The 54,586-nt window shown below is 66.7% G+C and carries 57 protein-coding genes, 1 tRNA gene and 2 other RNA genes (1 of these 60 only partly in view); 33 read left to right on the top strand and 27 right to left on the bottom strand.

The annotated features are described in order from the left end of the window. Positions 1-687, bottom strand: the 5' portion of a protein-coding gene (locus XcodCFBP4690_RS11070; RefSeq protein WP_104540992.1) for a DUF3182 family protein. It extends 420 nt beyond the left edge of the window; 687 of the gene's 1,107 nt are visible here — the first part of the coding sequence; its start codon is at positions 685-687; its stop codon lies off the left edge, out of view. A gap of 643 nt (positions 688-1,330) precedes the next feature. Between XcodCFBP4690_RS11070 and XcodCFBP4690_RS11075 the strand changes: the two genes are divergently transcribed. The 9 genes from XcodCFBP4690_RS11075 (at position 1,331) to XcodCFBP4690_RS11115 (ending at position 6,952) form a co-directional block, all read left to right on the top strand. After that, a complete protein-coding gene (locus XcodCFBP4690_RS11075) occupies positions 1,331-1,612 on the top strand; it encodes a hypothetical protein (RefSeq protein ID WP_003486531.1) in 282 nt (93 codons plus the stop codon). Positions 1,613-1,656: 44 nt separating this feature from the next. Beyond that, entirely contained in the window at positions 1,657-1,923 is a 267-nt protein-coding gene (locus XcodCFBP4690_RS11080) for a hypothetical protein (RefSeq protein ID WP_167394574.1), read from the top strand. A gap of 76 nt (positions 1,924-1,999) precedes the next feature. Beyond that, positions 2,000-2,593 carry a DUF4142 domain-containing protein gene (locus XcodCFBP4690_RS11085; RefSeq protein WP_104540993.1) on the top strand — a complete coding sequence of 198 codons (594 nt, stop codon included), beginning with the start codon at positions 2,000-2,002 and terminating at the stop codon, positions 2,591-2,593. Positions 2,594-2,791: 198 nt separating this feature from the next. Then, on the top strand, positions 2,792-3,679 hold the full coding sequence (locus XcodCFBP4690_RS11090; RefSeq protein ID WP_104540994.1) for a TIGR01777 family oxidoreductase: 888 nt from the start codon (positions 2,792-2,794) through the stop codon (positions 3,677-3,679). A gap of 156 nt (positions 3,680-3,835) precedes the next feature. Next, positions 3,836-4,501 (top strand): response regulator transcription factor, encoded by a 666-nt coding sequence (locus tag XcodCFBP4690_RS11095; protein ID WP_104540995.1) that lies wholly within the window; start codon positions 3,836-3,838, stop codon positions 4,499-4,501. Next, positions 4,498-5,691, top strand: a complete 1,194-nt coding sequence (locus tag XcodCFBP4690_RS11100; RefSeq protein ID WP_104540996.1) for an ATP-binding protein — start codon at positions 4,498-4,500, stop codon at positions 5,689-5,691. The genes XcodCFBP4690_RS11095 and XcodCFBP4690_RS11100 overlap by 4 nt, the downstream gene beginning before the upstream one ends. A 49-nt stretch (positions 5,692-5,740) precedes the next feature. After that, positions 5,741-5,829, top strand: a non-coding RNA gene (locus XcodCFBP4690_RS11105) — sX9 sRNA. A gap of 108 nt (positions 5,830-5,937) precedes the next feature. After that, the gene (locus tag XcodCFBP4690_RS11110) at positions 5,938-6,228 is read left to right on the top strand and encodes a hypothetical protein (RefSeq protein ID WP_104540997.1); all 291 of its coding nucleotides are present in this window, start codon (positions 5,938-5,940) and stop codon (positions 6,226-6,228) included. A gap of 64 nt (positions 6,229-6,292) precedes the next feature. Next, a complete protein-coding gene (locus XcodCFBP4690_RS11115) occupies positions 6,293-6,952 on the top strand; it encodes a DUF3313 domain-containing protein (RefSeq protein ID WP_104541049.1) in 660 nt (219 codons plus the stop codon). Positions 6,953-7,460: 508 nt separating this feature from the next. Here XcodCFBP4690_RS11115 and XcodCFBP4690_RS11125 read toward each other — a convergent pair. Beyond that, positions 7,461-8,234 (bottom strand): histidine biosynthesis protein HisIE, encoded by a 774-nt coding sequence (locus tag XcodCFBP4690_RS11125; protein ID WP_104540999.1) that lies wholly within the window; start codon positions 8,232-8,234, stop codon positions 7,461-7,463. A gap of 244 nt (positions 8,235-8,478) precedes the next feature. On the opposite strand from XcodCFBP4690_RS11125, the gene XcodCFBP4690_RS11130 reads away from it, so the two are divergent. The 11 genes from XcodCFBP4690_RS11130 to XcodCFBP4690_RS11180 all read left to right on the top strand — a co-directional run bounded on the left by XcodCFBP4690_RS11130 (position 8,479) and on the right by XcodCFBP4690_RS11180 (position 17,478). Then, the gene (locus XcodCFBP4690_RS11130) at positions 8,479-9,915 is read left to right on the top strand and encodes a Do family serine endopeptidase (RefSeq protein WP_104541000.1); all 1,437 of its coding nucleotides are present in this window, start codon (positions 8,479-8,481) and stop codon (positions 9,913-9,915) included. Between the two features lie 116 nt (positions 9,916-10,031). Continuing rightward, the gene (locus XcodCFBP4690_RS11135) at positions 10,032-10,394 is read left to right on the top strand and encodes a hypothetical protein (RefSeq protein ID WP_029221506.1); all 363 of its coding nucleotides are present in this window, start codon (positions 10,032-10,034) and stop codon (positions 10,392-10,394) included. Positions 10,395-10,397: 3 nt separating this feature from the next. Further along, on the top strand, positions 10,398-10,883 hold the full coding sequence (locus XcodCFBP4690_RS11140) for a hypothetical protein (protein ID WP_104541001.1): 486 nt from the start codon (positions 10,398-10,400) through the stop codon (positions 10,881-10,883). Next, positions 10,880-11,263, top strand: a complete 384-nt coding sequence (locus XcodCFBP4690_RS11145) for a hypothetical protein (RefSeq protein WP_104541002.1) — start codon at positions 10,880-10,882, stop codon at positions 11,261-11,263. The genes XcodCFBP4690_RS11140 and XcodCFBP4690_RS11145 overlap by 4 nt, the downstream gene beginning before the upstream one ends. Positions 11,264-11,414: 151 nt before the next feature. Then, on the top strand, positions 11,415-12,521 hold the full coding sequence (locus tag XcodCFBP4690_RS11150; protein ID WP_104541003.1) for an AI-2E family transporter: 1,107 nt from the start codon (positions 11,415-11,417) through the stop codon (positions 12,519-12,521). A gap of 110 nt (positions 12,522-12,631) precedes the next feature. Next, positions 12,632-13,369, top strand: coding sequence for an HAD family hydrolase (locus XcodCFBP4690_RS11155; protein ID WP_104541004.1), 738 nt, complete (start codon positions 12,632-12,634; stop codon positions 13,367-13,369). A 40-nt stretch (positions 13,370-13,409) separates the two neighbouring features. Continuing rightward, a complete protein-coding gene (locus tag XcodCFBP4690_RS11160) occupies positions 13,410-14,780 on the top strand; it encodes a leucyl aminopeptidase family protein (RefSeq protein ID WP_104541005.1) in 1,371 nt (456 codons plus the stop codon). Positions 14,781-14,911: 131 nt separating this feature from the next. Further along, complete coding sequence (locus XcodCFBP4690_RS11165; protein ID WP_208622723.1) at positions 14,912-15,445, top strand: hypothetical protein; 534 nt, start codon at positions 14,912-14,914, stop codon at positions 15,443-15,445. 128 nt (positions 15,446-15,573) lie between these two features. Then, positions 15,574-15,649, top strand: a non-coding RNA gene (locus tag XcodCFBP4690_RS11170) — sX9 sRNA. A gap of 198 nt (positions 15,650-15,847) precedes the next feature. Continuing rightward, positions 15,848-16,939 carry a catalase family peroxidase gene (locus XcodCFBP4690_RS11175; protein WP_104541006.1) on the top strand — a complete coding sequence of 364 codons (1,092 nt, stop codon included), beginning with the start codon at positions 15,848-15,850 and terminating at the stop codon, positions 16,937-16,939. Beyond that, positions 16,936-17,478: a cytochrome b gene (locus tag XcodCFBP4690_RS11180; protein WP_104541007.1), complete on the top strand. Its 543-nt coding sequence runs from the start codon at positions 16,936-16,938 to the stop codon at positions 17,476-17,478. The genes XcodCFBP4690_RS11175 and XcodCFBP4690_RS11180 overlap by 4 nt, the downstream gene beginning before the upstream one ends. 166 nt (positions 17,479-17,644) lie before the next feature. Here XcodCFBP4690_RS11180 and XcodCFBP4690_RS11185 read toward each other — a convergent pair whose 3' ends face one another. From XcodCFBP4690_RS11185 to XcodCFBP4690_RS11195, 3 genes are all read right to left on the bottom strand, one after another. Next, positions 17,645-18,430, bottom strand: coding sequence for a ThuA domain-containing protein (locus XcodCFBP4690_RS11185; protein WP_104541008.1), 786 nt, complete (start codon positions 18,428-18,430; stop codon positions 17,645-17,647). A gap of 316 nt (positions 18,431-18,746) precedes the next feature. Beyond that, entirely contained in the window at positions 18,747-19,349 is a 603-nt protein-coding gene (locus tag XcodCFBP4690_RS11190; protein WP_104541009.1) for a response regulator transcription factor, read from the bottom strand. A gap of 81 nt (positions 19,350-19,430) precedes the next feature. Further along, positions 19,431-20,618 (bottom strand): sensor histidine kinase, encoded by a 1,188-nt coding sequence (locus XcodCFBP4690_RS11195; protein WP_167394575.1) that lies wholly within the window; start codon positions 20,616-20,618, stop codon positions 19,431-19,433. Positions 20,619-21,047: 429 nt separating this feature from the next. Between XcodCFBP4690_RS11195 and XcodCFBP4690_RS11200 the strand changes: the two genes are divergently transcribed. From XcodCFBP4690_RS11200 to XcodCFBP4690_RS11220, 5 genes are all read left to right on the top strand, one after another. Continuing rightward, on the top strand, positions 21,048-22,292 hold the full coding sequence (locus XcodCFBP4690_RS11200; RefSeq protein WP_167394576.1) for an efflux RND transporter periplasmic adaptor subunit: 1,245 nt from the start codon (positions 21,048-21,050) through the stop codon (positions 22,290-22,292). A 382-nt stretch (positions 22,293-22,674) separates the two neighbouring features. Further along, complete coding sequence (locus XcodCFBP4690_RS11205) at positions 22,675-23,364, top strand: ABC transporter ATP-binding protein (RefSeq protein ID WP_104541011.1); 690 nt, start codon at positions 22,675-22,677, stop codon at positions 23,362-23,364. Positions 23,365-23,376: 12 nt separating this feature from the next. Next, a complete protein-coding gene (locus XcodCFBP4690_RS11210) occupies positions 23,377-24,537 on the top strand; it encodes an ABC transporter permease (RefSeq protein WP_104541012.1) in 1,161 nt (386 codons plus the stop codon). Positions 24,538-24,550: 13 nt separating this feature from the next. Next, a complete protein-coding gene (locus XcodCFBP4690_RS11215; RefSeq protein WP_167394577.1) occupies positions 24,551-25,870 on the top strand; it encodes an ABC transporter permease in 1,320 nt (439 codons plus the stop codon). Between the two features lie 184 nt (positions 25,871-26,054). Then, positions 26,055-27,170, top strand: a complete 1,116-nt coding sequence (locus tag XcodCFBP4690_RS11220; RefSeq protein WP_104541013.1) for an alpha/beta hydrolase family protein — start codon at positions 26,055-26,057, stop codon at positions 27,168-27,170. A 48-nt stretch (positions 27,171-27,218) separates the two neighbouring features. Here the strand turns inward: XcodCFBP4690_RS11220 and rarD are convergent, their stop codons facing one another. From rarD to rocF, 9 genes are all read right to left on the bottom strand, one after another. After that, complete coding sequence (rarD, locus tag XcodCFBP4690_RS11225) at positions 27,219-28,136, bottom strand: EamA family transporter RarD (RefSeq protein ID WP_104541014.1); 918 nt, start codon at positions 28,134-28,136, stop codon at positions 27,219-27,221. Beyond that, positions 28,133-29,029 (bottom strand): drug/metabolite exporter YedA, encoded by an 897-nt coding sequence (gene yedA, locus XcodCFBP4690_RS11230; protein WP_104541015.1) that lies wholly within the window; start codon positions 29,027-29,029, stop codon positions 28,133-28,135. Before yedA ends, rarD begins: the two co-directional genes overlap by 4 nt. A gap of 287 nt (positions 29,030-29,316) precedes the next feature. Then, the gene (locus XcodCFBP4690_RS11235; RefSeq protein WP_167394581.1) at positions 29,317-30,969 is read right to left on the bottom strand and encodes a M28 family metallopeptidase; all 1,653 of its coding nucleotides are present in this window, start codon (positions 30,967-30,969) and stop codon (positions 29,317-29,319) included. Between the two features lie 341 nt (positions 30,970-31,310). Further along, positions 31,311-32,249, bottom strand: a complete 939-nt coding sequence (locus XcodCFBP4690_RS11240) for an MBL fold metallo-hydrolase (protein WP_104541017.1) — start codon at positions 32,247-32,249, stop codon at positions 31,311-31,313. A 401-nt stretch (positions 32,250-32,650) separates the two neighbouring features. Then, entirely contained in the window at positions 32,651-33,940 is a 1,290-nt protein-coding gene (locus XcodCFBP4690_RS11245) for a tryptophan--tRNA ligase (protein WP_167394578.1), read from the bottom strand. Between the two features lie 152 nt (positions 33,941-34,092). After that, positions 34,093-34,302 (bottom strand): CsbD family protein, encoded by a 210-nt coding sequence (locus XcodCFBP4690_RS11250; RefSeq protein ID WP_104541019.1) that lies wholly within the window; start codon positions 34,300-34,302, stop codon positions 34,093-34,095. Positions 34,303-34,524: 222 nt separating this feature from the next. Continuing rightward, positions 34,525-34,659 carry an entericidin A/B family lipoprotein gene (locus XcodCFBP4690_RS11255; protein ID WP_029221527.1) on the bottom strand — a complete coding sequence of 45 codons (135 nt, stop codon included), beginning with the start codon at positions 34,657-34,659 and terminating at the stop codon, positions 34,525-34,527. Between the two features lie 77 nt (positions 34,660-34,736). Then, positions 34,737-34,889 carry an entericidin A/B family lipoprotein gene (locus XcodCFBP4690_RS11260; protein WP_011348912.1) on the bottom strand — a complete coding sequence of 51 codons (153 nt, stop codon included), beginning with the start codon at positions 34,887-34,889 and terminating at the stop codon, positions 34,737-34,739. A 109-nt stretch (positions 34,890-34,998) separates the two neighbouring features. Beyond that, a complete protein-coding gene (gene rocF, locus XcodCFBP4690_RS11265; RefSeq protein WP_104541020.1) occupies positions 34,999-35,922 on the bottom strand; it encodes an arginase in 924 nt (307 codons plus the stop codon). 320 nt (positions 35,923-36,242) lie between these two features. Between rocF and XcodCFBP4690_RS11270 the strand changes: the two genes are divergently transcribed. From XcodCFBP4690_RS11270 to tmk, 5 genes are all read left to right on the top strand, one after another. After that, the gene (locus XcodCFBP4690_RS11270) at positions 36,243-36,695 is read left to right on the top strand and encodes a roadblock/LC7 domain-containing protein (protein ID WP_104541053.1); all 453 of its coding nucleotides are present in this window, start codon (positions 36,243-36,245) and stop codon (positions 36,693-36,695) included. A gap of 68 nt (positions 36,696-36,763) precedes the next feature. Beyond that, a complete protein-coding gene (locus tag XcodCFBP4690_RS11275; RefSeq protein WP_104541021.1) occupies positions 36,764-37,123 on the top strand; it encodes a roadblock/LC7 domain-containing protein in 360 nt (119 codons plus the stop codon). Between the two features lie 94 nt (positions 37,124-37,217). Then, positions 37,218-38,135, top strand: coding sequence for a hypothetical protein (locus tag XcodCFBP4690_RS11280; protein ID WP_104541022.1), 918 nt, complete (start codon positions 37,218-37,220; stop codon positions 38,133-38,135). Further along, entirely contained in the window at positions 38,132-38,671 is a 540-nt protein-coding gene (locus XcodCFBP4690_RS11285) for a GTP-binding protein (RefSeq protein ID WP_104541023.1), read from the top strand. Before XcodCFBP4690_RS11280 ends, XcodCFBP4690_RS11285 begins: the two co-directional genes overlap by 4 nt. A gap of 477 nt (positions 38,672-39,148) precedes the next feature. Continuing rightward, positions 39,149-39,829, top strand: a complete 681-nt coding sequence (tmk, locus tag XcodCFBP4690_RS11290; RefSeq protein WP_104541024.1) for a dTMP kinase — start codon at positions 39,149-39,151, stop codon at positions 39,827-39,829. 390 nt (positions 39,830-40,219) lie between these two features. Here the strand turns inward: tmk and XcodCFBP4690_RS11295 are convergent. The 4 genes from XcodCFBP4690_RS11295 to birA form a co-directional block, all read right to left on the bottom strand. Beyond that, a tRNA-Thr gene (locus XcodCFBP4690_RS11295) sits at positions 40,220-40,295 on the bottom strand. A gap of 32 nt (positions 40,296-40,327) precedes the next feature. Then, positions 40,328-41,173, bottom strand: a complete 846-nt coding sequence (locus tag XcodCFBP4690_RS11300; RefSeq protein WP_104541025.1) for an SPOR domain-containing protein — start codon at positions 41,171-41,173, stop codon at positions 40,328-40,330. A gap of 9 nt (positions 41,174-41,182) precedes the next feature. Continuing rightward, on the bottom strand, positions 41,183-41,911 hold the full coding sequence (locus tag XcodCFBP4690_RS11305; protein ID WP_104541026.1) for a type III pantothenate kinase: 729 nt from the start codon (positions 41,909-41,911) through the stop codon (positions 41,183-41,185). Next, entirely contained in the window at positions 41,908-42,888 is a 981-nt protein-coding gene (gene birA / locus XcodCFBP4690_RS11310) for a bifunctional biotin--[acetyl-CoA-carboxylase] ligase/biotin operon repressor BirA (RefSeq protein WP_341871615.1), read from the bottom strand. The genes XcodCFBP4690_RS11305 and birA overlap by 4 nt, the downstream gene beginning before the upstream one ends. Before the next feature lie 75 nt (positions 42,889-42,963). On the opposite strand from birA, the gene XcodCFBP4690_RS11315 reads away from it, so the two are divergent. Then, complete coding sequence (locus XcodCFBP4690_RS11315; protein ID WP_104541028.1) at positions 42,964-43,281, top strand: hypothetical protein; 318 nt, start codon at positions 42,964-42,966, stop codon at positions 43,279-43,281. 8 nt (positions 43,282-43,289) lie between these two features. Then, positions 43,290-44,045: a M90 family metallopeptidase gene (locus tag XcodCFBP4690_RS11320; RefSeq protein WP_104541029.1), complete on the top strand. Its 756-nt coding sequence runs from the start codon at positions 43,290-43,292 to the stop codon at positions 44,043-44,045. A gap of 162 nt (positions 44,046-44,207) precedes the next feature. Here XcodCFBP4690_RS11320 and XcodCFBP4690_RS11325 read toward each other — a convergent pair whose 3' ends face one another. The 6 genes from XcodCFBP4690_RS11325 to dusA form a co-directional block, all read right to left on the bottom strand. After that, positions 44,208-45,392 (bottom strand): DUF1501 domain-containing protein, encoded by a 1,185-nt coding sequence (locus XcodCFBP4690_RS11325; protein ID WP_104541030.1) that lies wholly within the window; start codon positions 45,390-45,392, stop codon positions 44,208-44,210. 41 nt (positions 45,393-45,433) lie between these two features. Further along, positions 45,434-47,032: a DUF1800 domain-containing protein gene (locus XcodCFBP4690_RS11330; RefSeq protein WP_410049770.1), complete on the bottom strand. Its 1,599-nt coding sequence runs from the start codon at positions 47,030-47,032 to the stop codon at positions 45,434-45,436. 109 nt (positions 47,033-47,141) lie between these two features. Further along, complete coding sequence (locus tag XcodCFBP4690_RS11335) at positions 47,142-48,512, bottom strand: ATP-binding protein (RefSeq protein ID WP_208622726.1); 1,371 nt, start codon at positions 48,510-48,512, stop codon at positions 47,142-47,144. Between the two features lie 74 nt (positions 48,513-48,586). Next, the gene (locus tag XcodCFBP4690_RS11340; protein ID WP_002808458.1) at positions 48,587-49,270 is read right to left on the bottom strand and encodes a response regulator transcription factor; all 684 of its coding nucleotides are present in this window, start codon (positions 49,268-49,270) and stop codon (positions 48,587-48,589) included. 71 nt (positions 49,271-49,341) lie between these two features. Continuing rightward, on the bottom strand, positions 49,342-49,608 hold the full coding sequence (locus XcodCFBP4690_RS11345; RefSeq protein ID WP_228962669.1) for a hypothetical protein: 267 nt from the start codon (positions 49,606-49,608) through the stop codon (positions 49,342-49,344). A gap of 377 nt (positions 49,609-49,985) precedes the next feature. Next, positions 49,986-50,990, bottom strand: a complete 1,005-nt coding sequence (gene dusA / locus XcodCFBP4690_RS11350) for a tRNA dihydrouridine(20/20a) synthase DusA (protein ID WP_104541033.1) — start codon at positions 50,988-50,990, stop codon at positions 49,986-49,988. A gap of 194 nt (positions 50,991-51,184) precedes the next feature. Between dusA and XcodCFBP4690_RS11355 the strand changes: the two genes are divergently transcribed. Further along, a complete protein-coding gene (locus tag XcodCFBP4690_RS11355; protein ID WP_244183629.1) occupies positions 51,185-51,421 on the top strand; it encodes an NIPSNAP family protein in 237 nt (78 codons plus the stop codon). A 36-nt stretch (positions 51,422-51,457) separates the two neighbouring features. Here the strand turns inward: XcodCFBP4690_RS11355 and XcodCFBP4690_RS11360 are convergent, their stop codons facing one another. The 3 genes from XcodCFBP4690_RS11360 to katB form a co-directional block, all read right to left on the bottom strand. Next, positions 51,458-51,682 (bottom strand): hypothetical protein, encoded by a 225-nt coding sequence (locus tag XcodCFBP4690_RS11360; protein WP_167394579.1) that lies wholly within the window; start codon positions 51,680-51,682, stop codon positions 51,458-51,460. Positions 51,683-52,447: 765 nt separating this feature from the next. Further along, the gene (locus tag XcodCFBP4690_RS11365; protein ID WP_104541034.1) at positions 52,448-53,023 is read right to left on the bottom strand and encodes an ankyrin repeat domain-containing protein; all 576 of its coding nucleotides are present in this window, start codon (positions 53,021-53,023) and stop codon (positions 52,448-52,450) included. A gap of 57 nt (positions 53,024-53,080) precedes the next feature. Continuing rightward, the gene (gene katB / locus XcodCFBP4690_RS11370; protein ID WP_208622724.1) at positions 53,081-54,586 is read right to left on the bottom strand and encodes a catalase KatB; all 1,506 of its coding nucleotides are present in this window, start codon (positions 54,584-54,586) and stop codon (positions 53,081-53,083) included.

Below are 54,586 nucleotides of genomic sequence, written 5' to 3' on the forward strand. Positions count from 1 at the left end.
CTCATCGCCGTCGGTGTTGTGCACGCTGCACTGCGTGCCGTGATAGGCGATCCGGATGCCGGCCACGCACAACTCCCCCACGCTATGCGTCAGCGGCTGCAGGATATTGCGCTCCAACACCGCACCGTGTGTTTGCAGGTACGCATCGGGCAAGGTACCCAGCACATGCAGCAAGTGCGCGGCATCGACGATACGCCATTGCCCGCTGCCGCCCACGCCGGTGGGCAGTTTCAGGCGCACGTCGCCTTCGGGCAGCAAGCGGGCCAACGCCTGCGTCGCATCGGACTGCGAAAACACCGTATAGCCGACCAAAGTCGCCGGAATCAGCGACGTGGCCAACGCCTGATTCCACCCGGCAACGCGCGCGGCACTCTCGCTGATCAACGGGTGGCCGATCACCTTGGTCGCCACGAATGCGTGCGGCACGATGCCGCCCAGCAATCCGTCGGCGTCGCGGATGCCAAGCGCATGCGCCTGTTCGGTCGTCAAGGTGTCGTCGGGCACATGCAGCGTGCGGCGATCGCCGCGCTGCTCTACTGTCCCTACACTTGCCAGGCCCGCATCGCGTATTCCCGACAGGCGCGCGATCTCGCTGCAAATCCAGGCGTGCGTGGCACGTTCGTGCCCCTGCGCATCCACCTCGCGCGTGGTGTGCCCCAGTACCTGGACGTACGGCTGGTTCGCCATCACCTCTCCCCCGGCGGCACAGCGCATGTCGGCGATGGCAATGCTGCGACTCAAGCATGCCTTTGAAGCAAGCACGCCTGCGAAGGCCGAATCGGTCTGACCGGTTATTTCAATGCCAGATACAGCCCGATCACGATCAAGATCACCACGATCAGACTGATGGCCACACGTCCCCCGCGAAGCTCCAGTAACGCATGCCACCACACACGTGCTTCGGGTGTTCCGCTGGCGTAATGAGGCTTCCGACGACTGCTTTCGCTGTCCTGCATCCTGAGTGCTCTCTCCATAACGTCGTTGAATACCTTAATGATCAGACGTTACACAAGTGTGGAGCGGTTCAGAATCTTCCGTAAAATGTGGCGCTGCACCGACGCCCCCGGCACCAATGCGTGCATGCCGAAGTGATTGCGCGATGGCGACTGAAACACATGCCGCAGCTGCAGCGAGACGCTGCGCTATCGGTAACGCACGACGAGGATGTATTGCGGTGTTATGCAGGCCCGCATGCATTGTGTGTAGACATGCCGGGAAAACTGACCAGTTAAGCATGCACGCGTGCAATAGTTGCGTTCGATGATCATCCGTTGACATACCCGTCGTTACCCTGCAGGTCAAGTTTGTTTACGCCGGAACGCACGCAGTTATGAGCAGAGACCCATCCGTCATCGATGTACAAGCCGAAATCGCGCACTGGCAGGCCAGGCATGCGCAGGGCAACCTGGGTGCAGGCAAGTTCAGCGAACTGTCCCCGGTGGTGAAGATGGCCTGCGATATCTATCTGCAGGCGCCGCGCTCGAGCGACCAGGAACGTCTGCGTCTGTTCCGCGATCGCCTCGAGCACCATTTCATTTCGTCCAGCACGCAATCCAACTACGAACAGTTGGCAACCGATTGCTGGCAGCGCCTGGGCGCGCGCAATAGTTGAGCCCGCATGTAGCACGCAAGACCTGTTATTCATTGGAGATCGTCATGAAGACCCCGTATCAAGTGCAGCAGGAGCTGGAACGACTGGAGCGGCTGGTGCCGCACATCATCAGCGACCAAGGCGACCGCGCGGAGGAGATCCTTGGCTTCCATGTCGCCAGCCTGCTGGGCAGCGCGCCTGCCAGCGAGCACGCCACCATCCGTGAGCGCACCGCGCGCATGGCGCGCCTGTGCCGCACTGCGCAGGATGCAGTTCGCACACCGCTCAGACCCATGGGCATCGCTCCGGTCGCCCAGCCGCAGTGGGCCTGACCGATACATCACCGGAGCCGCATCGCGGCTCCTTTGCATTTCACCGTCGGCAATGCCGACTCAATCCAGGACATCCATGAAATTCACTCTCGTTGCTGCATCGTTGCTGGCCATGCTGGCCCTGACCGCCTGCGATCGTCCCGGTGGCGACACCTCGCGCACCGCACCGGCGGTGTCGCCGGAACCGACCGCCGCGCCGGTTAGCGGCAGCGGTGCGACCGAACTGGCGAAGGGCGACGGCGGGGCATTGGGCGTGCTAGCCGCAATCGACGAAAACGAGATTGCACTGGCAAAGCAGGCCATCGCGCAGGATCTGGGCGGCGCCACTGCCCAGTTCGCCGAACAGATGCTGCACGACCATGAGTCCAACCTCGAAAAGACCAAGGCGCTGGGCGCCAAGGACAGCCCACGTGCGCAGGCGATGCGTGCCAAGGGCAAGGCGGCCGTGGACGCGCTGGCCAAGACGCTGAGCCTGCCCGACGGCAAGGACGCCTACCGTAACGCCTTCATGCGCACCATGGTCAGCGACCATGGCGACACCATCAAGATCCTCGATTCGGAGCTTCTGCCCGCCACCGAGAGCGCCGCGGTCAAGCAGCACCTGGAAGAGACCCGCCGCGTGGTGTCGGCTCACTTCGAGCGCGCCCACGCGGTGTCGTCCTCGCGCTAAGCGACGCCACCCAGGCAGCTTGCAGCGCGCCGGCCAGTCCGGCGCGTTTGCGTTTGGATACACCGGTGCGTCCGGCGCTGTGCCCCGGCACGGCGTTGCGTCGGCCACTGCAGCGCCATCGCCTCGACCACGCAGCTTCACTGCGCCTGGGCTGGCGCTGTCCTATGGTGCCCGCTCGACCCGGCCCAGGAGCCTTACATGCGTTTGCTCATCACCGGCGGCACCGGTTTCATCGGCCAGGCCCTGTGCCCGGCGCTGCTGCATGCCGGCCACCAGGTCAGCGTGCTGACCCGCGATACGCGCCGTGCCGGCCGGGTCCTTCCCGGCGTCACCGCCGTGGCGACGCTGGACGGGATGCAGGCCGAAGCGGTGATCAACCTGGCGGGCGAGCCGCTGGCGGCCGGGCGCTGGACCGAATCACGCAAGCAGCGCTTCCGCGACTCGCGGCTGGGCATCACCCGCCAGCTGCACGACTGGATCGCAGCGCAATCGCCGCAGCAACGCCCCTCGATACTGATCTCCGGCTCGGCGGTGGGCTATTACGGAGAACGTGGCGACACCGCGCTGACCGAAACTGACAGCGCCGGCAACGACTTCTCGGCGGTGCTATGCCGCGACTGGGAAGCCGAAGCCGCCCGCATCGGCACGCTCGGCCCACGGGTGAGCTGGGTACGCACCGGCATCGTGCTGGACCGTGACGGCGGCGCGCTGGCGCGCATGCTGCCGGCCTTTCGTTTCGGCGGTGGCGGGCCGTTCGGCGATGGCCGGCACTGGATGAGCTGGATCCACCGCGCCGACATGGTTGCGCTGCTGCTCTGGTTGCTGCAGCACGGGCAGGCCGGCGCCTACAACGCCACCGCACCCAATCCGGTGACCAATGCGCAGTTCGCCCGCACGCTGGCCAAGGTGCTGCATCGCCCGGCGCTGCTGGCGCTGCCGGCCGGGCTGCTGCGGCTGGGGTTCGGCGAAATGGCCGAGCTGCTACTGATCAGCCAGCGGGTGCTGCCGCAACGCGCGCTCGATGCCGGGTTTCGCTTCCAGTACACGCAACTGGACGCTGCCCTGCGCGCCATCCTGCAACGCTGAGCCGCCGGCACCGGTCGCTGGACGGCCACGGACCGACCGGTGCCCGCACCGCGGCCACGCCCTGCTGGTGGCAAGCCATGCACTAACATTTGCCTAATGCCCCTCTCCGACAGTGGCGCGGATCTCGGACTGGCCCTAGTGCCCGGCGGAACCTCTATGCACCTGCTCCTGGTCGAAGACGACACCATGCTGGCCAATGCCATCTGCGAGGGTGTGCGCCAGCAATGCTGGACCATCGACCACGTCGACAGCGCCGGCGCAGCCAAGACCGCGCTGGTGGACCACCGCTACACCGCGGTGCTGCTGGATATCGGCCTGCCCGGCGAATCCGGGCTGATGGTGCTCCGCTTCCTGCGCGGCCATTACGACGCCACCCCGGTCATTGCGCTGACCGCACGCGGCCAGCTCACCGATCGCATCCGCGGGCTGGATGCCGGCGCCGACGACTACCTGGTCAAGCCGTTCCAGTTCGACGAGCTGATGGCACGGCTGCGCGCGGTCGTCCGGCGCAGCCAGGGCCGCGTGGTACCGCTGCTCGGCCAGGGCGATGTCAGCGTGGACCCGAGCAGCCGCAAGGTCACCAAAGCCGGCAAGTGGGTGGCGCTGAGCGCGCACGAGTATCGGCTGCTGCTGGCATTGATGGAGCGCGCCGGCCGCGTGGTCACCAAGGACCAGCTGGAAGAAGGCGTGTACGGCGGCCCTTCGGAGGGCGGCAGCAACATGATTGCGGTCTATGTGCACCAGCTGCGGCGCAAACTTGGCGAGGACCTCATTTCCACCGTGTATGGCCAGGGCTACATGGTCGGCAAGGCACCGGAATGAAGTCCCTGCAGGCGCGCATGCTGGCGGCGCTGGCGGCCATCGTCCTGCTGAGCTGGTCCACCTCGCTGTGGATCCTGGTCGCGCTGGTCACCCAGGGACACCACAGCGTCTTCGAGCAGGAACTCAACCTGCTTGGCGATGAATTGGTCAGCGTGCTGCCCGATACGCTGCAACACCGCTTCGACACGCCTGCCGCGCCATCCGCCCAGGCCGACCCCCAGGCCATCAGCGGCATTGCCTCATCCCGCATCAGCTTCAAGCAGACCCTGATCGCGATGACGCTCAATACTGCGCAGCTGGGCATTCTGGGCCTGCTGGTGTGGTGGGCGGTACGCACCGCGCTGAACCCGCTGCGCAGCGTGTCTGACGCCATCGCACAACGCACCGGCCTGGACACCGAGCCGGTCCCGCTGGATCGCGTTCCCGACGAGATCCGCCCACTGATCGATGCGTTCAACACCCTGCTGGCGCGTGTGGAAAAAGCCGTACAGGCCGAGCGCGACTTCGTCGCCGACGCCGCGCACGAACTGCGGACACCCCTCTCGGCGCTGCATGCCTATGCGGAAGTGGCATTGCGCGCGCCCACCTTGCAGGCCAAGGACGCAGCGCTGCACCAATTGCTGGAAACCGCGCGCCGCAGCAACCGGTTGGCCGAGCAGCTGCTGGATCTGGCACGGCTGGATGCCGGCATCAGCTCGGCGGCGTACCAGCGTGTGGAGATGAGCGAACTGATCTCGCATGTGCTGGACGAGTTCAGCGTGCAGGCCGAGGCGCGCCAAATCGATCTGCACATCGCCGCCGCACCCTGCCTGCTGTGCTGCGACGTGGATGCGGTCGGCATCCTGATCCGCAATCTGGTCGACAACGCCATCCGCTATGGACGCAGCCACGGCCTGGTGGAAGCGAGTTGCGGCTATTGCCTGCGCGCCGATGTGCCGCATCCGTTCGTGCAGGTCAGCGATGACGGCCCCGGCGTACCGGATGCCGCGCGCGCCTCCATCTTCGAGCGGTTCTATCGTGTGCCCGGCAGCGAGGTGCAGGGCAGCGGCATCGGGCTATCGCTGGTGGCGGGCATCGCACGCCTGCACGGTGCAAGCATCGAAACCTGCGAGGGCAACGAGGGGCGTGGTTTCTGTGTGCGCGTGGTGTTTTGCGGCGACCACATCCCACCGCAGCCCAAGAGCGGCTGACAAAACCCCTGCGCTCACCGCCAGGCGCGCGGTCGGTGCCCGTATCGGCGTGTACCACCCGTATACCCCGGTTCATCCGCGCGCACTCCTCCGCGCGGTCTGCACCCACCTGACGGCTGCTCGCCACCTGTGTGAGCCGGATCCAAACCGGCCACGCGCACCGACACGTCTGCCGGCCGCATCCAATAACTTTCCAAACCTGCCTGCCTACAGTGCACACACCGCACGCATCCAGGATGCAATGTGATGATGTACTCGCCCCGTTCCACTCCGAGCCCAGCTACCACCCCGGGGCTGTCGACGCCGCGCAGTGCGGCAAACGACGGCCTGACCGCCACTGTCGGCGATGCACCAGCATTGGCGGATTTCCCCTGCGGCCGCACCGGCATCGGCAACCGCGACATCTGGTGCGCGCTGCCGGATATCCGCAGCGCGCGCACGCTGCGCCGCCTGCAGCGCTGGGCCACGCGTGGCGTGTTGTTTGCCGCCTCCGGCCTGGCCTTTGCGCTGGCCCTGGCCAGTGCGCTGCTGCATTGAAGCCGGCATGCGCACAGCCGCCATCCCGACCCCGTTCGACTTCCGCCATCGCAGGCCCGTCACCATGTCCCAGCGCCTCATCCGTTGCTGCACGCTCGCACTCGCCGGCCTTGCACTGGTCGGCTGTGCCAGCACCGGCCCGGTGCCTTACCGCCAGCTGCCCTCGTCCAGCTATCTGCGCCCGCACGACGGCAGCCGCGGCAATCGCATGCCGTATGCGTATCACAGCGAGGTGGATTGGTCGCGCTACCGCACCGTCATCGTCGAGCCGGTCGCCATTTACCGTGGCCCGGACGCGCAGTTCGAGAACGTCTCCGAGCAGGACAAGCGCATGCTCGCCGACGACATGCAGCAACAATTCGGCGATGCCATCGCACGGCGCTGGCGCCCCACGTCCTTGGCCGATCATGACACCTTGCGTATTTGCATGACCCTGACCGGCGCAAAGCCCAGCAAACGCGTACTGGGAACCTTGATGAAGGTGGACCTGGGCGGTGGCTCCTACAACGCCGTGCAGGCCGCACGCGGCAAGCAAGGCGCATTCTCCGGCTCGGTGAGCTACGCGGTGGAGATCTTCGACGCGCAGACCGATCGCCTGCTCGACGCCTATGTCGAAAAGCAGTATCCAAGTGCCATGAACATCAAGGCCAGCCTGGGCGCCTATGACGCGGCAAAGGCAGGGATTCGCAAGGGTGCCGAGCAGTTGGTTGATGGGTTGGAGTAGGTGGGATTTGGGATTTGGGATTTGGGATTTGGGATTTGGGATTCGGGATTCGGGATTCGGGATTCGGGATTCGGGATTCGGGATTCGGGATTCGGGATTCGGGATTTGGGGTGTAGCAACTGCGCCGTAGGGATAGATCGGGCCCTGATTTTTATTCTTACTGTCGGCGCTTTTCGCTGCTGATTCTTTACACAGACCACCGGGCACCGCCTTCCCTTCTCCCCCCGGGAGAGGGTGCCCCGCAGGGGCGGATGAGGGCACGCGCCGCGCGCTGCGTCATTGCTAGAACGGCACGATCGGCATGTCTTGCTCACTTCGAATCTACGCGCTGCAAGGAGTTCGTCGGTAACGACCCGATGGCTGGTGCTCCGTCGGAGCAACGCGCTTTACGGAGAGGCCTGTCCACTGCAGGGTAGCGACCACCCTCGCCCACAAAAAAACCGGCGCTGTGCGAACAGCGCCGGTCCTCTTTTGATACCGCATGCGACACGCCCGATGGCGCCACGCCTCAGCGCGTCACTCGCTTGGCAACCTTCTTGCCCACGGCCTTGCGGGCGGCCGTGGTCTTGGCCACTGCACGCGTTGCCGGGGTCTTGGTCACCTTGGCCGCCTTCTTCAAGGCCGTCTTGGTCGCCGTCTTCTTCAGCGGCGCTTTCTTGACCGCAGCCTGCCTGGTGGCAGTCTGCTTGGCCACCGGCGCCTTCTTGGCAAGGCTCTTGGCCGCCGACTTTTTCACCGCTGCGGATTTGGCAGCCGCCTTCTTGGCCGCCGTGCGCGCACCCACCGCCGCCACGGCAGTCTTGCGCGCCGCTTTCTTGGCTGCGGTCCTGGCCGTCAATGCAGCGGCTTCGGCCTTGGCGTTGGCCTTGGCGGTCTCCAGCTTCTGCCTGGTAGCGGCCTTGGTGGTGGCGATCTTCTTCTTGGCCGCGGCACCGGTGTTGCTCAGCGTCTGCTTGGCGGCGTCCCTGGTCGAAACGAGCTTCTGCTTGGCAGCGTCCTTGGTCGCACTCAACGAGCGCTTGGTCTTGGCCACGCGGCGCTTGACGGCGCCGGCCGCTTCGCCGGCCTTCTCGACCACGCGCTGCTCGGCCGTGACCACCGCCTTGCGTGCCTTGGCAACACGCGTCTTGACCTCTTCCACCGCTGCACCGGCCGCTTCCTGCACGTTGTTCACCGCTTCGCTGGTGGTGCTGGCGAGGGTGTCGGTCAGTTCGGTGGCGGTGCTCTTTACGCTCTCGACGGCGTCGGACAGGGTTGTCGTCACACCATTGCCGTTGCTCATAGACCCTCCTTAAGGGCATCAGTGCGGAAAACGCGGGCGATGCGCGAGAGCATGCGAATGCTGAACAGGCATCGGACGAAGCGGACGCTACGCCGGGCCCCTCGCGCTGTCAACGCGCGGGCAACCCGCGGCTGTGTGCCGCTTTCACCGGCAGTTAAATTGCCGGCTGGCACTCTCGTTCAGCTTGATTTACGCAGTCCCACGCCCTATTCCTTTTCTCACCGCGTAACCCGGAATCCGTTCCATGCGACCGCTTCCCACCTTGCTGACGCTTTCCCTGGCCGCCGCCTTCGGCGGCTTCGCCGCTACCGGCATCAACGCCTGGCTGGACAATCGCGCCGAAGCCACGCCAGGCGGCAATGCGACCTTCACCCTGCCGACGGCGGCCGCCTTGCCGGCGGCCGTCGCCGGCCAGCCGGTGCCTTCATTGGCCCCGATGCTGCAACAGGCGATGCCGGCAGTGGTCAGCGTCAACACCAAGCAGGTGGTACGGGTCCGCAACCCGTTCTTCGACGATCCCATCCTGCGCCGGCTGTTCCCGCAGGTACCGCAGGACCGCATCAACGAATCGCTGGGCTCGGGCGTGATCATCGATGCGCAGAAGGGCTACGTGCTGACCAACCACCACGTGATCGAAAACGCCGACGATGTGCAGGTGACGCTGGGCGACGGCCGCACCGTCAAGGCCGACTTCATCGGCTCCGATGCCGATACCGATATCGCGCTGATCCGCATCAAGGCCGACAACCTCACCGACATCAAGTTGGCCGACAGCAATCAGCTGCGCGTGGGCGATTTCGTGGTGGCGATCGGCAACCCGTTCGGGTTCACCCAGACCGTCACCTCCGGCATCGTGTCGGCCGTGGGGCGCAGCGGGATTCGCGGGCTGGGCTACCAGAACTTCATCCAGACCGACGCTTCGATCAACCCGGGCAATTCCGGCGGTGCGCTGGTGAATCTGCAGGGCCAGCTGGTGGGCATCAACACCGCCAGCTTCAACCCGCAAGGCAGCATGGCCGGCAACATCGGACTGGGCCTGGCGATTCCGTCAAACCTGGCGCGCAACGTGGTCGAGCAATTGGTGACCAAGGGCGTGGTGGTGCGCGGCACCCTGGGCCTGGAAACCCAGAACCTCACCCAGGACATGCTACGTGGGCTGGGCGTGGATTCGATGCGCGGCGCGCTGGTAACGCGCGTGTTGCCCGGCTCCGCCGCTGCCGCTGCCGGCGTGCAGCCAGGCGATGTGGTGGTGGGCGCCAACGACCAGCGCGTGGACAGCGCCGAAGCCCTGCACAACTACGAGGGCCTGCAGGCGGTGGGCAGCGCCGTGACGCTGGATATCCGCCGCGATGGCAAGCCACTCAAGCTCAAGACCACGTTGAAGGAACAGGACCGCGCGGTGACCGGCGACATGCTGGACCCACGGCTGAGTGGCGCCACCTTCGTGGACCTGCCCGAATCGCTGCGTCAGTCCGGCATCACCGGGGTGATGGTCAGCGAGGTCAAACGCGGTGGACGCGCGGCAGCCAACGGCCTGGTGTCAGGCGATGTCATCGTGGCCAGCAGCGTGGGCGAGTTCGCCGACCTCGCCAGCTGGCGTGCCAACTTCCAACGCAAGCCGCAACAACTGGTGGTGCGTATCCTGCGTGGCAACGCGCAATACGACGCGCTCATGCGTTGAGGCGGTGTGCACCGTGACCCGCCTCCACTAACGCCTCCTACACCCCCCCGATGCTATTGCTAGATCACGACCGCACGTGAGTGGCGGCTGCCCTCAATGACCGAAGGAGACATCGCATGAGCCCCACCAATACCGAACAGCTGAAGGACAACCTGAGCGAAGCCGGCACCCACCTGAAGTCGGCAGCCAGCGCTGCAGGCGAAGCCGTCAAGGGCGCCACCAGTGCCGCTGGCGATGAGCTCAAGCTCGGCCGCGCCAACGTCAAGGCCGAACTCTCCGATTCCGCCCTGGCCGGCATGGCCGCTGCCGAGTTCGGCGGTGCCGCCGCCAAGGAGCAGATGGATGTGCTGGTTGCCAAAGGCAACGACCTGCTCGACAGCGCCACCGATCTGATCCGCGAGCGCCCGCTGGCCGCTTTCGGCGTGGCCTTTGCCGCCGGTTGGGTCATCGCCAAGCTGGCACGCGGCAACGACAACTAAGTCGTGAGCGATCAGGCCTCTACCGCTGCCGATTCCGGCGCGCCGCATGCGCGCCCGGAAACACCGGGACTGGACGAAAGCGTGCGTGCGGTCGGTGCTGCCGGCCGCGCCACGCTGGGCTCGGCCAAGGACACCAGCCGCGCATTGCGCCGGCTGGTGTCGGCCGATCTGCAGCTGGCACGCAGTGCCTTCGGACGTGGCCTGGCCTGGGCGTGCGTGGCCGTGGTGTTCGGCGCATCGTCGTGGCTGTTACTGGCCGGTGCCATCATCGCCCTGCTGCAGCGTGCCGGCCTGTCGTGGTTCCAGGCGATGTTTTTCACCGCACTGGCCAGCCTGTTGGTGACGGCCATTGCGGCATGGCGGGTGTTCTTCTATTTCGATCACACCGGCATGAATGCAACGCGACGTCAGCTGGTCAAGCTGGGCATCTTCGACGACAGCAGCGACGACGAGCCTGCGACAGCGCCAGCCAGTGGAGGCCACGCATGAAGTTCGGCACCTTGCGTCAGCGCGTCGAACGCGCCGAATTCCTGGTCGAAGGCCGTGCGCAGGAAACCCGTCTGCACTGGAGACAACTGCGCACGACCTGGCGTGCCGGCTGGTCGCCGGTGCGAATCGTGTTGGTCGGCTTCGGGCTGGGGTTTGTCACCGGCCGCAACGAACCGCAGGCGGCGCTGGGCAGCATCGCCGGCAAATTGGGCGGCATTCCCAAGATCCTGCAGATGATCAGCACCCTCTCTGCGCTGTTTACTGCGCACCGGGCGCAGGAAGCGTCCGAACAGGCCGAACGCGCCGCCGACAATGCCGAGGAAGTCGCTGCCGATCCTCCGGTCACGGTGGTGCAGGTTCCGGTGGACCGCGCGGCCTGAGGCCGGCCTTGCGTCCGAAATGGCAGCGGCTGAGGCCGCCACCCGCGCCGTTGCAGTGACACGATGCGCACAGGCCCTGTGCGCGCTGTTGACGCGTTGTGCCGATAATGGCCCACCGCTGGCAGCACGCCAGTTCGCTGCCAGGGTGCGCATGTCTCTCTCCGTCGATTCGCTGGATCCTGCCGCACCGGCAGAGTCGCTTCCGCCGCCACCGGCGCCGCGTCCGCGCGCTCCTGCCTCGCTGGTGGTGCTGGCCACGCTGGCCGTCGGCTACACGCTGTGGGCAGCGCAGACCATCATCCTGCCGATCATGCTGGCAGCGTTTTTTGCGCTGATCGGCAACCCCATCCTGCGCGGACTGCGCAAGCTGTACATCCCGCGGTTTCTCGGTGCGTTGCTGGTGCTGTGCCTGGGTCTGGCGGGCACGGTCGCGCTGGCCGCGCAGCTGGCCGGCCCGGCGGCCGAATGGGTGCAGCAGGCGCCGCGACAAATGCGCCAGATTGCGCGTGACGTACGCGATTTCACCAAGCCGGTGATGCAGGCCAACCAGGCGGCCGAGAACTTCGCACGCGCGGCCGGCGGCGAAGGCCAGCGCGGCGTACAGATCGTGCGCACCCAGATGGACGACCCGTACAAGGCGCTGGTGCGCACGCCCAAGCTGGCCGCCTCGGTGCTTGCGGTGGTGCTGCTGACCTTCTTCTTCATGGTCTACGGCGAAAGCCTGCAACGGCATGCAATCGCCCTGTTGCCCAACCGACAGCAGCAACGCTTCACGACCGAGATCATGCTGGACATCGAGCGCGAGGTGTCGCGCTATGTCCTCACCATCAGCGTGATCAACACCCTGGTCGGCCTGATCTTTGCAGGCATCCTGTCTGTCCTGCAGATTCCACTGCCGGAGGCCTTGCTGTGGGGCACGGTGGTGGCGCTGTTGAATTTCGCGCCCTACGTGGGCCCGCTGATCGGCGTACTGCTGATGCTGCTGATGGGCTTTGTGGAGTTCCGCACCACGCTGTCTTCGCTGCTGCCGGCCATCCTGTATCTGGCGCTGCACACCATCGAAGGCCAGGTTGTCACCCCCATCGTGCTGGGCCGCCGCATGGCGATCTCGCCGCTGATGCTGATCCTGGCGCTGATGCTGTTCGGCTGGCTGTGGGGCATGATCGGCCTGCTGCTGGCGGTGCCGCTGCTGGTCTGCATCAAGATGGTGCTGAGCCGGGTGGAGGGCATGCAACGCTGGGCGAGGCTGTTGGAGTAGCTGGGATTGGGGATTGGGCATTCGGGATTGGTAGAAGCAACCGCGCAAGTGCCGTTGCCAATCCCCAATCCCGATTCCCCAATCCCAACGCAAGACCGTAAAATCTTGCGATGAGCTTCCACATCAGCGCCATCACTCTCGACCTCGACGATACGTTGTGGCCTTTCGCACCGATCGGTGCGCGTATCGACCAGGTGTTGTACGACTGGATGCGCGAGCACAGTCCGGTCACCGCCGAGCGCTTTCCGGTGGAGGCCATGCGCGAGTTGCGAGAACGCAGCTTCGCCGACAACCCGCAGCTGCATCATGACCTGAGCGCGCTGCGCCGGTTGACGCTGGAGATGGCCCTGCGCGAAAGCGGCGGCGATCTGGCGCTGGTGGAGCCGGCCTACGAGGTGTTCTACGCCGCGCGCAACCAGGTGGAGTGCTACCCGGATGCGCTCGATGCGCTGGCACGCATGGCCCGGCACGTGCCGGTGGCCGCGCTCAGCAACGGCAATGCGGACCTGCAGCGTATCGGGCTGATGCATCACTTCGCCTTCCAGCTGGGCTCGCGCGAACACGGCAGCGCCAAGCCGGAGGCCAGCATCTTCCTGGCCGCCTGCGCACGCCTGGACGTGCCGCCAACACAGGTGCTGCATGTGGGCGACCACGTGCGCATGGATGTGCTCGGCGCGCTGGATGCCGGGCTGCGCGCGTGCTGGATCAACCGCGACGGCGCGCAGTGGTCGCACCCGACCCAGCAGCCGGACCTGGAATTCGACAGCCTCACCGGGCTGGCCGATTGGCTGGATGCCCAGCAACCGCACCCCGGCGCCGCGCGCGATGGCATCTGCCTTCCCGCCTGAGCCGCCCCCATCTGGCGCACGGCGCCATTGAAGGATGCCCATGTCGCACCTCACCGGTTTCACCGACCCCACCGCCGCCGCGCTGCCGCTGCATGTGCTCGACCGCGAAGGCTTCGCGCATTGGTGCGCCGGGCAGCCCACGCGCGTGCTGGCGTGGGCGCAGGCACAGCGGTTCGATGCCGCGCCGGGCAGCGTCTTGCTGTTGCCGGACGACCAGGGCCTGGCAGGGGCGGTCATCGGGATCGGCGACCGCGCCGATGCCTACGCCTATGCGCATGCGCCGATGGCGTTGCCGCCGGCCAGCCGCTGGACCGTGGCGACCCCGCTGGATGATGCCGAGCAGGCGCTGCTGCACCTGGGCTGGGGGCTGGGCGCCTACCGCTTTGCCCGCTACCGCAAGGTACCGCGCGCACCGGCTGAACTGGCGGCCACGCCGTCTGCAGCGACGCGCGCCCTGATCGAGGCCTGCATTCGCGTGCGCGACTGGGTCAACACGCCCACCGAAGACATGGGCCCGGAGCAGCTGGAAGCGGCCACCCGTGCAGTGGCGCAGGCCCACGGCGCGCAGGTGGAGGCGATCGTGGGCGATGCGTTGCTGGCGCAGAACTTCCCCACCATCCATGCGGTGGGCCGCGCCTCGCATCGTGCGCCGCGGCTGATCCAGCTGCAGTGGGGCGATGCCGCGCATCCGCACCTAGTGCTGGTCGGCAAGGGCGTGTGTTTCGACACCGGCGGGCTGGATCTCAAACCCGCCGATGGCATGCGCAACATGAAGAAGGACATGGGCGGCGCCGCGCATGCGCTGGCGCTGGCCGGGCTGGTGATGGCGCAGCACTTGCCGGTGCGGCTCACCCTGCTGATTGCCGCAGTGGAAAACGCGGTGGGCCCCAATGCCTTCCGCCCTGGCGAGGTACTCACCACCCGCGCCGGCGTCACCGTGGAAGTGGACAACACCGATGCCGAAGGCCGGCTGGTGCTGTGCGATGCACTGAGCTACGCCACCGAGCAGAAGCCCGATCTGATCCTGGACTTCGCCACGCTCACCGGCGCGGCGCGCATCGCGCTGGGCCCGGATTTGCCGGCGTTGTTCGCCAACGACGATGCGCTGGCACAGGCCTGGATCGACGCCGGCGAGCAGACCCGCGACCCGGTCTGGCGCATGCCGTTGTGGCGGCCCTACCTGCGCTATCTCAACAGCCACGTGGCCGACATGGCCAACGCCGGCTCGCGCATGGCCGGCGCGGTGACCGCGGCGCTGTATCTGGAGCGCTTCGTGGCCCCGGGCCAGCCTTGGGCACATCTGGACGTCTACGCCTGGAACGACAGCGACCGCCCGGGGCGCCCTGCAGGTGGCGAAGCGCTGGCGCTGCGCTCGGCGTTTGCGATGCTGCAGCAGCGCTACGGCGGCTGAGTGCAGCCAGCGCTGCGACCAGGCGTTCGCCCGACCGGTAAGCTCAGGATCGAATGACGCGATCCGGGCATTGCACGATCTGATCATGGCTACGCCACGGCGAGCTGCTTCAAGCAAGGCGACGGACACGCATGTACCGACTCGGACACCTGAAAGATGGGCAGTGGTGCGCTCACTCGCATCCGGCGGTCTTCGACTCCACGGACCGCATCGTTGCGGGTGTTCCGCGCGGGGATCCTGTCGTTTTCGAGCGCATGACCGAATGCATGGAACCGCCGTATTACCTGCTGTATCTCCTCCACACCTCGCGTGGCGAGGCAGAACCAGGCCGCTACCAGACTCCTGCGCTGGAACTCGCTGACGTCAAGGCGTTCTTGTCGCGTTTTGGCGCATTTCTTTCAGCAGATGCTCGCTATGACCTGTGGGCGCATTCGCCTACCAGCCAAGCGACGGTGGTCTGGGACCGCCATAATCAATTATTCGCCTACGGCCCTCTCGCACGATTTTCGGCAGCATTGCAGGCGATGGGTTTCACCCGAGGCGAGACCGTGGTTCCTACGCCGCACGAACATCATTACCGACCGGAGTTCGATCGATTGGCCAAAGAATTACTGACGATGTTCGATTGGTCGTTTTCACCGCTTCGTAGCGAAGATGCGCAATGAACGTGTCGGGTTGGCGAAATACTGTCGGCCATAAGCATCGCTTGGCTGATTGATCGCGGCCAACAACACTGCTGCGTAGCCGTCAGGCTGGCGTGGCCAGTGCTCGGTGCTCGGTGCTCGGTGTGAGCGTGTACCACGCGTACACTCCGGTGCTGAGCGCGCATCCACGCCCACCTGCCGACTGCTCGCGACCTTCCGTCAGCCGCTCTGAATCATTGTGTCCCGTTCATGCCTGCAGCGGGACATGCGCATCGCGCCGGGCCTCCCGGCACCGTAGTCCATCACACGCTCAAGGCGGCTTCTTCCGGATGATGCGACACGGGCGTGCTCGGCTGCGGCGATGAAAGCATTGCCGCGCGACAGTGAGCGGGCTGCCCACTGCATCCAAGACCGGAGCCAGCCATGCCGTTGCCACCTCCCTCCCCCGGACACACGCGCCGCCCGGTGCTGCCGTTGCTGGGCATTGCCGCCATTGCCGGTGGGATCGCCATCGCCTTTGCATGGACCGCCGGCTGGATCGGCGGCGACCGGCTCACCGCCGCGCGCATGACCGATACCATCGAATCCAGCGGGCCGCCGCATCCGGGTTTTCGGCGCGCGCATAGCAAGGGCGTATGCGTGAGCGGGCAATTCCAGTCCAGTGGCAAGGCGAGCTGGCTGTCGTCGGCACGCGTCTTCGGCCAGACCAGCACGCCGGTGCTGGGACGGATGTCGATCGGCGGTGGCGACCCGCACGGCGCCGATGGACAGGCGCGCGTGCGCAGCATGGCGCTGCTGCTGCGCAGCGACGACGGGCAGGAATGGCGCACGGCCATGAACAGCTTTCCGTTCTTCGTGGTGGCCACGCCGGCCGGTTTCCAGGCCTTGAACGTGGCCTCCAGGCCCGACCCGGCCACCGGCAAACCGGATCCGGAAAAACTCGCGGCGTTCGGCAAGCAGTATCCGGAGGCGGCCAAGTTCCAGCAGTGGGCCAAGACCGCGCCCTGGTCCGATAGCTGGGCCAATACGCAGTACAACGGCGTCAACGCCTTCCGCGCGATCGCGGCCGACGGGCGCGAGCGCTACATCCGCTGGTCGATGCGCCCGCATACGCCGTTCAAGGAACTGAGCGCCGAGCAACGCAAGCAGGCCGATGGCGATTTTCTCGCCACCGACCTGCAGGCGCGGCTGGCGCAGGGGCCGCTGCGCTGGGACATGGTGCTGACCGTGGCCGAACCCGGCGATGCGGTGGACGATCCCTCGCAGCCGTGGCCGCAGAGCCGCAAGCAGATCGTCGCCGGGACGCTGACCCTGGAGCATGCGCAACCGCAGGCCAGCGGGCCGTGCCGCGATCTGAACTACGATCCGCTGATCCTGCCCAAGGGCCTTGCCGCCTCCAACGATCCGATCCTGGCCGCGCGCTCGTCGGTGTATGCGCAATCGTTCAACCGTCGCGAGCGCGAGATCGCCAGCGGCAAGGGCAGTGCCGCCACCGGCCAGGGAGCCCATCGATGAGCCGCCCGACGCACTTCAATCTTCCCGCGCGCGTGCTGCATTGGCTGATGGCCGCGATGATCCTGACCATGCTGTTCGTCGGCGTCGGCATGGTCGCCTCGGTGACGCAACGGCCGTGGTTGATCGACCTGCATCGCCCACTGGGTATCGCGATCCTGGTCCTGGCCGTGCTGCGCCTGATCAACCGCCTGCGCCATCGCCCGCCGGCACTGCCTGCGGATTTGCCCGCCTGGCAGAAAGCTGTGGCGATCGCCTCGCATTGGCTGTTGTATGCATTGATGCTGGGCATGCCACTGATCGGCTGGGCAATGCTGTCGGCCGGTGGCTACCCGATCGTGCTGTGGCCAGGCGCCAACCTGCCGGCGATCGCGCCGCACGATCCGGCGCTGTATGCCTGGCTGCGCAGCGCGCATGGCTGGCTGGCGTACCTGCTGTTCGCCACCGTGCTGGGGCATCTGAGCGCGGCGCTGTTCCATGCCTGGGTACGCCGCGATGGCGTGTTTTCCAGCATGGTGCGTGGGCAGCGGTCGGCGCATTGATGGATTGGATGGGGGGAAGACGGCGTGCACGAAGTGAGTTCACTGCGTGACCGTACCCTCACCACCGCTCCGCGTCCCGGCCTGCGCTTGCGGCGCAGGCGCCCGGGGCACGCGCCAGCGACGCGCCGTCTGCGCCTTGCCGCCGTAGACGGAAAGGGGCCAGGACTTAACGCCGACGCTCTGCCTTGGCCGCTGACACGGGCACTTCGATGCCCTTGCCGGTAGCGGCCCAGTAAATCCCGCCATAAAGATGTTCCAGATAGCGCGGGTCGTTGTAGGCCTCGGCCTGGTGGCCCAGTGCAGTGGCGAAGACGCGGCCGCCCTCGAAATGGTGGTACCACGCCACCGGATGGTGCTTGCCCATGCCCTTGGCGACCTGACCCGGCCAGATCAGCGTGGGGTCGTAGCTGGTTTCATCCACAGTAAGTAGCGTGACCAGATCGTCGCTGTAGGGCGGGTCGTACTCGTACCACTCATCGCTCCACACCCAGCGCTTGGGCAGGCCGGCGGTGGCCGGGAAGTTGGCCACCACATCGACCATCGCGGTCTGCAGGTAGGGGTGGGTGCGGAACGAGCGGCCGATCAACTGGTCGTACCACTTCCAGTCGCCGCGCTTGATCGCAAATGCCTTGTGCACGGCGACCACACCGCCGCCGTTGCGCACATAAGCCTGGAAGTTGGCGCGCTGGGCCGGATCCAGGTCAGTGGCCGGCGTATTGAGCAGCACGATCGCCGCGTACTGCGAAAGATCGCCATCGAAAGCCTTGGCATTCCATGCCCATACCATCTCCACATAATGCTTGCGCGCCATCGCTTCGAACTGCGGCTTGGCGACGGGGATATAGTCGTGGTGATACTGATTCGGAATGGCCGCGACCAGAATCTTGAATTGCTCGGCAGACGCATTGAATGCGCAGGCCAGCAGCAGGCCCAACAGCCACAGAGATTTCATGCAGTGCGCTCGCAATGACCAGGTCGGCCGGCAGTGTACCTGCGCAGCGATGGCATGCCTTCGTGCGTGTTTTGGAATAGCTGCGCGATCTTGGCGTGTCCCGTCTACAACGCCAGCGCCATCTCGTTTGTCATGAAGCATGCAACGCGATGTGGCAAGGACAAGGCAGGCATCGCAAGATCGCTGCGCTGATGCGCTCGGTGCGAGGCCAGGTTGCTCACAGCAACGCGTGTCGCAGATGCAATCGTCCTTCCAGTTCCAGTGCCTGCGATCCATGCCACACGGATGGTGCCGGGTGCTGCACTGGCTTCGCTGTTTACAGCCAGCCCTTCTGCCGCGCCAGTCGATACGCTTCGATGCGATTGGCCACGCCCAGCTTGCCGATGCATTCGGACAGATAGTTGCGCACGGTGCCGTGCGACAACTGCAGCTGCTGGGCGATCTCGCTGGCCGAGCGGCCTTCGCCGGCCAGGCGCAACACCGTCCGTTCGCGCTCGCTCAACGGGTCCGCTTCCACCCACGCATCCAGTGCCAGCTGCGGGTCGATGACCCGGCCGCCGCGATGCACCTGGCGCAAGGCGCTGACCAGTTGTTCGGCCGGCGCATCCTTGAGCAGATAGCCGGCCACACCGGCATCCAGCGCGCGCCGCAAAAACCCGGGGCGCGCAAAGGTGGTGACGATCATGACCCGCACCGGCAGCGCCTGGCGCTGGATGCGCTGGGCCAGCTCCAGGCCGCCCAGCCCGGGCATTTCGATATCGGTGACCAGCACGTCCGGTTGCAGCCGTTGCAGCTCGCGCCAGGCGCTCTCGCCGTCGCCGGCACTGCCGACCACGTCGATATCGTCTTCCAGCCCGAGCAGGGCCACCAGCGCGCCACGCAGCAAGGCCTGGTCTTCGGCCAACAACACCCGGATCATCGCTCGCGCTCGCAGTTGTGCAACGGTTGCGCACGATAACAGCGCGGGCCGGCGACGTGCAGCGGCCGGGCCGGTGAGCGCTCAGCGCGATTGCGGCACCAGGGGCAGCGGCAATGGGGGGTGCTCTGCATCGGACATGGGTTGCGGCAACGGCACGCTGGCGCGCAGGCGCATGCCGCGGGGCAGCGCGTCCACCTCCAACGCGCCTCCCAGAGCCTGCAGGCGCGCACGCATGCCATCCAGGCCATTGCCGGGCACGATTACCCCGCCGCGCCCATCGTCGGTGACGTCCAGTACCGCCCGGCCGTCGTGCGCGCGCAGACTCACCCGGACCCGTCTGGCCTGGGCGTGGCGTTGCACGTTGGTGGCTGCCTCGCGCACCACCAGCGCCAGGGCGGTCTCGTGCTCGGGCGGCAGGGGCAGCGCGTCCAGCGCGTGCTCCAGCACGATGCCGTCCATGTCCAGCAGCACCTTTGCCGAGGCCAGCTCGGCCACCAGGCCAGCGGCGCGGATACCGGTGACGGCGCGGCGCACCTGTGCCAGGGCATCGCGCGAGATCTGCGCCACTGCATCGATCTCACCGCGCGCCGCCTGCGGATCGCGCGCGATCAGGCGCGCGGCCAGATCGGATTTGAGTGCCACCAGCGACAAGGTGTGGCCGAGCAGGTCGTGCAGATCGCGGCCGATGCGCTCGCGCTCGGCGGTGGCCGCCAGCCGACGCACTTCGTCCTGCGACAGGCGCAGCAATGCGTCCTTGCGCTCGTTGATGCTGTACACCGCGCCAACCGCGGCCATGCCCAGCACCGACACCGGCAACCACACCAACCCCTGCCAACCCAACCCGAGCCAGCGCGCCCAGGCCAGGTACAGCGCGTTCATCAGCAGCAGGATGGCGAAATGCCGCCACAGCGCATGCCGCGTGGAAGGGCGCAGGCTCAGGCAGGCAAACACGAAGTAGCTGATGCCCGAGGCGTACACCGGCAGCAGCGCGGCACTGAGCGCCCCCATCGCCCAGGCGTAGCGGTACAGCGTGTCGCGCGGCGCCAGCAACATGCGCGCATACAGCAGCAGAAACAGCGGATACGACAGCACCGTACACAACAGCCAGGTGCTGTCATAGCCACGCGGGGAGAACACCGGTACCACGAACACCCAGGCCGACCACAGCAGGTGCACGCAGTCCATCCACGGCGACTGGCCTTGCGCCAGGCGTGCGGCCACTTGCGAAGTTGCAGCCGGACGAAGCCAGGCAGGGAGCCTTGCATGCATCGGAGTGGGTCCTTGTCGTTGCGCGGATTCTGCCATTGCCGGGTCCGCCTGGGCACGCGGCGTCGCAGAGTGATCCCGATCAGCGGCCTCATGCATGCGCCTGCTCACGCGTAGCCCTCACGCAACGCGTGGCTGCGCGGCCCGCACGGCGGTGTTTCCTTGAAGCGGTGCTGGTGCATGCAGGATCCTGTGGTGGCTCGATAGCGACAGCCTGCGCGTCTGCACCGCTGGCGCACAGTCGCGCCTGTCATGGCCTGCGGATGACAGCTGTCACTGGCAGGTGGTGCGCTCGGGCCGCATGCTGCACGGCATTGCCACTGCACCGATCGCCCTATCGTTTGTCGCCGCGTTGGGGTTGGTGACTTCCGGCAGCTTGCGGCGCGCCTTGCAGACGGTCACATTCTGCGCAGCCTTCTGTCCTGGTTCTCGATGAACACTTCCGCCGATCTGCTCAAGCAACTTCGCATCGACCGCCAGCGCCCTGCCGCGCCGCCACCCGCACGCCGCAGCGGCTGGATCATCGCCGTCATCGTCCTGGTGCTGGCGTTGGCAACCGCGGCCTGGTGGTTCACCCGCACTCCGGTGGTCAAGGTGCAGACCTCACCGGTGGTGGCGATCAGTGCCGGCAGCAGCAGCGCCTCGGTACTGGACGCGTCCGGTTACGTGGTTGCCCGGCGCATGGCCACGGTGTCGGCCCAGGTCACCGGCAAGGTGCGCGAGGTGATGATCGAAGAAGGCATGCGCGTCGAACAAGGCCAGGTGATGGCCACGCTCGACCCGTTGGATGCCGATGCGCAGCGGATGCTGTCGGCCTCGCAGCTGTCGGCCGCGCGCAGCCAGGTCGACAACGTGCAGGCGCAGCTGGCGGTGGCCAATGCCGATGCCACGCGTCTGCAGTCGCTGGTCGGCGCGCAGCTGGTATCGCGCTCGCAGTACGAACAGGCCACCGCGCAGCGCGATGCCTTGCGTGCGCAGTTGCAGAACGCGCAACGCAACGTGCAGGTGGCATCGGACCAGCTGGCCATTGCCGGCATCCGTTCGGACTTCAACGTGGTGCGCGCGCCGTTCGCCGGCGTGGTCACCGCCAAGGCCGCGCAGCCGGGCGAAATCGTCTCGCCGTTGTCGGCCGGCGGCGGTTTCACCCGCACCGGGATCGGCACCATCGTGGACATGGAGTCGCTGGAGATCGAAGTGGAAATCGGCGAGTCGTATATCGGCCGCGTGCAACCGAAGATGCCGGTGGAAGCGGTGCTCAACGCCTACCCGGACTGGAAGATTCCCGGCGAGGTGATCGCCATCATTCCCACCGCCGACCGCGGCAAGGCCACGGTAAAGGTGCGGGTGGCCTTCAAGGTCAAGGACGCGCGCATCGTGCCGGAAATGGGCGTGCGGGTGAGCTTCCTGGAGCAGGCCAAACCGCAGCAGGCGTCCAAGCCGCAGGGCGTGCGCGTGCCGGCCGCCGCGCTGGTCGAACGCGATGGCGCCACGCTGGCATTCGTGGTCGGTGAACGCAACACCGTGGCCGCCAGGCCCGTCACCACCGGCATGGCGATGGGCCAGGACCGGCAGGTGGTCGCCGGTTTGAATGCGGGCGACAGCGTGGTGCTCGACCCGCCGCAGACCTTGCAGGACGGCGACACGGTAGCCGAAGCGGAGCCTGACACGACCGAATAGCCATGCGTGACCGCGGCGGGCAGATGCCGCGGCCGCGGTGCAGTCCGTGCTGTCGTTGTTGCTGTGCGCGAATGCCGCGCTGTCGCACCAGGACAGGTGTGGGCTGGAACTGGTGATCGCAGCGGTGCACAGGAGCAGCGATGCTGTCGACCGGGCAAGCCCAGGATACTTCGTGCAGTGACCGCATCGGCCACGCGTGCGGCGCAGTCAGTTGTCGATGCACCCAGTTGTTGAAGTTGGATCCCTCGATCGCACCCAGCAGAGTTGTTCAGCACCTTGTTTCATCGCTGCCACGGCAGCGCCATCCGCCCCGCTGCTATTGCAGTCGCCGTCGCCGTGCCGCCCTTCGCTTCCCTCTTCCCTTGCATCGCCAGGACTCGCCATGACCGCTCTTGTCAGCTTGCGCAACATCACCAAGACCTACCAACGCGGCCCCGAGCAGGTGCAGGTGCTGCACGGCATCGACCTGGAAATCGCCAGCGGCGATTTCGTCGCGCTGATGGGGCCCTCCGGCTCGGGCAAGACCACCTTGCTCAATCTGATCGGCGGCCTGGACAGCCCCAGCGGTGGCGAGATCGAGATCGAAGGCGAGCGCATCGACCGCATGAGCGGTGGGCAGCTCGCCACCTGGCGCAGCCATCACGTCGGCTTCGTCTTCCAGTTCTACAACCTGATGCCGATGCTCAGCGCGCAGAAGAACGTGGAACTGCCGCTGCTGCTGACCTCGCTCAATGCCGCACAGCGCAAAAAGAATGCAGAGATCGCATTGACCCTGGTCGGCCTGCAGGAACGCCGCAGCCACAAGCCCAACGAACTGTCCGGTGGCCAGCAACAGCGCGTGGCGATCGCGCGCGCCATCGTGTCCGACCCGACCTTCCTGATCTGCGACGAACCCACCGGCGATCTGGACCGCCAGAACGCCGAGGAAATCCTGCGCCTGCTGCAGGAACTCAACCGCGAACACGGCAAGACCATCGTGATGGTGACCCACGACCCCAAGGCCGCCGAGTACGCCACCCACACCATCCATCTGGACAAGGGCGAGCTGGCCGACGCGCCGCTCGTGCTCTGAAGGAGCGCTGCCATGAAGTATCTCTCGCTGGTGTGGGCGCAGCTGTTCCGCAGCAAGACGCGCACCTTGTTGACCTTGTTGTCGGTGGTGGCGGCGTTCCTGCTGTTCGGCATGCTCGATTCGGTACGCGTGGCGTTCAATTCCGGCGGCAGCGTCAGTGGCGTGGACCGGTTGGTGGTGGCCTCGCGGCTGTCGATCACCCAGTCGCTGCCGATCCGCCTGGAAGCGCAGGTGCGCAGCGTGCCGGGCGTGCGCGATGTGACCTCGGCCATGTGGTTCGGCGGCATCTACCGCGACCCGAAGAATTTCTTCCCCAATTTCTCGGTGGCGCCGAACTTCTTCGACGTCTACAGCGAGTACCAATTGCCCAAGGACCAGCTCAAGGCCTTTCAGAGCACGCGTACCGGCGCGGTGGTCGGCGAAACCCTGGCCAAGGAGTTCGGCTGGAAGATCGGCGACACCATTCCGCTGCAGGCCACCATCTTCCCGCGCAGCGGCAGCAACGACTGGCCGTTGCAGCTGGTCGGCATCTTCCGCATGAAGGACCGCACGGTGGCGGCCAACCAGGAACGCCAGCTGATGATGAACTGGAAATATTTCGATGAGTCCAATGACTACATCAAGAACCAGGTGAGCTGGCTGACGGTGACCCTGAGCAATCCCGACCAGGCCTCGCGCGTGGCCCAGGCCATCGATGCGCTCTCGGCCAACTCCGATCACGAAACCAAGTCGCAGACCGAATCGGCGTTCCAGCAGGCCTTCGTCAAGCAGTTCGCCGATATCGGCCTGATCGTCACCTCGATCATGGCAGCGGTGTTCTTCACCTTGTTGCTGCTGACCGGCAACACCATGGCGCAAGCGGTGCGCGAGCGCATTCCGGAACTGGCCACGCTCAAGACGCTGGGCTTCCAGGACCGCACGGTGTTGAGCCTGGTGATGATCGAGTCGGTGTTGCTGATCGGCCTGGGCGGTTTGATCGGCATGGGTCTGGCCGCGCTGGTGATCCCGGCGGTGTCCGCGCGCAGCGGTGGGCTGATGCCCACCCAGAGCGTGCCGCTGCAGACCTGGCTGGTTGCGCTGGCCCTGATGGTCGGCATCGGCTTGGTGGTGGGTGTGCTGCCGGCATTACGCGCGCAGCGCTTGAAGATCGTCGATGCCCTCGCCGGCCGCTGACAGGAGCACGCAAATGCAAAGCAAATGGAAGAACCGTGGTGCCAACCTGCTGTCGGTGGTGCTGCTGGCGGTGGGACTGGGAATCTGGATCGCGTTGCCGTGGATCGGCGTGCTGGCGATCGTGGTGGCGCTGGCGCTGTGGCTGGTGACCACGCGCAGCGGCCGCCTGTCGCTGGCGGCCGCGCGCATCGGCATCGCCAGCCTGCCGCAGCGCTGGGGTTCCACCTCGGTGATCGTGGTCGGCATCGCCGGCGTGGTTGGCGTGCTGGTGGCGATGCTGGCGATGGGCGAGGGCTTCCAGGCCACGCTCAACAGCACCGGCGACGACACCACCGCGATTGTCTTGCGCGGCGGCTCGCAGGCGGAAACCAATTCGGTGATCACCCGCGACCTGGTGCCACTGATCGGCAGCCTGCCCGGCATCGCCAGCGATGCCAACGGGCGCCCGCAGGTGTCGCCGGAGTTGTCGCAGGTGGTCAACATCGCCTCGCGCGCCGATGGCACCGACGTCAACGCGCAGTTGCGCGGCGTGGGCGAGCAGGCCTGGGCGGTGCACCAGAAGGTCAGAATCGCCCAGGGCCGCCGCTTCACTCCCGGCCTGCGCGAACTGGTGGTCGGCAAGGGCGCTTTGAACCAGTTCCGCGGCCTGGAGCTGGGCAAGACGCTCACGCTCGGCAGCCAGCAGTGGACCGTGGTCGGCGTGTTCGCCTCCGGCGATGCGCACGATTCGGAGCTGTGGACCGATGCGCAGACGCTGGCCACCACCTACAACCGCAGCGCCTACCAGTCGATCAACGTGCGCACCACCGGCAAGGCCGGCTTTACGCAGTTCAAGGCCGCCATGGCCGCCGACCCGCGGCTGAAGCTGGACGTGGAAACCACCCGCGCCTACTACGGCAAGCAGGGCGGTGGCTTGAACAGGTTGATCAGCATCCTGGGCACGGTCATCGGCGCGATCATGGCGGTGGGCGCGGTGTTCGGTGCGCTCAACACCATGTATGCGGCCGTTGCCACGCGTGCGCGCGAGATCGCCACCATGCGCGCGCTCGGCTTTCGCGGCACGCCGGTGATCATGGCGCTGATGCTGGAAACCATGTTGCTGGCGCTGCTGGGCGGGCTGCTGGGCGGGCTGATCGCCTGGGCGGTATTCAATGGCTACACCGTGTCCACGCTGGGCAACAACTTCAGCCAGGTGGTATTCCAGTTCAAGGTATCGCCGGAGCTGCTGTGGAGCGGGCTGAAATGGGCGCTGGGCATCGGCTTGGTGGGTGGGCTGTTCCCGGCCTTGCGGGCGGCGCGGTTGCCGATCACCACGGCCTTGCGTGAGGTGTAGGCGGGCTGTGGCCCGCCCGGGATTAGGGAGTCGGGATTAGGGATTGGTAACGACCGGAGCGAAGCGCTTGGCTGCTACGGCTGAATGGATTGCAGGCTGTCATGGTTTTGTCACCGCACTGCGGTAGATGCGCGGGCCGGCAGGCCGTAGCCTGCTCGGCCGTTTGCTCCGTTGATGTGTTGCCATGACGCGCCTGCTTCTGCTGGCCTGCGCCTGCCTATGGCTGGCCGGCTGTTCTTCGTCTTCCACATCGCTCAGCGAGCGCCTGGTCGCGCCCGGTGGTGTGTCGCCGTTGCTGGACGAAGAGCGCATCGCCGCGACCATCGCCACGCTGCCCACCCGTAGCGGCCATGTGGTGACGCGCGATCAGGTGCCGATCTTCTGGCGTGCGATCGATCCCGGCCAGTACGCCATGCACTACCGCTACCTGGGCCAGCGCCAGGACCCGGCGCATGCGTTGGATGTGGACTTCAGCTTCTCCGTGCCCACCGCCACGCCGCCTGCGCCGCGCGGCACCATCGTGCTGCTGCACGGCTGGATGATGGACGGCGATTCGTTGCTGCCCTGGTCGCTGCAGCTGGCGCAGGCCGGCTACCGGGTGATCACCATCGATCTGCGCAACCATGGCCATTCCGGTGGCGGCCCGTCGGGCTATGGCACGCGCGAGTCCGATGATGTGATCGATGTGCTTAACGCGCTGCAGCCGCGTGGCGAACTCCAGGGACCGCTGTACCTGTTCGGCATTTCCTATGGCGCGGCCACGGCGCTGTTCACCGCCGACAAGCTTGGGCCGCGCGTTACCGGCGTGGTGGCGATGGAATCCTTCGCCAATGCCGGGCGCGGCATCCGCGACATGGTGCCGCACCTGCTGGCCAGCCAGCCCACCGGCTGGCGTGGGCAGGCAGTGGCCGCCTATGCGCGCTGGCGCTACGCCGACCAGAACATCGATGCGGTGATCGCCGCCGCCGATGCCCAGCTCAAGCTGGATCTGGACCACGTCGATGTGGCGCAGGCACTGGCGCGCACGCGCAGCTGCGTGCTGCTGTTGCATGGCGATGCCGACCAGCACATTCCAGTGGCGCATGGCCGCGCACTGGCACTGGCCAGTCCGCGTGCGCATTACCTGGAGCTGGCCGGCGAAAACCATCTGAGCCTGCCGCTGCGGCTGGACCTGCTCGGTGGCCCGATCGATCAGTGGCTGGCGCAGATTCAACAGGCCCCTGGCCACTGCCCCGCTCCGCAGGCATTGCCGGCCTCCACGCTGGCGGTTGCGATGCCGGCAACGGTGCCCAGTAGCTGATCGCCGCACTCGCTGCGTCCGTCGTACAGGACGCAGCCCGGCACGCGCTCAGCGCACCGCCGCCGGCGTCCGCGCGCGCAGCACGCTGTCGCCGACGAACAGCAGCAGCCCGACCCAGATCGCAGCAAAACCAATCGCCCGCCCCTGGTCGAACGGCTCATGGAAGAACCATACCCCCAGCAACAGCTGCAGGCTCGGCCCGATGTACTGCAGGATGCCCACCAGCGATAGCGGGATTCGCCGCACGCCATACGCAAACCCGATCAGCGGCACCGCCGTCACCACGCCGCCGAAGATCAGCAGCAGATCCGTCCGCAGATCCCAGCCGCTGAAGAACGCGCCGCCATGGCCCTGCTCGCCCCATGCGGCCACCAGCAGTGCCGGCACGAACAGGTACACGCTTTCCACACCCAGCCCGGCCACCGGGTCCACTGCCACCAGCTTGCGCAGCAATCCGTAGAGGCCAAACGAGACTGCCAGCCCCAGCGCAATCCATGGCGGTGCACCGGCATCGATGGTCAGCCACAGCACGCCGACTGCGGCGCACGCCACCGCCAGCCACTGGATGCCGCGCAGGCGCTCCTTCAGCGCCAGCACGCCCAGCAACACGCTCAGCAATGGATTGATGAAGTAGCCCAGGCTGGCCTCGATCACATGCCCGGCGTTGATGGCCCAGATGTACAGGCCCCAATTGAAGGCGATCGCCACGCTGCTGGCGGCCAGCATCCACAGCGCGCGCGGCTGCGCAACGATCGTGCGCCACCACCGCAGGCCCGAGGTCGCCACCAGCCACGCCACCACCAGCACGGCGCTCCACACGATGCGGTGCGCAATGATCTGCAGCGACGGCACCACCTTGAGCAGATGCCAGTACAACGGCACCAGGCCCCAGATCACAAAGCTCGCGGCGGTCATCAACAGACCGCGTCGCGCCTCTACTGCCGACACCGGCACGGGCGCGCTCATCGCCGCGCCCTGGCCAGGGTGACCACCAGCACGCCGGCCAGGATCACCGCCATCGCGCCGATATCGTGCGCAGTGAAACGCTCATGCCCCAGCCAGGCGCCCAGCGCCACCGCAATCACCGGGTTGACGTAGGCATAGCTGCCGGCCAGCGCCGGACGCACGTGGTGCAACAGCCACACATAGGCAGTGAACGCCACGATCGAGCCGAATACGCATAGATAGGCGACCGCCAGAATGCCTTGTGGCGTCGGCCACGCGTGCGGGCGCTCGCCGATCAGCAGGCCGGTACTCACCAGCAACACCCCGCCGCACAACATCTGCCCGGCGGCAGTCATGAACGGCGACGGCAGGTCGCGGCCAAGCGACCACACCGAACCGAACGCCCAGCCGATCGGTGCGATCAGCAACAGCACCAGCCCGCCCGGCGTGGCGGTCAGGCTGCTGCCGGCGTTGAGCCACACCACGCCCAGGAATCCGATCACGATGCCAAGCCATTCGCCGCCGCTGGCGTGCTGCCCGCGCAACGCGCCGAACAAGGCCATCCACAACGGCACCGAAGCCACTGCGGTGGCGGCCAGGCCGGAGGACACGCTGCGCTCGGCCAGCACCACCATGCCGTTGCCCAGCAGCAACAGCGCCGCGCCCATCAAGGCCACGTTCTTCCATTGCGCGCGCGTCGGCGCCGCCACGCCGCGCAAGCGCAGCACGGCGTAGAGCACGCTGCCGGCGATGATGAAGCGCGCCCCGGACACCATCGTCAGCGGCTGCGCCCCGCCTTCCAGCGCGAACCGGATCGCCAGATAGGTCGACCCCCACACCACATAGACCAGCAACAACGCAAGAACCACCAACCCGCTGCGCGCAGGCGCGGCAGCGTCGTGAGAGGAAGACATCGGAACACTGCCAACGACCGCGAGGACTGCCGATTCTAGATCAGCGCTGCAGTGGCGACAGCGAACAGGACTGCGCACGTGATGGATCACTGCATCGCATCCATGCGGCCGGCACGGTCATCGTGACGTCGCACCACATGGCGCCCACAGCAGCTGATACAACGCCGGCGCAGCCACCAGGCGAGCCCGGCCATTGCGTGGAGTGCTCGCCAGCGCGCGCACCCTGCGGCGCCTGCGCGCTGTCCACATCCGGATGACGACCGCCCGCTGGGTGCTGCTGGTCGCTCTCAGTTGCGCGCCGCGTCGCTGCGCGCGCGGATGGCCTTGAACTCCGAGCCGTCCTGCCAGCTCGGCCACTGCCGGCCATTGGCCAACGCCACGCCTACGTCGTAGACCAGCGTGGTATCGGCGGCATGTCCGCTGGCATCCCACTGCGGGGTCCAGCGATCGCAGGGCTGGTGATAGCAGTGCGCGAAATATTTCTCGCGCAGCGCCTTGCCCTTGGCGACACCGCCATTGAGCATGTCCAGGCCGGGTCCGGCGGTGATCGCCGGCACGCCCATGCGGGCGAAGGCGAAATGATCGGCGCGGTAGAAGAAACCCGCTTCCAGATTCGGATCCGGCGAGTAGGTGCGGCCGCGCGCCTTGGCGGCCTGCTCCAGATCGCCTTCCAGCGAGACCCGTCCGCGGCCCCAGGAGGCGATGTCGCGAGTGGGGCCGTCGGGGCTGAACATCTCCATGTTGAGCACCGCCACGGTCTTGTCCAAGGGCGCCAGCGGATGCGCGGCGTAGTAGTTGGCGCCGAGCAGGCCCTTCTCTTCGGCGGTCAAGGCGATGAAGTACAGCGTGCGCTGCGGCGTGGGGCCGGCGGCGAACACGCGCGCCAGTTCCAGCACGCTGGCCACGCCGGTGGCGTTGTCCACCGCGCCACGACGCACCGTATCGCCGGAGGCATCGGCCTTGCCGATCCCGAACGCATCCCAGTGCGCGGAGAAAATCACCGTCTCGTCCGGGTGTTGGCTGCCGGTGAGCTTGGCCACCACGTTATGGGTGACCACGCGTTCGCGCTTGAGCTTGAAGTCCACCGACAGGCGCGCATCGCCCAACGCCACCGGCGCGAAGTCGCGCTGCTGTGCGCGCGCCTTGGCCTGCTCGAAATCCAGCCCGGCCTGCGTGAACAGCGACTGTGCCAGTGCGCGCTGCATCCAGCCACGCACCGGCACATGCTGCGCGCGGGCATCGGCGTCGCTGCGTTCGATATCGAACAACGGCGACAGGCCCGAGCTCTGCACCGTGGCCCAGCCATACGCGGCCGGCGCGGTCTCGTGCACGATCAGCACGCCGGCCGCGCCACGCCGTGCGGCTTCTTCGTACTTGTAGGTCCAGCGGCCGTAATAGGTCACCGCCTTGCCATCGAACGCACCGGGCTGCGCACTCTCGAAGTCGGCATCGTTGATCAGCACCACCGCGATCTTGCCGCGCAGGTCCACGCCCTTGTAATCGTCCCACTGCCGCTCCGGCGCGCTGATGCCGTAGCCCACGAATACCAGCGGCGCATTCTTCAGCGCCACTGCGGCCTGCGGACGCAGGCTCTGCAGGGTGACATCGGTGCCGTTGACCAGGGTCTGGGTCTTGCCCCCCACGCGCAGCGTGGCCCGCACCGGGCCATCCACCTGCGCACGCACCAGCGGCACCGCCTGCGTCCAGCTGCCCTGCTCGCCACCGGGCTGCAGACCCGCCGTCTTGAATTGTTCGACCAGGTAATCGACCGTGCGTTGCTCGCCGGCACTGGCCGGCGCACGGCCCTCGAAGTCGTCCGATGCCAGCAGGCGCACATGCCGCGACAACGCGTCGGCATCGATGCCGCCGCCAGGCAGGTCGTTGGCGGCCTGCGCCACGCCTCCCACGAACAGGCAGGCGGACAACAACAGGATGCGCATCGGATTCACGGTGAGGCCTTGCAACGATGGATGACAGACAGTTTACAAGCGCGCGACGAACAGCGGTGATCCAAGCCACGGCACAACGCGCGCCCGGCAGTGATCGCTGCTCGGATTGCATCGTGCCGGGGCCAGCGTGTGCTCCGCTGTTGCGCGCGCGGCTGCGTGGCGACCACCCGGCGCGTGGCGGTGAGCCTGGCCGGCCGCTGCATGTTGCATCGATCCCGTATCCGGGCATCCGCATTGCCGCCATCGCCTGCCGCATCACTTCCGCAGGGCGGCATCTGCCAACACCTCACCCAGAGCACGACATGCGCAAGGAGCCCTGTCTCCGTACCGCCTCAACGCGCCGCCCGATCCAGCCAGCAGCCCAAGCCCTGCGCGTTGAGTTCGATATCGGTGGCCAGCAACTGCGCCACGGCCGCATCGTCCAGCCGGCAACCGTGCTGGCGCGCGCGCTCCAGGTACAGCGCGGTCAGCGCCGCCACCATGCAGCGGTGGCGATCCGCGCGTGCCGCGCAGCCCAGCGCAATCTCGGTCATCGCATGGATCTGCTGCACCAGCGCCTGCGCCAACCGGCCGGGCGATTCGACCCGGCCATAATGGGTGAGATACATCGCCTGCGGCGCGGCCTCCATCAGCCGTGCGATCGAGTGCAGCATCGCCTCCGGTTCGAATTGCACCGGCGAGGACGTCGGCAGGATGAAGGCGCCCTGCGCGCTGTCGAGCTGGCGATACGACAAGCCGAAGGTGTCGCCGGTGAACCAGCTGCGGCTGCGCGCATCCCAGACGCACAGGTGATGCCGCGCATGTCCTGGCGTATCGACCGTGCACAGCGCGCGCTCGCCGAGCAGCACCGCCTGCCCGTCGGCGGCCTCCACCACCCGTTCGGCCGGCACCGGCACGATCTGGCCATAGCTGCGCGCCATTGCTTCCTGCCCATACACCGCGGTGGCGCCGGCAATCAGCCGCGTGGGGTCGATCATGTGCGGCGCACCGCGCGGATGCACCAGCACGCGCGCATTGGGCAGGTGCTGCAGCAAGGCACCGGCACCGCCGGCGTGATCCAGGTGCACATGGGTCAGGATCAACCAGTCCACCTGCGCCGGCGCCAGCCCGGCCGCCTGCACGGCAGCAAGCAGGTGCGGTACCGACAACGAGGTGCCGCAGTCGATGAAGGCGCCGCGCTGCCCTTCCACGACCAGATAGGCCGCATCGAACTGCGCCCCGCCAAAGCCGGTGTCGATGGTGTGGATGCTGGAATCAACCGCTGCTGTCATTGCGATTCCGTGGCTGAAGGACGAGTGACGCCACGACCGTACCATCATCGGCGCGCCGTGACGCGCCGTGCCGCCATTGGCGCACCGGCAGTGGCGTTCTCCGGAATGCGCCACACCCACCGGAACGTCCGCCGCGGCAGCGGCGTACCGATGCGCTCCCTGACATGCGGTAGCGGTCCGGGGTCATGGGCTCCAGTCCAGCCCCACAGCGGCGCAGTCAATGGCCTCGCAGCTGCGGCGCAGATCCCAGTCACCGCGCACGCAGTGCCGGAGGTTTCGGGCAAACGATGACGATGTACCCAACACGGTCGAGCGCCGGATACACGCATCGCTCAGCCTCCCGCACGACGCGCGATGCACTGGCCATGCGCATCCAGCCGGGCCCCGCCTTGCTGCTGCGATCAGGCTTCGCGCAGCGCCTTAACCGCGGCAAGAATCACATCGACATCGGCCTGGGCATGTGCGCCCGGCAGCTGCAGATCGCTGGCCTGCACGGCCTGCTTCAGGCGCGCGATCAACTGCCCGGCATCGCGTGGCGAAGCAAAGCCATCGCTGTGCAGCAGCAGGACGCCAGCGCCATCGTGCAACTTGAAATAAAACTGCCCGTCGCTTTCGCGGTATTGCTTGAACACCGGCAAGGCGATTTTTTCGCCAGCCTGCACCGCCGCCGGGCCCGCCTGCTCGGACAGGTCGCGCAGGCCCACCGCATCGCGCAACTGCGCCAGCAGCGGAGTGGCATAGCGCGCGCGAAGGCGGGCGCCACCGGCGCGCAGAATCGCTTCGATCCTGGCCGGCTCGGCCATCAGTGCCTCGTAGCGCGTGCGCAATGGCGCGATCTCGCGATCGATGCGCTCGAACAGCTGCTGCTTGGCATCGCCCCAGCCGATCCCCTCGGCAAACGCCTGCGCGAAGGCCGCGGTCTCCGCCGGCGTGGCGAAGGCCTGGTACAACTGGAACAGCGCCGAACCCTGGGTGTCCTTGGGCTCACCCGGCGCGCGCGAGTCGGTCAGGATGGAGAACACCAGCTTGCGCAACTCCTCGCGTGGGGCGAACAGCGGGATGGTATTGCCGTAGCTCTTGCTCATCTTGCGGCCATCCAGGCCCGGCAGGGTGGACACCTGCTCGTCGATCACCGCATCGGGCAGGGTGAAGAAATCCCGACCGTAGACATGGTTGAAGCGCTGCGCGAAATCGCGCGCCATTTCGATGTGCTGGATCTGGTCTCGCCCCACCGGCACCTTGTGCGCGTTGAAGATCAGGATATCGGCCGCCATCAGCACCGGATACATGAACAAGCCGGCGGTCACGCCGGCATCGTCGTCCTCGCCGTCGGCGCGGTTCTTGTCCACCGCCGCCTTGTAGGCATGCGCGCGGTTGAGGATGCCCTTGCCGGCCACGCAGGTCAGCAGCCACATCAACTCGGTGGTCTCCGGCACGTCGGACTGGCGATAGAACCAGACCTTGTCCGGGTCCAGCCCACAGGCCAGCCAGCTGGCGGCGATCTCCAGGGTGGAGCGCTGCGTGCGCGCCGGATCCTGCGCCTTGATCAGGCTATGCAGGTCGGCCAGGAAGTAGAAGCTCTCCGCATCGGCGGCAGCGCTGGCCTGGATGGCGGGGCGGATCGCACCGACGTAGTTGCCCAGGTGCGGGGTGCCGGAGGTGGTGATGCCGGTAAGAACGCGAGTGGTCATCTGCAAAGGCCAGGGAATCAGCCGGCAAGTCTAACGGTTCTGCGCCACCCCCATCTGCCCCGAATGCTGCCATTGCGGCACAAAAAAGCGGGCCGCACGCGGCCCGCCTTCCGGACGACCTGCTCAGCCCGAAGGCGAGCGGGCGAGTTGCCTCAGCGGTCGTCGCGCAATGACTTTTCGAAGGCGCGCACCTCGGTCTGGGCGCGGTCGCGGTCCCAGCCATAGCGCTCCTGCAACTTGCCCTGCAGATATTCGGCATTGCCTTCTGCAACCTTGAAGTCATCGTCGGTGAGATCGCCCCACTTGGCCTGCATCTGGCCCTTGAGCTGGGTCCACTTGCCGGAAATGATGTCTTTGTTCATTGCGGTTCTCCGCTGCATGCGGTCGCGATTGACCGTGCGCACAGCGTGGTGCGGGCAGCGTTGTGCACGGGTCAAAAGATGTCTAGCCCATGCTCACCGCGATGAACGGTTGCGATGCGTCGGTCTGTCGCGAGCGGCCGGCCCTTGCAGCGTCGGTGGAGAAATTCCCCCATGAAAAACGGGCCTTTCGGCCCGTTTGTATTCAACGTTGCAGCAAGTGGATCACTTGCGCGCGGCGTCTTCCACCTTCTCGCCAGCGCCCTGCACGTCCTTGCCGGCACCTGCGACGGTGTTGCAGCCCGACAGCATGCCGACCGAGAACACCGACAGCACCAGCAGCACAATTGCACGCTTCATAACACACTCCTTCATGGGTAAGCGGCGCACTGCCGCAGATCAATCAAATCGAACAAACGCCACGCAACCGTGGCGAATCAGCACTTACCGTCGCTGCATTTTTCGGCCGTTTTCTCGACCTTGTCGCCCGCGCCCTGCATGTCCTTGCCGGCGCCGGCCACGGTGTTGCAGCCAGTCATCACGCCGGCCGAAAACAGGCCCAGCACCATCAGTGTCAGCAGTCGCTTCATAGGTCTTCCTCGGTCTGCGCCCGGTGCGATCGCACCTCGCTCGGCGCCAAATCTGACTGCGCGGACGTGGATTTGATGTGAACGGCAGCGTGCCGTGTTCAGCGCTGGATCAATCTCGCATCAGGGTCGACTTACCGAACAGGCTTTCCACCAGATCCACCGCCAGCTCGGCGGTGGCATTGCGGTTGTCCAGCACCGGATTGAGCTCGACGATGTCCAGCGACCCCATACGGCCGGTGTCGGCAATCATCTCCATCACCAGCTGCGCCTCGCGGTAGTTCGGGCCGCCGGGCACCGTGGTGCCCACGCCCGGCGCGATGCTGGGGTCGAGAAAATCCACATCGAAGCTCACATGCAGATGGGTGTCGGCGCTCATGCCCTGCAGCGCAGCTTCCATGGTGCGCTTCATGCCCGCTTCGTCGATGTAGCGCATGTCGTAGACGTCGATGCGGTGCTGCTTGATCAGCCGCTTCTCCTCCGGGTCCACCGAGCGGATGCCGATCTGGCGCACCTGCTCGGGCAACAACGCCGGAGCACTGCCACCCAGGTGGGTCAGCGCCTGCGGGCCCAGCCCGCACAGGCAGGCCACCGGCATGCCGTGCACGTTGCCCGACGGGGTCACCTCGCTGGTATTGAAGTCCGAATGCGCATCCAGCCACAGCACGCGCAGCGGGCGGCCCTGCTCGCGGCAGTACTTGGCCACCGCGGTGATCGAGCCAACCCCCAGGCAATGGTCGCCGCCCAGCATGACCGGCATGCGACCGGCCCGCAGTTCGGCATAGCTGGCGTCCATCAACGCCTGGTTCCAGGCCACCACTTCGTCCAGGTGCCGATAACCGGCCTGCGGCGGCTGCCACGGATTGCGCGGACCATCCAGATTGCCCAGGTCGCGCACCTCCACCCCGCGTCCGGCCAGTGCCTCCTGCAAGCCGGCGATACGCAACGCTTCCGGGCCCATCCGTGCGCCGCGGTGGCCGGCACCGATGTCGGTGGGAACGCCAATCAGGGAAACCGGCAGGTACTGCGTTGCCATGCATTGCTCCAGTGTCGATAAAGCCGTGCAGTCTAGTGGCGCATCCGCGCAGTGACGCGCGGCAGCGCAGCACGGCCTGCGGCTCGTATCGCGCTTGCCGCACAACGCGCGGGTTTAGATCTGCCTCAACGCGCCGCTACTGTGACGTGCCGCGGCAGTTCGTGGCGCGCTGGACTTTGCGGATTCTGCTTGTCTGACCGCCCAGTGAAACACCTGAGGCTGGTGTGACTGCGCACTAATACCTGGATGGTATGGTGCGCCGGCCAGCGCAGGACACGCATCACGTACGCGCTCTGGCCATCAGCAACAGGGGGAATTTCATGCCGCATAACGCCGTCAACCAGGTCGTCAAGGCTGCCGTGGGCGAAGTCGCGCGGGCGTCGCATCTGTACGATTTGCAGCGTATCGGGCGCGAGTTCGCGCAGACCATCGAGCGCGAGCCGGGCATTGCCCTGCTGATGCTGTCCACCGCCGACGGCCGCGCCATCACCGAGCAATCCAGCCTGGATGTGGATGGGCGTCGCCTTGCGGCAATGGCCAATTCGTTCCTGACCCTGGGCGAGACCCTGGCCCGGGAATCCAGCCTCAGCGAAGCCGACTACGCCACCATCAGCACCCGCGGCGGGCAGCTGGTGCTGATTCGCATCCGCGCCGACAAGCCACTGACACTGACCGCCGTTGGCAGCGCCAACCTCAATGCCGCCGCGCTGCTGTTCAACGCGCGCGATTGCGCCGGCCGCCTGGCCACAGCGCTGGCACCACCGGCTGGCTGATGCCGTTGGCATCGTTCGTGCTTGCACGAGCGCACCGATTTTTCTCAACGCTTGGAAGGGGACCACCGATGTCGAAACTCAATCTGGAACAACTGCATTCGCTCGCCGGCTTCGTCGGCGCCGCGCTGGTCGACAGCGACAGCGGCATGGCGCTGGGCATGACCGGCGGCACCGAACTCAACCTGGAACTGGCCGCAGCCGGCAATACCGAAGTGGTGCGCGCCAAGCGCCGCATCGCCGAGCAGCTGGGCCTGAACGACACCATCGAAGACATCCTGATCACCCTGTCTCGCCAGTACCACCTGCTGCGTCCGCTGGAGAGCAACGGCGCACTGTTCCTGTACGTGGTGCTGGACCGTGCCAAGGCCAATCTGGCGATGGCGCGCCACGAGCTCAAGGCGTTCGAAAAAACACTGGATTTCGGTTGATGCCAGTCCGGCGGCGCACCCGCGTCGCCGGCCCTGCCTGCCGGTGCGAGCCGGCAGGCGTCATCGTGTCACTGCGCCCAGCCGGCGCCCTCTCATGACCACACCCATCCACGCCATGCGGGTCGCCACGGCCGGCCTGGACCTGCTGCACGCCACGCGCCTGAAACTGGCGTGCTCGCTGCTGCTTGCCGAGCGCATCGACGTGCAGTTGGGCGAGTGGCCGCAGCACGTGGCCGACGTGGTGGTGCTGGGCCTGGAAACCGCCGACGGTCTGGCCGCATGGCAGGCGCTGCAGGGCCAGCCGGTGCGCATGCTGGTGGTCTCGCGTACGCCGGTGGCCGGCGCCTGGCTCAAGCATGGCGCCACCGTGCGCGAGCTCAACGAACAGATGCGCCTGCTGCTGTCCTCGCCGCATGTCACGGCGGTGGCCGAGCCGGCACTGCTGTTGCGGCATTGCCGCGGTGAATTCGGTGCCGGCGTGGTGGTGTTGCGCAATGCGGGGCTGCAGGTGCGCGTGGATCCGGCCGAACACTGCCTGCATCTGCCGGCCGGCGTCACGTTGAACGAGCTGATCGCCGCGCTGGACCGCCCGGATTGGCAGCGCGCGGCCGACGACGCCCAGGTCACATTGCCGCAACGCCTCTCCTTCGAAGCGCTGTATTTCGCCCTGCCCGAGCATCTGCGCCCGGCCCTGCCGGCAGTGGAACCCAGCCAGCCGCTGCAGCTGCGCCAGTGGCCGGAGTTGAGCGCGCAGACCAGTTCGCCGGCGCAGCTGCTCGTCATCGCCCACCTGCATGCGCGCCCATGGCGCCCGCAGGCGCTGGCCAATGCTTGCAAGCTCCCGCTGCAGACGGTGGAATGCCTGTTCGCCGCCGCACTCGCCAGTGGCCTCGCCCAGACTGCGGAGATTGCCGTGTCGTCAACGCCGCCTCGCCCGGACAGCAGCAATTCCCGGTTCCTTTCCTGGGTCGCACGCCGGTTTGGCCTCTCTCTCTTCCAGGCGCAGTCATGAGTCTTCCAGCCAACAAACTGGTGTTCGTGGGCGGCATGGGCGCCGGCAAGACCACCGCCGTGCGCGCCATCTCCGACGTGGAGCCGGTCAGCACCGAAATGCCGCTCAGCCAGGATGCCTACGGCGACAAGACCTACACCACGGTTGCGCTGGACTACAGCTCGATCGAACTGGAAGACGGCGAGCTGCTGCACGTCTACGGCGTGCCGGGGCAGAAATACCTGGATTTCATGTGGCCGCTGGTGTGCGACGGCGCGCTGGGGGTGATCGTGCTGGCCAATGCGCGCGACCCGCAGATGCCCGCAGCCACGTTGGCGCTGCTGCGCGAGTTCGCGCAGATCGCACCCGAGGCCAGCCTGGCGGTGGGCATCACCATGACCGACGAGGTCGAAGACTTCCTGCTGCCGCCGTTTCGCGATGGCCTGGTCGCCGAAGGTTTCCGCATCCCGGTGATGCGCGTGGATGCGCGTTCGGCCACCCAGATCACCTTCCTGGTGAAGTCGCTGCTGTCCTACCGCTATACCTCGGCGGCCTGATTGGCTGCATGGCACGCGCGATGAGCGCACGACGATAAACAAGGAATCCGGTCACGACGGGCCTGAAAGGGCGTCACGCGGGGGATGCCGCCTCTAGGGTGGCGGCGACGCGTCCATCTTCCTTGAAGCCAGAAACGCGACTCAGTCGTGATACGAATGAGCGCTGCGTCTGACTTATTCAGTATGCCCAGTGCACAGAACTGCCGGCATCGGGACATTCCCGACAGCATGCAGGACATATCCGTGATATCGGGTCGGCAATAGCGACGTCGCAGGTCGTCGGTATCGGCACCTGCAGGGCCTGCGCCTGGCTGCAACCTGGCCGATCTCTGGCGCAGGCGCTGCGGTGCGCACGGCCGGTGCACCCAGATCAATGCCCTCGACCACGGCATGGTCGCCGCCGCTTGGAGCCGGCACGACGGTCGCCGCCACGTGGTTGGCTACTGATGGGTTGCCCCGATCAGATAAAGTAGCGCGATGACAATCGAACTGAAGCCCGGCGGGCTATTGATCGCGATCGAAGGCATCGACGGCGCCGGCAAGACCACGCTGGCACGCAGCCTGGCAACCACCTTGCAGCAGGCCGGTGCGCGCGTGGTGTTGAGCAAGGAACCGACCAACGGTCCCTGGGGCACGCAGCTGCGCCAATCCGCCGCCACCGGCCGCCTGAGCGCCGACCAGGAAGCCGACCTGCTGATCCGCGACCGCCACGAACATGTGGAGACCCTGATCGCCCCCGCGCTGGCACGCGGCGACATCGTGATCCTGGACCGCTACTTTCCTTCCATGGTCGCCTACCAGGGCGCCGCCGGGTTGCCGCTGGATGCGCTGCTGGAGCGCAACGCCTTCGCGCCGCGCCCGGACGTGCTGCTGCTGCTCGACCTGCCGCCACCCACCGGCCTGGCCCGCATCCGCGCCCGCGGCGATGCGCCCAACCATTTCGAAACCCAGGACAACCTGGAACGCTGCCGCGCGATCTTCAACGGCCTGCAGTTGCCGGGCAAACACCTGGTGGACGCCAGCGCCGACACCGATAGCGTGCTGCGCCGGGCATTGGCGATCGTGGTCGCCGCCGCAGCCGAGCGCCTGCGCAGCGACGCGCACACCGACGCCGGCACGGCCGCATTGCAGTTGCTCTCGGGGGGCCGGCCGGCCTGAGCAACACAGCGCAGCGTCACCGCCTTTCGAGCGTGGTGGCGCGCAGGTGCACGCCCTATGTTCGGTGCACGATGACGCGATGACCCGCCGTGTGAGGCGCGCTGTTCGCTGACTGGAATGGCGATGTCCCCGCCTCGGCGATCGGCATTCCGTCCTTCTGCCTCCCGCCCCGCAGACGAGCAACCAAAAAGCATGGCCGTCCCTGCCTGCACTGATCGCGCGCACCATCGCAGGCATACACGCACATGCACACGCATATTCGCGGCTGCTTGATGCTGCCCCGCCGCGTCGCCTCATCCAGACCGCCGGCAGAATGCCCGCTTCAACGCGACAAGCGTCGCATGCCGCACAGAACAGGCGGATCGGAGCACATCGAGACGGTCTGCAAGATGGTGCCGGCACCCGGATTCGAACTGGGGACCTACCGCTTACAAGGCGGTTGCTCTACCAACTGAGCTATGCCGGCAAAGGCAGGCGCGTTGCGCGCCGGTACGCATTCTAGCGCAGCGCGGCGCAATCTAGCGACCGCTGGCGCGTTGCACCCGCGGCGCCCTGCAACGTCGCGGCCGCCAGCGTGCTGCGCACATCGACCCACCAGCGCGACTGACCGCTGCCGCTGGGCACCAGTTGCGCCGGAAACCCCGCGCTCACCAGGCTCGCCTGGCGCCGCTCGGCGCGCTCGCGGCTCTGGTATTGCCCCAGTGCAACGGTATTGCCCTCGCCTTGGGCGATCACGTAATAGTCGCCGATACCGGCGGCCGCAATCCGCTTGACCAGCGCCTGCGCCGCCGCGCGGTCGCCCACGTCGGGCAGCATCACGCGGAACGTGCTGACTCCGGCATCGGCGTCTTCGCGCACGCTGGCACGGCTCACCTGCCCGCGCAGGCGCGCCTGCGCGGCATCGGCATCGCTGCGTGCCGTGTAGGGCCCGAGGCTGGCGCAGCGCTCGGGCGCAGCCGGTGGTGTCGGAGCGGCCGGCGCCGGTTTTGCATCGGCAGTGGCGACAGTGGCGGCAGGCGCGGACAGCGCGGGCTGCCCTGCCGGCCGGGAAGCAGTGTCGGCGCCTGGCTCCAACGATGCTGTCGCAGCAGCGGCCGCTGTCGCTGCGGCCGGCACGGGTGCCGGCGTCCTGGACGCTGGCACGACCCCAGCCTCCGGCTGCGCAGCGGCGGCCAGCGACGGTCGCGACGCCCCGGTCGCCAGCATCGGCAACACCTCCAGCCGCGCCACGCCGGTTGGCTGCGGCGGTGCGGTCGGCGGTGACGGCGGCGGCTGCATCGCCCACCACAACGCCACGCCGGCATTGAGGACGATCAGCACAACGATGAGCGCGCGTACGTACATGCCTGGATTCTAAGCGCAGGACGAATCGGTCGCCCAGGTCGCCAGGCCGTCCAGCACCAGTGCGGCGCGGAAGCTGGCATCGGGCAACAACGGCAGCAATGGCGGTGCGCCACCGCCATGCAGCAGCAGTCGCACCGGCACGCCCAGGCTGCGTCGTGCGTGATGCAGGCTGCGCTCGATCAACGCCACTGCGGCGCCATCGCAGCCGGAGGTCAAGGCATCGTCGGTGTCGTTGGCCAGCTCGACATAGTCGCCACCGCTGGCCGGCAGTTGTACCGCGCGCGCATGCAGCGCCTGCCGCATGGTGGTGGGCGAAGCGGCGATGCGACCGCCGTGGTGCTGGCCGTCGGCGCCGAGCACATCGATGGTCAGTGCAGTGCCCACTCCGGCCACCAGCACCGCTGCTTCGCCGCGCGCGCCCAGCAAGGCCAAAAACCGATCCACGCCAAACCGGCTGGGGTCGGCGTAGGCGATGCGGATGCCGGCGCAGTCGGCCACGGTGCGTGCGATGCGCACCTGCGCGAAACGCTCCTGCAGGCAGCCGATCATGCGCTGCGTCAATGCCGGCGCCGCCACGCTGGCCACGTAGGCAACGCGCCCGGACGGCAACGCCGCCAGCGCAGCCGCATCCATCGCTTCGGCACCATGCGCCCAGGCCTGCACCTCGCCCGCGCGGTTGCCGTGCAGCGGCGCGTACTTGAATCGCGAATTCCCCAGGTCGAACAACCACTCGCTCATGCAGGTCTCACGCTGACTTCTCCGGAGTGGAACAGCCGTTCGGTCTCACCCACCTGCACCCGCAAGGCGCCGTCGGCGGCCAGGCCGAGGGCGACGCCGTGGTGCAGGCTGCCGGCTTCTTCCACCTGCACGGTGCGGCCACGCAACACATCCAGCGCCGCATAACGGGCCAGGAACGCGGTCAACCCCTGCGCTTCGAACAGGTCCAGCGCCGGCAGCAACGCCGACAGCACCGCGGCCACCACCGTATCGCGCGTCACTGCGCGGCCGGCCAGGGTATCCAGGTCCACCCACGGTTGGTCGATGCTGGCTGCGGCCGCAGGCGGCATATGCACGTTCAAGCCCAGGCCGATCACGGCGCGCGCGTTACCCGCCATCTCCCCGCCGCCCTCGATCAGCAGCCCGCCCAGCTTGCGCTGGCGCGCCAGCAGATCGTTGGGCCACTTCAGGCCGACATCGGCGAACCCGCAGCCGCGCAGGGCCTCGGCGACCGCCACGCCAACAGCCAGGCTCAGACCGGCCAGCTGCCCCAGGCCACCGCTGAAACGGCGCGAGGCCGACAGGTAAACATGCGCGCCCAGTGGCGAGGTCCACTGCCGGCCGCGGCGGCCGCGCCCGCCGGTCTGGCGCTCGGCCAGCAGCACTTCCACGCCCCGCTCCGGTGGCGGGCGCGCCAGCAGGCTGGTATTGGTGGATTCCAGCGTCCAGGCCACGTCCAGCCCCGCCAGCCCGGCGGCGGCGTCAGCGCTCATGGCGGCACGGATGCGGGCAGCGTCCAGCAGGTCCAGGGGGGCAGCCAGCCGATAACCATCGCCGGCGCGTCCTTCGATCGCGACGCCTGCGGCGCGCAGATTCTGAATGCGCTTCCACACCGCAGCGCGGGTCAACCCCGCATCACGCGCCAGCGCATCGCCGGACAGCCGGCCGCTCGCAAGTTTGGCCAGCAACGCGCGGTCGTCCACGGCAACGGTTCCCAAATCGATCCATGAAAGTATGCGCCATGGCTTCCCGGCCGCCCAGCGCGGCTTGCGTGAGGGAGTGAAAACCGCGTTATGATCGGCGACTTACGCCGCTTGCCCTGGATGTGGACGATGCGCCGACTCACGGTTTGCCTGCTTCTGTTGTTGGCTCCGCTTGCCGCACTGGCATCGGACCAGTTGACCGACGGCGATCATGACAGCTGCGTCAGCTCCAACTCGGCCGCACGTGGCAGAACGCCCAACGGCGAACCGGCCGCACCGGCGCGCATGCCCCCGCAGCACAAGCCCGCACCTGCCACCGGCGGTGGTGGCAGCGATGGCGACGGCCTGTTCCCGCGCATGCGCACGATGCCGCGCTGGCATAGCTTCCTGCCGGGCATGTTCCGCTGATCCAGTGGGTGATGCGCTGGCTGCGCCGGCCGCCGCTGGAGATTCCCGACGCGTTGTGGAACCCGGTACGCAGCGAGTGCGCCTGGGTGGCCGCACTGGACCCGCTGCGTCAGCAACGCCTGCGTGCACTGACTGCGCAGTTCCTGCACCAGAAAACCATTTCGCCGGTCGATGGCCTGCAGCTGCAGCCACAGGATCAGGTCGTGCTGGCCGCCACCTGCTGCCTGCCGCTGCTGGAATTCGGCGCGGCCGGGTGGCGTGGCTGGTCGCAGCTGATCGTCTATCCCGATGCCTTCCGCGTCCAGCGCACCCACATGGATGCGGCCGGCGTCATGCATGCCTGGAACGACGACCTGATTGGCGAGGCCTGGGAACAGGGGCCACTGATCGTCAGCTGGGCCGACGTACAGGCAGACCTGCGCGACCCGTGCGCCGGCTTCAACGTGATCGTGCATGAGATGGCGCACAAGCTCGATGCCCTGGATGGCGCACTCGATGGCACCCCGCCCCTGCCGCGCGAGATGCAGCGCCGCTGGGCGCGCGACTTCCAGCAGGCCTTCGACGCGTTCTGCCAGCGTGTGGATGCCGGCGAAGACACCGAGATCGACCCGTACGCTGCCGAAGCGCCGGAGGAATTCTTCGCGGTCGTCAGCGAATACCACTTCTCCGCACCGCAGATACTGCAACGGGTGATGCCGGCCGTGGCCGCACATCTGGTCGGCGTGTATGGGCCCTCGCCGTTCGCGGCGCAACCACGGCAGTGAGGCCACCACGCGGTGGCTTTGCATGGGTGCGGCAGTTTGGCGCTTGAATGCGCATGACCGTCAGATGGTGAGCGCGGCCCGGCGCCGCCGCACTGCGTACTGCACACCGATTCCAACACTGCCTGGCGTACCCAGCGGTCCTGGCATCGGCGGTCCGCGCGCCTACACCAACCCCAGGTCCCGTGGCATCGCGCCCGGGAACACACGTTCCAGCTGCGTCGGCGACAGCCCCCACAGCCGCTGCAGCACGCCGCCGAACAGGCTGCGGTAATTGGTCAGCACCGGATAATCGCGATTCTGCAGCAACTGCGCCTGTTCCACCGCAACCTGTTCGCCCGCGATGCGACCGCCGTGCACGCCGCCGCCCAACACCCAGTAGGTGGTGCCATGGCCATGGTCGGTACCCTTGCTGCCGTTCTCGCGGAAGGTGCGCCCGAACTCGGAAATCACCACTACCACGGTGTCGTTCCAGGCCGGACCCAGGGCGTCGGCGTAAGCGGCCAGTCCTTGCCCGAGGTTGCGCAGATTGTTGGCCAAACCGCCTGCGACACTGCCCTGGTTGGCATGCGTATCCCAGCCGCCGACATCGACGAATCCCAGGCGATAGCGCTCGCGCATCAAGGTGGCCATGCGTCGGGTTTCATCGGCGAATGTGCGCGCGCTGGCGGCGCCGCGCCCGGCCTGCTCCATCTCCTCGCGCAGCTGCGCGGTGACCTGCTGGCGCAAAGCCAGCCCGTCGCGTGCCGCGGCCGCCAACGGCGTGCTGTCGTACATCTGCGACAGGATCTGCGCCTGGCGCGCATCCAGCCCGCCCTTGCCGATACCCCTCAACGACACGTTGGGCAGATCGCCGCCGCCCTGGAAGGTCAACGGCAGCGAATCGGTGAAGGCAATCGCCGGCACGCCACTGAGCACGCCCGACAGGCGCGCCATGAAACCGGAACGGTAATCGCGGCGCTTGCCGGCCTGGCCGGATTCGATATCGTCCTGGGTTTCGAAATGGCTGCGCGAGGTGTCGTCGGTGCCGGCGAACGGCACGAACGCCAGTTGCCTGCGCTGCCACAGCGGCAGCAAGGCATCGCGCAGCACCGGGCTCAGACCCCACTGCGGATCCAGCGCGATGGCGCTGTCGGGGTTGGCCGGATCCGGCCGTGCGATCGCCAGCGTGGGCCGCGACTGGTAATAAAAATCGCTGGCGTACGGCACCAGCAGGTTATTGCTGTCGTAGCCGCCACGCAGGAACACCACCAGCAGGCGCGCACTGTCGCGCGGGGCGGCAAACAGGCGGCCTGTCCACGGCAGGCTCGCGGCGGCAGCAGAGGCAAGCAGAAATCGACGACGTTGCATGGAGGTTCTCCTGCGGCGATGACCACATCGCCTGCGGTGAATCAGCGATAGTTGAAATCCGGCGAAGACAACAGGAAGCCGTTCCACTCCGTCGGCGAGCGCGCCTGCTCCAGTGCCTGGCGCGTTGCCGCCGACAACGACGGTGCCAACCAGCGATACGACGCGCGCGTATCGATCTGCGTCAGCGCGGGAATCGGCGTATCGCTATCGCCATCGCGCCGGAACAACTGCTTGGGCCCACTGCCCAGCGAGCGCGCCACCTCGAACCGGCGTGCCAGTTGCCCGGAGCTGGTCCAGGCCTGCGATTGCAGCGACCATCCATCCGGTGTGATGCGGCCGAACAACGGCTCGCCCAGTTGCTGCACCCAGCTGGCCATCGGGGCGGCATTGATCACCGGCTGGTCCTCGTAGGCCAGCCGCATCGCCGACACCACGAAACGGTTCGGGTCCTTGAACTTGCGCGGTTGCGCCTGTGCGAATTCCGCAGAACCCAGCATGGTCTGCATGACCTTGGCGATATCGCCATCGCTGCGCTGGAACGTGCTGGCCATGCGCGCGACCAGTGCGGCCGGTGGCGTATCGCTGACGAAATACTCGGCCAGGCGCTGCGAGACGAAACGCGCGCAGGCCGGCTGGCGCACCAGCAGGCGCACGGCCTGCTCGATCTCATCCAGCCCGCCACCGGCGATGCGCTGGCCCAGCAGCAGCTTGTCGCCGGGCTGATGGCGCGCCGGATTGAATTCGAACAACCCCTTGCGCACCACCGGCGGCTGACCGGACTTGGTCGGCGGCAGCGGCGGCGCGCCCTCTGCCTTGATCGGCACCAGGCCAGCGCCGGTGAGGATCAAGGCCAGCTGCTGCACGTCCTGCTGGCTGTAGCCGCCATGCACGCCCAGCGTGTGCAGCTCCATCAGCTCGCGCGCGTAGTTCTCGTTGACCTTGCCCTTGGCGTTCTTGGCATTGTCCAGATACTCCAGCATTGCCGGGCTTTCCAGCGTGGCCATCACCAGATCGGCGAACTTGCCGGTGGCGTTGGGGCGGATCGCGTTTTCCATGTAATCGGCCGCCATCCACTTCACCCGGCCCTTGTCGGCATACACGCTGAAATGATTGAGCCAGAACCACACCAGCTGTTGACGCAGTTGATCCGGCGCGTACACGGCACGCAACAGCTGGGCCTGGCGCGCCTGGGTGAGCATCTGCCCGCCGCGTGCCTGCCAGTCCTTGCGCAGGGCGAGCTTTTCGTCGCCATCGGGCATGCCCTGGAGGCGGATCTTGTCGGCCTCGTACTGGGTCAGCAGGGTCACCAGGGGCGTATGCAGCGCATCGAAACGCTGCAGCTGCGCGCGGATGGGCGCCGGCAGCACGGCATCGTCGCTGGGCTGCAACAGCAGCGTGGCGTAGCGCGTGGGGCCGAGCCGCCGCAACTGGGTTGCGCTCTCGCCGTCCACACCGTAGGTGGCGCGCTGCAACCAGCGCGTCTGCGTTGCCGTCAGCGGCGGTTCGGCCGCGTGTCCGACGATGGCGCAACAACAACTGGCAACCAGCAACGGGATGCGCCAGCGTCGGCGGCGCACGCCCGCGCAGCGCGTGCCCACGCCAGCTACCTGTACAACGCGCTTGAACATGCGGCTCTCCATCGCGACTGCCTGCAACCGGGCCAGTATGGTCAAGCCAACGCGCGAGGCGTTAAACGGTTGTCGCAACCTCGGCCGCCATTGCCGAAGAGTTCATCGCGCCCGTCCGGGCTCACAGCCCCGGCGGCAGGGTCACATCGAAGCGGGCGCCGCCCAGTTCCTGCGAACGCACCACCTGCAGCTCGCCGCGGTAGGCCTTGATCAAATCCTGCACGATCGACATGCCGATGCCGTGGCCCTGCACGCGCTCGTCTCCGCGCACGCCACGCTGCAGGATCTTGGCGACGTCCTCCGGCGCGATGCCGGGGCCATCGTCTTCCACCGACAGGATCAGCCCGGCACGCCGGCTCCCGCTGGTGGGACCGGGCTGGGCGGTCAGCAGCACGCGGCTGCGCGCCCACTTGAAGCCGTTCTCCAGCAGGTTGCCGAGCAGCTCCTGCAGATCGCCGGGCTCGCCATGGAAACGCGCCTCCGGCGAGATATCGAACTCGCACAGCACGCCCTTGGCCGAATACACCTTCTCCAGCCCGCGGACGATCTCTTCGGCGCTCGGCTCGATCGGCAGCGGCGCGGCAAACAGCTTGTGGCCGCTGGAAGCCGCGCGCGCCAGCTGGTAGGACACCAGATCGTTCATGCGACGCAACTGCACGTCCATTTCTTCGTGCAGATCGCGCTCGGAAGCACCGCTGTCCAGCTGGGTGCGCAGCACCGCGATCGGGGTCTTGAGGCTATGCGCCAGGTCGGCCAGCGTATTGCGTTGGCGCTCCAGGTTGTCGCGCTCGCTCTCGATGAAGGCATTGATGCTGTCGGTCAAGGGCTCCAGCTCGCGCGGATGCTGCTCGCTCATGCGCTGGATCTCGCCGCGCTGCACCTTGGTCAATTCGTTGATGACGCGCCGCAGCGGGCGCAGGCTCCATTGCAGGATGAAGGCCTGCAGCACCAGCAGCACCACGCCGGCGCTGCCCAGGTAGAACCACACCGCGCCACGGAATACCCGCAGCTGCGCGCCCATCGAACGGGCGTCTTCCATCACGTAGATGGTGTAAGGAATCTCGCCGCCGTGCTCACGCTCGACATAGCTCACGCCCAGGCCATAGCGATACAGCTGGCCAACGCTGCCGTCGATCTGGGTCATCTCCAGCGGGCCGATGAACTCTTCCTGCCGCGGCTCGAGCATGCGGCCATGCGGAATATTCGGTCCTTCGGCCGACATGGAGGTCCAGCTTTCGTCCGGACGCACCACTTCCACGTACAGCCCGCCACCGGGCACATCGAAACGCGGGTCCGGCGGCTGTCCGCCGATGTACAGCGAACCGTCGCGAACGAAGTCGATATTGGCCGCGTAGGCGGAGGCGTAATTCTTCAGCCGTTCGCGCAGGTTGCGCTCGGCGGTGTCGGCAAACGCCACATCCAGCGCGTACCCGGCCAGCGCCAGGAAGGCCACCAGGCTAAGGCTGGCGGCCAGCAGCTGGCGCGCCTGCAAGGAGCGCGGGCGCCAGCGTTTGTACCATTTGGAGCGCCCCGGCACGAAATCGTCCTGCTTGCCGACGTGCGACCTCAGCCTTCGGTACGCGGGATGGCGAAACGGTAACCGCGACCGCGCACGGTTTCGATCGGCTTCAGCTCGCCGTCGGGGTCGAGCTTCTTGCGCAGGCGGCCAATGAACACTTCCAGCACGTTGGAGTCACGGTCGAAATCCTGCTGGTAGATGTGCTCGGTGAGGTCGGCCTTGGAGACCAGTTCGCCGGCATGCATCATCAGGTATTCCAGCACCTTGTACTCATAGCTGGTGAGATCGACATTGGCGCCGTTGACGCTGACCGTCTGCGCCGCCAGGTCGAGTGCCACCGGGCCGCATTCCAGCGTCGGCTTGCTCCAGCCTGCGGCGCGACGCAGCAACGCATTGACGCGTGCCAGCAGTTCTTCGACGTGGAACGGCTTGACCAGATAATCGTCGGCGCCTTGCTTGAGACCTTCGACCTTGTCCTGCCAACTCGAACGCGCGGTCAGGATCAGCACCGGGAATTTCTTGCCTTCGTCGCGCAACGCCTTGATCAGTTCCATGCCCGACATCTTGGGCAGGCCCAGGTCGATGATGCCGACATCGAACGGCACTTCGCGGCCCATGTACAGGCCTTCTTCGCCGTCCTGTGCAGCGTCGACCGCAAAGCCCTCACGCTTCAGACGCGCGGCAAGGGTCTCGCGCAGCGGAGCTTCGTCTTCGACCAAAAGAATACGCATGCACTCTCCCTAGTTACGTTGTCGGCCTGCGGCCGGGGAATTTATGAGACTGAACGTGGGACTATCTACGTTCAGTGGTTATCGTCGCGTGGTGGCACATCGACCGCAGCCGGGTTGCGCGGTGGCGCAGACTGGGTCTGCTCCGGCTCATAGACGGTGTGCACGCGTCCGTCCTTCATGTACTTGACCCGGTTGAGATTGCCGCCGTCGAACGGCACGCGCTCCGCGCCCAGAATTTGTCCACCGGTGGACCGCTGCACATGGCGAATGGTGTCCGACAGGGTGCGGCTGCCGCCACGCGCCGCTGCCGGCATCGCCTCGCGCCCACCCTGCCCCATGGGGGGATAGCCTTGACCCCACGCCAACGGCGCGGCCGTGGCGGCCCAGAGGGCAACCAGGACAACAGGGCGAGCGCGGCTGGACGAATGGGTCACAACTGGATCCTAGCGGGTTGTTCAGGAACATTCAAAATTTGTGAAGCCGGCCGCGCATCACAATGCAGCTGGAGCCGGAAATCGAGCCAAATTCTTGATTTTGGGGGGTGAATCCGATCTGAACTTTTTAGCTTCAGGTTAACGTCATTCAGTGAAATGAATGCCAAGCCAAATTCCCGCTCCCGACGACCGCCGTTTACGCCGCTCGGGCAGGCCTGGAAATCCGTTCAATCCGGAAGCATCCGGGTTCACCTGTTCAGCTTATGCAAGCGCCGGGCCACTCAGGCCACGACGCGCCAGGGGCGGCTATCGGTACGTTGCAAGGCCTGCTCGACCAACTCCCAGCCCGCCCCGGGGCGGTGTGCACCCTCGCTCAACACCTGACGGAAGGCCCGCCCGCCGGGCTGACCATGGAACAGTCCCAGCACGTGTCGGGTGATGTGCTTCAGGGCCAGACCCTGCGCTAGCTGGGACTCCACGTAGGGCTGCAACGCGCGCAACAGCGACTCGCGCGACTGTGGCGGACGCTGGTGCAGGGCCACATCCAGCTGATGCAGCACATACGGGTCGTGGTAAGCGGCGCGCCCGAGCATGACGCCGTCGGCCTGCTGCAGGTGCGCCAGGGCGGCGTCGACGGCCGCGATGCCGCCATTGAGCACCACCGGTAGCCCGGGGCGCTCGCGCTTGAGCCGATAGGCCCAGTCGTAGCGCAGCGGCGGGACTTCGCGATTTTCCTTCGGCGACAGGCCCTTGAGCCAAGCGTTGCGCGCGTGCACCACCACCATCGCCGCGCCGGCGGCGACCACCTGGTCGACAAAGCTGGCGAACACCGCGTAGTCGTCATCGTCGTCCACGCCGAGCCGGCACTTGACCGTGATCGGCAGATCGGTGGCAGCGCACATGGCCGCGACGCAGTCGGCCACCAGTGCCGGCTCGCGCATCAGGCAGGCGCCGAAGCGGCCGGCCTGCACCCGATCGGACGGGCAGCCGCAATTGAGGTTGATTTCGTCGTAGCCCCAGTCCTGGGCGATGGCGGCAGCCTGCGCCAGCAGCGCCGGATCGCTGCCCCCCAGCTGCAACGCCAGCGGGTGCTCCACCGGATCGAAGCCGATCAGCCGGGCGCGATCGCCATGGATCACCGCATTGGCGTGCACCATTTCGGTATACAGGCGTGCCGACGGCGCCAGCAGGCGGTGGAACACCCGGCAGTGGCGGTCGGTCCAGTCCATCATCGGGGCGACGGACAGGCGCAGGGAGGCGGCGTAGCGATCGGAAGCAGCGGTCATCGACGGTTGGCCGCGGCAGGCAGCCATTGGAATGCGAAGCAGGATCAATAGCTTACACGGGCGTCGATGAATCTGCGGCAGTGCGGCAGGGCACGCTGGGGCGCCCTGCCTGCCGGAGGCGCCACACGATCACCCGTTCGCTGCGTCATGTGATCGACCCGTCTCAGTTGGCCCGATTCGAACATGGCGCACGCTTGTATATTCCGCCGGTGGCGCGCTTCGACGGCCAGCATCACGGCTCCCTTCTGCACTCGGAAGGGGCGAACACTATCGCCCTGGCGCTGTCTTGGTTTCCCTCGCTCGCCACGTACGCGCGCTATCGGGAGCCATCGCTGCAGGATGCGCAGCGTCTGGCGGCGTTCGCCCATGCGGAGCGAACGCGTTGCATCATCGGTTACAAGCGCGGCACCTTTGGTCCGGTGCGCGGATAGGCGCATTGCGCGCCCGCTACCTGGACGCTGCTGCGATTACGGATTACGGAAACCCACACGCTCTTCGGCGCTCAGCGGCTTGCCGAGGGCGTGGTAGGAGGCGGCCAGGACGACCAGCGCAGTCCCCATCACCGCGTAGAAACTCCACGAGGTCGCCAGCACATGCACCTGGCCGAACACCAGCGCGACGACGGCGGTGGCGGTGCACAGCACCATGGCCAGCAGCGACATCAGGAAAGGGATGGAGGGATCGATCTTCATGGCGGGGGTTCCAAGCTGCGATGGCTGAAGCATCGGCGTTCCCGGCCCGTTCTTGAATCGTTTTCTGCGCCTTTTTTCAGCCAATCCAACACAAGTCAGCGCACGCTCAGTTTTCTGTCAAAGCCTTGGCGCGCAAGGCCTGGCGTGTCGGAAACGCCCCGACTTGCGAGCGGCGCAATCACCACATCCGCCAGAGTTACAGCGCAGGTGTGGCGGAAAACCGACAGCGGTAAATCAGGCGATGCTGCACTGCAAAATCTCCGGGCGCGCACTTTGCACGTCGCGTTGTCGTCTACCCGACGCGGTCACCGCAGCTCCTGCTGTTTTTGCGCCGCAGGCAACCTCTGGATGCCGCCTGTGCGTATGACGCGGCGAGCGGCCCCGCTCCTTTCGGCTTCTTGTATTCGACTTACAGGAGGCACTGGCGCTTGAAGCCGGGATGTCCGCCGGCCTGCTGTGCTTGCCAAGTGGCACGCGCGCTGGCCGCGCCAAGCCGCCAGCAGCAGCCTCGTTGGTTCGGCGCGCATGCGCCGGTCGCTGCAGGGAACTGACCCGGCCACTTGACACCACTGGTGCATCGTCGCGTTGGCCGCGTTGCAGGGATGCAGCACTGCATCGGTGCGCGCAGGACGCTAGTCAGGCGTGGCGCGTGACATCCGGAAGAGGGCCGATCCTGGAGATGCGGCGCAGCACTGCCGGGCACTCCGCACAGGCGGGCCACCCGCGTGACACGCAGGCCGATGCGAAAGCCGCGGTCGTGCGCACTCAGCGTGCCGGGGCGGTAGCGAACTCGCCGCGCTGCAGCCTCGTCACGTCGTTGCCCTGCGCGTCCTTGAGGCTGAGGTCCGCGCCCTTGGCGGCCAGATCCTTGAGCACGTCGGTACGCTGGAACAGCGCGGCATACATGGCGGCAGTCTGGCCGGCGTTGTTGCGCTGGTCGGGCGCGCAGTCGGCTTGCATCAGGCGCTTGGCGATCGCCAGTTCGCCCTTGAAGATGGCGCCCATCAAGGCGGTGTTGCCACGCTTGTCCTGCGCGCAGGGGTCGGCACCGGCGCTGAGCAACTGCTCCACCGCCGGGCGCTGGCCGTGGTAGGCAGCCAGGATCAGTGCGGTATAGCCCTTCTCGTCGCGGGTATTGAGGTCGTAGTGCGAGCGGATGAATTCGGCCAGCATGTCCTGGCGGCCTTCGCGCGCGGCATCGAAGAAATACTCGCGCAGTTGCAGCTTGATCTGCTCGGGGCTGGCTGCCGCGGTGCGTGCCGGCGCCGGCGCGGCCGTCGGCGAGGCGGCCATGGCGGGCGCGCAGAGCGCGCTCAGCAGGATCAACATCAGCGTGCGCATGTCGCTCTCCTGAAGAAGGACGGCACCGCGGCGGAGGCCGCGATGCCGTCGGGTGGATCAGTCCTGCAGGCTGGAGGCCAGCTGCTTGACACGGGCCAGGTCGCCCTTGGCCACGCGGGCGACGCCGGTGCCGTACTCCGGATCGGCCTTGTACAGGAACGACAGGATGATGTGCTTGCTCTCGGTGTCGGTGTTGGCCAACGACTCGCCGAAGCTCTGCACCAGGTCTGCGCGGTCCTTCTTGCTGTAGGAGCGATACAACTCGCCGGCCTGCTTGAAGTTCTGCTCGCGGGTGATCTTGGCCTGCTGGGTGGTGCCCGACAGCGGCAGTTCGCTATAGCGCGCAGCGGTGTCCTGCGGACGCGGCTCAAGCCGGCTCGGCTCGTAGTTCACGCCGCTGGTGGTGTGGCCGGGATTCAATTCGCCGTCTTGGTTGCCATTGTTGACGGCCACGCGCGGGCGGTTGACCGGCAGGCTCAGGCCATTGGTCCCCACGCGATACAGCTGGGTATCGGCGTAGGAGAAGATGCGGCCCTGCAGCAGGCGATCTTCCGAAGGTTCGATGCCCGGCACCAGGTTGGCCGGCGCCATCGCGACCTGCTCGGTTTCCTGGAAGAAGTTGTCGACGTTCTTGTTCAACACCATCTGGCCGACCTTCTGCTCCGGCACGTCCGGCCAGATCTTGGTGGCATCGAGCGGGTCGAAGTCGAACTTGGCCAGGTCCTCCGGCTTGAGCACCTGCACGTACAGATCCCACTTCGGGTAGTCACCCTTCTTGATTGCGCCGACCAGGTCATTGGTCAGGTGGCTGTAGTCCTTGGCCTGCACCGCGGCGACCTGCTTGGGATCGAGGTTCTTGATGCCCTGCAACGTCTTCCAGTGGAACTTGACGTAATGCACTTCGCCCTGCGCGTTGACCAGCTTGTAGGCGTGCACGCCATTGCCGTCCATGAAGCGATAGCCGGCGGGCGTGCCTTCGTTGGAGTACAGCAGGGTCAGCGTGCGGGTGCCTTCGGGCACGTGCGAGAAGAAATCGAAGCGCCGCGAATCGTCGTCCAGATTGGTGCGCGGATCCGGCTTGAACGCGTGCACCATGTCCGGGAACTTGATCGCATCGCGGATGAAGAAGGTGGGGAAATTGTTACCGACCAGATCCCAGTTGCCTTCGCTGGTATAGAACTTGGTCGCGAAGCCATGCGGGTCGCGCAGTGTCTCCGGCGAGTGATTGCCGTGCACCACCGAGGAAAAACGCACGAACACCGGGGTTTTCTCGCCGGCGCTGAACACCTTGGCCTTGGTCAGGTTGGACAGATCGGCGGTGGCGGTGAACTCGCCTCTGACGCCGGTGCCGCGCGCATGCACCACACGCTCGGGGATGCGCTCGCGATCGAAACGCTGCAGCTTCTGGATCAGCTGCACGTCCTGCAGCAAGGTCGGGCCGGTGGCGCCGGCAGTCTGCGAGTTCTGGTTGTCGCCCACCTTGGCGCCGTTGTCGCGGGTCAGAACGGATTGGGCTAAGACCGGTGGGGCGATCAGCGTGGGGGCTAGCAGGGCTAGCACCAT

It is taken from the genome of Xanthomonas codiaei (assembly GCF_002939785.1).
In the GTDB taxonomy this organism is placed as follows: domain Bacteria; phylum Pseudomonadota; class Gammaproteobacteria; order Xanthomonadales; family Xanthomonadaceae; genus Xanthomonas; species Xanthomonas codiaei.

Bases quoted from the DNA above. Each gene is read 5' to 3' on its own strand.
- XcodCFBP4690_RS11245 (WP_167394578.1), bottom strand. From the start codon at position 33,940: ATGACCACTCGCGTTCTTACCGGCATCACCACCTCCGGCACCCCGCAC.
- XcodCFBP4690_RS11220 (WP_104541013.1), top strand. From the start codon at position 26,055: ATGACGCGCCTGCTTCTGCTGGCCTGCGCCTGCCTATGGCTGGCCGGC.
- XcodCFBP4690_RS11195 (WP_167394575.1), bottom strand. From the start codon at position 20,618: ATGCATGCAAGGCTCCCTGCCTGGCTTCGTCCGGCTGCAACTTCGCAA.
- XcodCFBP4690_RS11165 (WP_208622723.1), top strand. From the start codon at position 14,912: ATGTACCGACTCGGACACCTGAAAGATGGGCAGTGGTGCGCTCACTCG.
- XcodCFBP4690_RS11270 (WP_104541053.1), top strand. From the start codon at position 36,243: ATGCCGCATAACGCCGTCAACCAGGTCGTCAAGGCTGCCGTGGGCGAA.
- XcodCFBP4690_RS11180 (WP_104541007.1), top strand. From the start codon at position 16,936: ATGAGCCGCCCGACGCACTTCAATCTTCCCGCGCGCGTGCTGCATTGG.
- yedA (WP_104541015.1), bottom strand. From the start codon at position 29,029: ATGTCTTCCTCTCACGACGCTGCCGCGCCTGCGCGCAGCGGGTTGGTG.
- tmk (WP_104541024.1), top strand. From the start codon at position 39,149: ATGACAATCGAACTGAAGCCCGGCGGGCTATTGATCGCGATCGAAGGC.
- XcodCFBP4690_RS11280 (WP_104541022.1), top strand. From the start codon at position 37,218: ATGACCACACCCATCCACGCCATGCGGGTCGCCACGGCCGGCCTGGAC.
- XcodCFBP4690_RS11250 (WP_104541019.1), bottom strand. From the start codon at position 34,302: ATGAACAAAGACATCATTTCCGGCAAGTGGACCCAGCTCAAGGGCCAG.
- XcodCFBP4690_RS11130 (WP_104541000.1), top strand. From the start codon at position 8,479: ATGCGACCGCTTCCCACCTTGCTGACGCTTTCCCTGGCCGCCGCCTTC.
- XcodCFBP4690_RS11100 (WP_104540996.1), top strand. From the start codon at position 4,498: ATGAAGTCCCTGCAGGCGCGCATGCTGGCGGCGCTGGCGGCCATCGTC.
- rarD (WP_104541014.1), bottom strand. From the start codon at position 28,136: ATGAGCGCGCCCGTGCCGGTGTCGGCAGTAGAGGCGCGACGCGGTCTG.
- XcodCFBP4690_RS11315 (WP_104541028.1), top strand. From the start codon at position 42,964: ATGATCGGCGACTTACGCCGCTTGCCCTGGATGTGGACGATGCGCCGA.
- XcodCFBP4690_RS11075 (WP_003486531.1), top strand. From the start codon at position 1,331: ATGAGCAGAGACCCATCCGTCATCGATGTACAAGCCGAAATCGCGCAC.
- XcodCFBP4690_RS11200 (WP_167394576.1), top strand. From the start codon at position 21,048: ATGAACACTTCCGCCGATCTGCTCAAGCAACTTCGCATCGACCGCCAG.
- XcodCFBP4690_RS11205 (WP_104541011.1), top strand. From the start codon at position 22,675: ATGACCGCTCTTGTCAGCTTGCGCAACATCACCAAGACCTACCAACGC.
- XcodCFBP4690_RS11085 (WP_104540993.1), top strand. From the start codon at position 2,000: ATGAAATTCACTCTCGTTGCTGCATCGTTGCTGGCCATGCTGGCCCTG.
- XcodCFBP4690_RS11260 (WP_011348912.1), bottom strand. From the start codon at position 34,889: ATGAAGCGACTGCTGACACTGATGGTGCTGGGCCTGTTTTCGGCCGGC.
- XcodCFBP4690_RS11360 (WP_167394579.1), bottom strand. From the start codon at position 51,682: ATGAAGATCGATCCCTCCATCCCTTTCCTGATGTCGCTGCTGGCCATG.
- XcodCFBP4690_RS11135 (WP_029221506.1), top strand. From the start codon at position 10,032: ATGAGCCCCACCAATACCGAACAGCTGAAGGACAACCTGAGCGAAGCC.
- XcodCFBP4690_RS11235 (WP_167394581.1), bottom strand. From the start codon at position 30,969: ATGCGCATCCTGTTGTTGTCCGCCTGCCTGTTCGTGGGAGGCGTGGCG.
- XcodCFBP4690_RS11110 (WP_104540997.1), top strand. From the start codon at position 5,938: ATGATGTACTCGCCCCGTTCCACTCCGAGCCCAGCTACCACCCCGGGG.
- XcodCFBP4690_RS11305 (WP_104541026.1), bottom strand. From the start codon at position 41,911: ATGAGCGAGTGGTTGTTCGACCTGGGGAATTCGCGATTCAAGTACGCG.
- XcodCFBP4690_RS11185 (WP_104541008.1), bottom strand. From the start codon at position 18,430: ATGAAATCTCTGTGGCTGTTGGGCCTGCTGCTGGCCTGCGCATTCAAT.
- XcodCFBP4690_RS11345 (WP_228962669.1), bottom strand. From the start codon at position 49,608: ATGGGGCAGGGTGGGCGCGAGGCGATGCCGGCAGCGGCGCGTGGCGGC.
- XcodCFBP4690_RS11160 (WP_104541005.1), top strand. From the start codon at position 13,410: ATGTCGCACCTCACCGGTTTCACCGACCCCACCGCCGCCGCGCTGCCG.
- XcodCFBP4690_RS11285 (WP_104541023.1), top strand. From the start codon at position 38,132: ATGAGTCTTCCAGCCAACAAACTGGTGTTCGTGGGCGGCATGGGCGCC.
- XcodCFBP4690_RS11365 (WP_104541034.1), bottom strand. From the start codon at position 53,023: ATGCGCACGCTGATGTTGATCCTGCTGAGCGCGCTCTGCGCGCCCGCC.
- rocF (WP_104541020.1), bottom strand. From the start codon at position 35,922: ATGGCAACGCAGTACCTGCCGGTTTCCCTGATTGGCGTTCCCACCGAC.
- XcodCFBP4690_RS11095 (WP_104540995.1), top strand. From the start codon at position 3,836: ATGCACCTGCTCCTGGTCGAAGACGACACCATGCTGGCCAATGCCATC.
- dusA (WP_104541033.1), bottom strand. From the start codon at position 50,990: ATGACCGCTGCTTCCGATCGCTACGCCGCCTCCCTGCGCCTGTCCGTC.
- katB (WP_208622724.1), bottom strand. From the start codon at position 54,586: ATGGTGCTAGCCCTGCTAGCCCCCACGCTGATCGCCCCACCGGTCTTA.
- XcodCFBP4690_RS11190 (WP_104541009.1), bottom strand. From the start codon at position 19,349: ATGATCCGGGTGTTGTTGGCCGAAGACCAGGCCTTGCTGCGTGGCGCG.
- XcodCFBP4690_RS11090 (WP_104540994.1), top strand. From the start codon at position 2,792: ATGCGTTTGCTCATCACCGGCGGCACCGGTTTCATCGGCCAGGCCCTG.
- XcodCFBP4690_RS11325 (WP_104541030.1), bottom strand. From the start codon at position 45,392: ATGCAACGTCGTCGATTTCTGCTTGCCTCTGCTGCCGCCGCGAGCCTG.
- XcodCFBP4690_RS11155 (WP_104541004.1), top strand. From the start codon at position 12,632: ATGAGCTTCCACATCAGCGCCATCACTCTCGACCTCGACGATACGTTG.
- XcodCFBP4690_RS11080 (WP_167394574.1), top strand. From the start codon at position 1,657: ATGAAGACCCCGTATCAAGTGCAGCAGGAGCTGGAACGACTGGAGCGG.
- XcodCFBP4690_RS11175 (WP_104541006.1), top strand. From the start codon at position 15,848: ATGCCGTTGCCACCTCCCTCCCCCGGACACACGCGCCGCCCGGTGCTG.
- XcodCFBP4690_RS11210 (WP_104541012.1), top strand. From the start codon at position 23,377: ATGAAGTATCTCTCGCTGGTGTGGGCGCAGCTGTTCCGCAGCAAGACG.
- XcodCFBP4690_RS11300 (WP_104541025.1), bottom strand. From the start codon at position 41,173: ATGTACGTACGCGCGCTCATCGTTGTGCTGATCGTCCTCAATGCCGGC.
- XcodCFBP4690_RS11275 (WP_104541021.1), top strand. From the start codon at position 36,764: ATGTCGAAACTCAATCTGGAACAACTGCATTCGCTCGCCGGCTTCGTC.
- XcodCFBP4690_RS11125 (WP_104540999.1), bottom strand. From the start codon at position 8,234: ATGAGCAACGGCAATGGTGTGACGACAACCCTGTCCGACGCCGTCGAG.
- XcodCFBP4690_RS11150 (WP_104541003.1), top strand. From the start codon at position 11,415: ATGTCTCTCTCCGTCGATTCGCTGGATCCTGCCGCACCGGCAGAGTCG.
- XcodCFBP4690_RS11255 (WP_029221527.1), bottom strand. From the start codon at position 34,659: ATGAAGCGTGCAATTGTGCTGCTGGTGCTGTCGGTGTTCTCGGTCGGC.
- XcodCFBP4690_RS11340 (WP_002808458.1), bottom strand. From the start codon at position 49,270: ATGCGTATTCTTTTGGTCGAAGACGAAGCTCCGCTGCGCGAGACCCTT.
- XcodCFBP4690_RS11215 (WP_167394577.1), top strand. From the start codon at position 24,551: ATGCAAAGCAAATGGAAGAACCGTGGTGCCAACCTGCTGTCGGTGGTG.
- XcodCFBP4690_RS11115 (WP_104541049.1), top strand. From the start codon at position 6,293: ATGTCCCAGCGCCTCATCCGTTGCTGCACGCTCGCACTCGCCGGCCTT.
- XcodCFBP4690_RS11330 (WP_410049770.1), bottom strand. From the start codon at position 47,032: ATGGAGAGCCGCATGTTCAAGCGCGTTGTACAGGTAGCTGGCGTGGGC.
- XcodCFBP4690_RS11145 (WP_104541002.1), top strand. From the start codon at position 10,880: ATGAAGTTCGGCACCTTGCGTCAGCGCGTCGAACGCGCCGAATTCCTG.
- XcodCFBP4690_RS11240 (WP_104541017.1), bottom strand. From the start codon at position 32,249: ATGACAGCAGCGGTTGATTCCAGCATCCACACCATCGACACCGGCTTT.